The 55204-nt window shown below is 59.1% G+C and carries 57 protein-coding genes and 4 pseudogenes (1 of these 61 cut by a window edge); 36 read left to right on the forward strand and 25 right to left on the reverse strand.

The genetic code is table 11. From position 1 onward, the window contains the following. Positions 1-6 precede the first annotated feature (6 nt). From ACP6KB_RS27095 to ACP6KB_RS27105, 3 genes are read left to right on the forward strand one after another with little or no spacing between them, the layout of a single operon-like run. A complete protein-coding gene (locus tag ACP6KB_RS27095; protein ID WP_442110819.1) occupies positions 7-504 on the forward strand; it encodes a MarR family winged helix-turn-helix transcriptional regulator in 498 nt (165 codons plus the stop codon). A 59-nt stretch (positions 505-563) separates the two neighbouring features. After that, positions 564-1079, forward strand: coding sequence for an arsinothricin resistance N-acetyltransferase ArsN1 family A (locus ACP6KB_RS27100; RefSeq protein ID WP_442110821.1), 516 nt, complete (start codon positions 564-566; stop codon positions 1077-1079). Continuing rightward, positions 1076-2374, forward strand: coding sequence for an NAD(P)-binding domain-containing protein (locus ACP6KB_RS27105; RefSeq protein ID WP_442110823.1), 1299 nt, complete (start codon positions 1076-1078; stop codon positions 2372-2374). Before ACP6KB_RS27100 ends, ACP6KB_RS27105 begins: the two co-directional genes overlap by 4 nt. 268 nt (positions 2375-2642) lie before the next feature. Here the strand turns inward: ACP6KB_RS27105 and ACP6KB_RS27110 are convergent, their stop codons facing one another. The 6 genes from ACP6KB_RS27110 to ACP6KB_RS27135 all read right to left on the reverse strand — a co-directional run bounded on the left by ACP6KB_RS27110 (position 2643) and on the right by ACP6KB_RS27135 (position 10535). After that, on the reverse strand, positions 2643-2993 hold the full coding sequence (locus ACP6KB_RS27110) for a copper-binding protein (RefSeq protein ID WP_442110825.1): 351 nt from the start codon (positions 2991-2993) through the stop codon (positions 2643-2645). Continuing rightward, positions 2990-6148: an efflux RND transporter permease subunit gene (locus ACP6KB_RS27115; protein WP_442110826.1), complete on the reverse strand. Its 3159-nt coding sequence runs from the start codon at positions 6146-6148 to the stop codon at positions 2990-2992. Before ACP6KB_RS27115 ends, ACP6KB_RS27110 begins: the two co-directional genes overlap by 4 nt. Continuing rightward, complete coding sequence (locus tag ACP6KB_RS27120) at positions 6145-7623, reverse strand: efflux RND transporter periplasmic adaptor subunit (protein ID WP_442110828.1); 1479 nt, start codon at positions 7621-7623, stop codon at positions 6145-6147. The genes ACP6KB_RS27115 and ACP6KB_RS27120 overlap by 4 nt, the downstream gene beginning before the upstream one ends. After that, entirely contained in the window at positions 7620-8876 is a 1257-nt protein-coding gene (locus ACP6KB_RS27125; protein WP_442110830.1) for a TolC family protein, read from the reverse strand. The genes ACP6KB_RS27120 and ACP6KB_RS27125 overlap by 4 nt, the downstream gene beginning before the upstream one ends. Before the next feature lie 99 nt (positions 8877-8975). Beyond that, complete coding sequence (locus ACP6KB_RS27130; protein ID WP_442110832.1) at positions 8976-9317, reverse strand: hypothetical protein; 342 nt, start codon at positions 9315-9317, stop codon at positions 8976-8978. 324 nt (positions 9318-9641) lie between these two features. Next, positions 9642-10535, reverse strand: a complete 894-nt coding sequence (locus tag ACP6KB_RS27135; protein WP_442110834.1) for a cation transporter — start codon at positions 10533-10535, stop codon at positions 9642-9644. Positions 10536-10635: 100 nt separating this feature from the next. On the opposite strand from ACP6KB_RS27135, the gene cadR reads away from it, so the two are divergent. Further along, positions 10636-11049 (forward strand): Cd(II)/Pb(II)-responsive transcriptional regulator, encoded by a 414-nt coding sequence (gene cadR, locus ACP6KB_RS27140; protein WP_442110837.1) that lies wholly within the window; start codon positions 10636-10638, stop codon positions 11047-11049. Between the two features lie 581 nt (positions 11050-11630). On the opposite strand, the gene ACP6KB_RS27145 is transcribed toward cadR, so the two are convergent. The 3 genes from ACP6KB_RS27145 to ACP6KB_RS27155 all read right to left on the reverse strand — a co-directional run bounded on the left by ACP6KB_RS27145 (position 11631) and on the right by ACP6KB_RS27155 (position 13796). After that, a complete protein-coding gene (locus ACP6KB_RS27145) occupies positions 11631-12428 on the reverse strand; it encodes a sulfite exporter TauE/SafE family protein (RefSeq protein WP_075046334.1) in 798 nt (265 codons plus the stop codon). A gap of 328 nt (positions 12429-12756) precedes the next feature. After that, positions 12757-13278, reverse strand: a complete 522-nt coding sequence (locus ACP6KB_RS27150) for a hypothetical protein (protein ID WP_442110839.1) — start codon at positions 13276-13278, stop codon at positions 12757-12759. A gap of 299 nt (positions 13279-13577) precedes the next feature. Then, on the reverse strand, positions 13578-13796 hold the full coding sequence (locus ACP6KB_RS27155) for a GDCCVxC domain-containing (seleno)protein (protein WP_442110841.1): 219 nt from the start codon (positions 13794-13796) through the stop codon (positions 13578-13580). 124 nt (positions 13797-13920) lie between these two features. Here ACP6KB_RS27155 and ACP6KB_RS27160 point away from each other — a divergent pair. Further along, positions 13921-14403: pseudogene (locus ACP6KB_RS27160) on the forward strand (arsenic resistance protein); the annotation flags it as partial. Between the two features lie 29 nt (positions 14404-14432). On the opposite strand, the gene ACP6KB_RS27165 reads toward ACP6KB_RS27160, so the two are convergent. After that, positions 14433-17462, reverse strand: coding sequence for a Tn3 family transposase (locus ACP6KB_RS27165; protein ID WP_065761565.1), 3030 nt, complete (start codon positions 17460-17462; stop codon positions 14433-14435). Continuing rightward, complete coding sequence (locus ACP6KB_RS27170) at positions 17446-18048, reverse strand: recombinase family protein (protein WP_010465829.1); 603 nt, start codon at positions 18046-18048, stop codon at positions 17446-17448. Before ACP6KB_RS27170 ends, ACP6KB_RS27165 begins: the two co-directional genes overlap by 17 nt. Positions 18049-18239: 191 nt before the next feature. Between ACP6KB_RS27170 and ACP6KB_RS27175 the strand changes: the two genes are divergently transcribed. The 6 genes and pseudogenes from ACP6KB_RS27175 to ACP6KB_RS27200 all read left to right on the forward strand — a co-directional run. Continuing rightward, positions 18240-18617 carry a type II toxin-antitoxin system RelE/ParE family toxin gene (locus tag ACP6KB_RS27175; RefSeq protein ID WP_003151133.1) on the forward strand — a complete coding sequence of 126 codons (378 nt, stop codon included), beginning with the start codon at positions 18240-18242 and terminating at the stop codon, positions 18615-18617. Then, on the forward strand, positions 18598-18933 hold the full coding sequence (locus ACP6KB_RS27180; RefSeq protein WP_001172026.1) for a helix-turn-helix domain-containing protein: 336 nt from the start codon (positions 18598-18600) through the stop codon (positions 18931-18933). Before ACP6KB_RS27175 ends, ACP6KB_RS27180 begins: the two co-directional genes overlap by 20 nt. Before the next feature lie 14 nt (positions 18934-18947). Continuing rightward, entirely contained in the window at positions 18948-19283 is a 336-nt protein-coding gene (locus ACP6KB_RS27185) for a hypothetical protein (RefSeq protein ID WP_000741275.1), read from the forward strand. Between the two features lie 23 nt (positions 19284-19306). Next, positions 19307-19633: a hypothetical protein gene (locus ACP6KB_RS27190; protein ID WP_000091614.1), complete on the forward strand. Its 327-nt coding sequence runs from the start codon at positions 19307-19309 to the stop codon at positions 19631-19633. Further along, positions 19630-20001 carry a hypothetical protein gene (locus tag ACP6KB_RS27195; RefSeq protein WP_023103794.1) on the forward strand — a complete coding sequence of 124 codons (372 nt, stop codon included), beginning with the start codon at positions 19630-19632 and terminating at the stop codon, positions 19999-20001. The genes ACP6KB_RS27190 and ACP6KB_RS27195 overlap by 4 nt, the downstream gene beginning before the upstream one ends. Before the next feature lie 42 nt (positions 20002-20043). Then, positions 20044-20556 (forward strand): annotated as a pseudogene (locus ACP6KB_RS27200) (arsenic resistance protein); the annotation flags it as partial. A 58-nt stretch (positions 20557-20614) separates the two neighbouring features. On the opposite strand, the gene ACP6KB_RS27205 reads toward ACP6KB_RS27200, so the two are convergent. Next, on the reverse strand, positions 20615-21706 hold the full coding sequence (locus tag ACP6KB_RS27205; protein ID WP_442110844.1) for an NAD(P)-binding domain-containing protein: 1092 nt from the start codon (positions 21704-21706) through the stop codon (positions 20615-20617). 41 nt (positions 21707-21747) lie between these two features. Then, entirely contained in the window at positions 21748-22086 is a 339-nt protein-coding gene (locus ACP6KB_RS27210) for an ArsR/SmtB family transcription factor (RefSeq protein WP_084589153.1), read from the reverse strand. A gap of 115 nt (positions 22087-22201) precedes the next feature. On the opposite strand from ACP6KB_RS27210, the gene ACP6KB_RS27215 reads away from it, so the two are divergent. The 8 genes from ACP6KB_RS27215 to arsJ are packed head-to-tail and all read left to right on the forward strand — an operon-like array spanning position 22202 to position 28065. Further along, positions 22202-22615 (forward strand): arsenate reductase ArsC, encoded by a 414-nt coding sequence (locus ACP6KB_RS27215; protein WP_442110847.1) that lies wholly within the window; start codon positions 22202-22204, stop codon positions 22613-22615. 8 nt (positions 22616-22623) lie between these two features. Further along, entirely contained in the window at positions 22624-22980 is a 357-nt protein-coding gene (locus ACP6KB_RS27220; protein WP_028944961.1) for a metalloregulator ArsR/SmtB family transcription factor, read from the forward strand. A 19-nt stretch (positions 22981-22999) separates the two neighbouring features. Then, entirely contained in the window at positions 23000-23470 is a 471-nt protein-coding gene (locus ACP6KB_RS27225) for an arsenate reductase ArsC (RefSeq protein ID WP_442110849.1), read from the forward strand. An 18-nt stretch (positions 23471-23488) separates the two neighbouring features. Then, positions 23489-24550: an ACR3 family arsenite efflux transporter gene (arsB, locus tag ACP6KB_RS27230; RefSeq protein ID WP_442110851.1), complete on the forward strand. Its 1062-nt coding sequence runs from the start codon at positions 23489-23491 to the stop codon at positions 24548-24550. Positions 24551-24554: 4 nt separating this feature from the next. Next, a complete protein-coding gene (gene arsH / locus ACP6KB_RS27235) occupies positions 24555-25271 on the forward strand; it encodes an arsenical resistance protein ArsH (RefSeq protein WP_442110853.1) in 717 nt (238 codons plus the stop codon). Positions 25272-25282: 11 nt separating this feature from the next. Continuing rightward, positions 25283-25786, forward strand: a complete 504-nt coding sequence (locus ACP6KB_RS27240; protein WP_197875463.1) for a cyclin-dependent kinase inhibitor 3 family protein — start codon at positions 25283-25285, stop codon at positions 25784-25786. A 32-nt stretch (positions 25787-25818) separates the two neighbouring features. Further along, positions 25819-26823, forward strand: a complete 1005-nt coding sequence (locus ACP6KB_RS27245; protein ID WP_442110855.1) for an ArsJ-associated glyceraldehyde-3-phosphate dehydrogenase — start codon at positions 25819-25821, stop codon at positions 26821-26823. A gap of 9 nt (positions 26824-26832) precedes the next feature. Then, positions 26833-28065 (forward strand): organoarsenical effux MFS transporter ArsJ, encoded by a 1233-nt coding sequence (arsJ, locus tag ACP6KB_RS27250; protein ID WP_442110857.1) that lies wholly within the window; start codon positions 26833-26835, stop codon positions 28063-28065. A gap of 24 nt (positions 28066-28089) precedes the next feature. Here arsJ and ACP6KB_RS27255 read toward each other — a convergent pair whose 3' ends face one another. Together ACP6KB_RS27255 and radC are read right to left on the reverse strand one after the other, a co-directional pair. Next, positions 28090-29166 (reverse strand): ArsO family NAD(P)H-dependent flavin-containing monooxygenase, encoded by a 1077-nt coding sequence (locus ACP6KB_RS27255; RefSeq protein ID WP_442110859.1) that lies wholly within the window; start codon positions 29164-29166, stop codon positions 28090-28092. A 400-nt stretch (positions 29167-29566) separates the two neighbouring features. Continuing rightward, positions 29567-30079: pseudogene (gene radC / locus ACP6KB_RS27260) on the reverse strand (RadC family protein); the annotation flags it as partial. Between the two features lie 132 nt (positions 30080-30211). Here radC and coaBC point away from each other — a divergent pair. The 4 genes and pseudogenes from coaBC to argB all read left to right on the forward strand — a co-directional run bounded on the left by coaBC (position 30212) and on the right by argB (position 34330). Beyond that, on the forward strand, positions 30212-31420 hold the full coding sequence (gene coaBC / locus ACP6KB_RS27265) for a bifunctional phosphopantothenoylcysteine decarboxylase/phosphopantothenate--cysteine ligase CoaBC (RefSeq protein WP_442110861.1): 1209 nt from the start codon (positions 30212-30214) through the stop codon (positions 31418-31420). 6 nt (positions 31421-31426) lie between these two features. After that, the gene (gene dut / locus ACP6KB_RS27270) at positions 31427-31882 is read left to right on the forward strand and encodes a dUTP diphosphatase (protein ID WP_442110863.1); all 456 of its coding nucleotides are present in this window, start codon (positions 31427-31429) and stop codon (positions 31880-31882) included. A 136-nt stretch (positions 31883-32018) separates the two neighbouring features. Then, a pseudogene (locus ACP6KB_RS27275) lies at positions 32019-33395 on the forward strand (phosphomannomutase/phosphoglucomutase); the annotation flags it as partial. Positions 33396-33424: 29 nt separating this feature from the next. Beyond that, entirely contained in the window at positions 33425-34330 is a 906-nt protein-coding gene (gene argB, locus ACP6KB_RS27280) for an acetylglutamate kinase (RefSeq protein WP_442110865.1), read from the forward strand. Positions 34331-34440: 110 nt separating this feature from the next. On the opposite strand, the gene pyrE is transcribed toward argB, so the two are convergent. Beyond that, complete coding sequence (gene pyrE, locus ACP6KB_RS27285) at positions 34441-35082, reverse strand: orotate phosphoribosyltransferase (RefSeq protein ID WP_442110867.1); 642 nt, start codon at positions 35080-35082, stop codon at positions 34441-34443. Positions 35083-35162: 80 nt separating this feature from the next. Between pyrE and ACP6KB_RS27290 the strand changes: the two genes are divergently transcribed. Further along, positions 35163-35942 (forward strand): exodeoxyribonuclease III, encoded by a 780-nt coding sequence (locus ACP6KB_RS27290; protein WP_028942456.1) that lies wholly within the window; start codon positions 35163-35165, stop codon positions 35940-35942. A 168-nt stretch (positions 35943-36110) separates the two neighbouring features. On the opposite strand, the gene ACP6KB_RS27295 is transcribed toward ACP6KB_RS27290, so the two are convergent. The 4 genes from ACP6KB_RS27295 to rph all read right to left on the reverse strand — a co-directional run bounded on the left by ACP6KB_RS27295 (position 36111) and on the right by rph (position 38505). Next, positions 36111-36947, reverse strand: coding sequence for an IS3 family transposase (locus tag ACP6KB_RS27295; protein ID WP_442107850.1), 837 nt, complete (start codon positions 36945-36947; stop codon positions 36111-36113). Next, entirely contained in the window at positions 36944-37246 is a 303-nt protein-coding gene (locus ACP6KB_RS27300) for a transposase (protein WP_442107852.1), read from the reverse strand. Before ACP6KB_RS27300 ends, ACP6KB_RS27295 begins: the two co-directional genes overlap by 4 nt. Before the next feature lie 143 nt (positions 37247-37389). Continuing rightward, the gene (locus ACP6KB_RS27305; RefSeq protein WP_442110870.1) at positions 37390-37758 is read right to left on the reverse strand and encodes a DUF4870 domain-containing protein; all 369 of its coding nucleotides are present in this window, start codon (positions 37756-37758) and stop codon (positions 37390-37392) included. A 24-nt stretch (positions 37759-37782) separates the two neighbouring features. Beyond that, positions 37783-38505 carry a ribonuclease PH gene (rph, locus tag ACP6KB_RS27310; RefSeq protein ID WP_133213791.1) on the reverse strand — a complete coding sequence of 241 codons (723 nt, stop codon included), beginning with the start codon at positions 38503-38505 and terminating at the stop codon, positions 37783-37785. Positions 38506-38746: 241 nt separating this feature from the next. Here rph and ACP6KB_RS27315 point away from each other — a divergent pair, with 241 nt between their 5' ends. Both ACP6KB_RS27315 and gmk read left to right on the forward strand, forming a co-directional pair. Beyond that, entirely contained in the window at positions 38747-39610 is an 864-nt protein-coding gene (locus ACP6KB_RS27315; protein ID WP_442110872.1) for a YicC/YloC family endoribonuclease, read from the forward strand. A gap of 13 nt (positions 39611-39623) precedes the next feature. After that, on the forward strand, positions 39624-40244 hold the full coding sequence (gmk, locus tag ACP6KB_RS27320; protein ID WP_442110874.1) for a guanylate kinase: 621 nt from the start codon (positions 39624-39626) through the stop codon (positions 40242-40244). A gap of 21 nt (positions 40245-40265) precedes the next feature. Here gmk and ACP6KB_RS27325 read toward each other — a convergent pair whose 3' ends face one another. The 4 genes from ACP6KB_RS27325 to ACP6KB_RS27340 form a co-directional block, all read right to left on the reverse strand. Beyond that, positions 40266-41816 (reverse strand): APC family permease, encoded by a 1551-nt coding sequence (locus ACP6KB_RS27325; protein WP_442110876.1) that lies wholly within the window; start codon positions 41814-41816, stop codon positions 40266-40268. 112 nt (positions 41817-41928) lie between these two features. Next, entirely contained in the window at positions 41929-42708 is a 780-nt protein-coding gene (locus ACP6KB_RS27330) for a gamma-glutamyl-gamma-aminobutyrate hydrolase family protein (RefSeq protein ID WP_442110878.1), read from the reverse strand. 14 nt (positions 42709-42722) lie between these two features. Beyond that, entirely contained in the window at positions 42723-44216 is a 1494-nt protein-coding gene (locus tag ACP6KB_RS27335; RefSeq protein ID WP_442110880.1) for an aldehyde dehydrogenase, read from the reverse strand. 18 nt (positions 44217-44234) lie between these two features. Beyond that, the gene (locus ACP6KB_RS27340; RefSeq protein WP_442110882.1) at positions 44235-45617 is read right to left on the reverse strand and encodes a glutamine synthetase family protein; all 1383 of its coding nucleotides are present in this window, start codon (positions 45615-45617) and stop codon (positions 44235-44237) included. A 243-nt stretch (positions 45618-45860) separates the two neighbouring features. On the opposite strand from ACP6KB_RS27340, the gene ACP6KB_RS27345 reads away from it, so the two are divergent. The 5 genes from ACP6KB_RS27345 to ACP6KB_RS27365 all read left to right on the forward strand — a co-directional run bounded on the left by ACP6KB_RS27345 (position 45861) and on the right by ACP6KB_RS27365 (position 50597). Then, positions 45861-46739, forward strand: coding sequence for a LysR family transcriptional regulator (locus ACP6KB_RS27345; protein WP_442110884.1), 879 nt, complete (start codon positions 45861-45863; stop codon positions 46737-46739). Between the two features lie 225 nt (positions 46740-46964). Then, complete coding sequence (rpoZ, locus tag ACP6KB_RS27350) at positions 46965-47231, forward strand: DNA-directed RNA polymerase subunit omega (protein WP_028942466.1); 267 nt, start codon at positions 46965-46967, stop codon at positions 47229-47231. Positions 47232-47291: 60 nt separating this feature from the next. Further along, on the forward strand, positions 47292-49400 hold the full coding sequence (spoT, locus tag ACP6KB_RS27355) for a bifunctional GTP diphosphokinase/guanosine-3',5'-bis pyrophosphate 3'-pyrophosphohydrolase (protein ID WP_442110887.1): 2109 nt from the start codon (positions 47292-47294) through the stop codon (positions 49398-49400). A 23-nt stretch (positions 49401-49423) separates the two neighbouring features. Next, the gene (locus tag ACP6KB_RS27360) at positions 49424-49804 is read left to right on the forward strand and encodes a RidA family protein (RefSeq protein ID WP_038615925.1); all 381 of its coding nucleotides are present in this window, start codon (positions 49424-49426) and stop codon (positions 49802-49804) included. Positions 49805-49862: 58 nt separating this feature from the next. Further along, entirely contained in the window at positions 49863-50597 is a 735-nt protein-coding gene (locus ACP6KB_RS27365; protein ID WP_442110888.1) for a hypothetical protein, read from the forward strand. Positions 50598-50605: 8 nt separating this feature from the next. On the opposite strand, the gene ACP6KB_RS27370 is transcribed toward ACP6KB_RS27365, so the two are convergent. Next, positions 50606-51466: an SDR family oxidoreductase gene (locus ACP6KB_RS27370; RefSeq protein WP_442110890.1), complete on the reverse strand. Its 861-nt coding sequence runs from the start codon at positions 51464-51466 to the stop codon at positions 50606-50608. A gap of 195 nt (positions 51467-51661) precedes the next feature. Between ACP6KB_RS27370 and exbB the strand changes: the two genes are divergently transcribed. The 5 genes from exbB to recG form a co-directional block, all read left to right on the forward strand. Next, positions 51662-52678 carry a tonB-system energizer ExbB gene (gene exbB / locus ACP6KB_RS27375; RefSeq protein ID WP_442110892.1) on the forward strand — a complete coding sequence of 339 codons (1017 nt, stop codon included), beginning with the start codon at positions 51662-51664 and terminating at the stop codon, positions 52676-52678. Between the two features lie 3 nt (positions 52679-52681). After that, positions 52682-53107 (forward strand): TonB system transport protein ExbD, encoded by a 426-nt coding sequence (gene exbD / locus ACP6KB_RS27380; protein ID WP_133213767.1) that lies wholly within the window; start codon positions 52682-52684, stop codon positions 53105-53107. Beyond that, positions 53104-53841 (forward strand): energy transducer TonB, encoded by a 738-nt coding sequence (locus tag ACP6KB_RS27385; RefSeq protein ID WP_442110894.1) that lies wholly within the window; start codon positions 53104-53106, stop codon positions 53839-53841. Before exbD ends, ACP6KB_RS27385 begins: the two co-directional genes overlap by 4 nt. Before the next feature lie 93 nt (positions 53842-53934). Then, complete coding sequence (locus tag ACP6KB_RS27390; protein WP_442110896.1) at positions 53935-54855, forward strand: LysR substrate-binding domain-containing protein; 921 nt, start codon at positions 53935-53937, stop codon at positions 54853-54855. A gap of 9 nt (positions 54856-54864) precedes the next feature. Beyond that, positions 54865-55204 carry the start of an ATP-dependent DNA helicase RecG gene (gene recG / locus ACP6KB_RS27395; RefSeq protein ID WP_442110897.1) on the forward strand. Its footprint extends 1736 nt past the window's final position, so 340 of the gene's 2076 nt are visible here — the first part of the coding sequence; it begins with the start codon at positions 54865-54867; its stop codon lies off the right edge, out of view.

The following is a 55204-nucleotide window of genomic DNA, read 5'->3' on the forward strand; positions in this document are numbered from 1 at the left end:
AAAGACATGCCCAACAAACTTGACGACGACCTGAGCCAGGATGCGGAAGCCCTTTATGAAGCGGTGAACCAGTTGGTGCGGGTCTACCAATTCAGGGATCGCGACCGCATCTGCTGCTACGACGTTTCCGTCACTCAGTGCTACGCCGTGGAAACGTTGGTGAAGCAGGGACCGCTACGCCTCCAGGCGTTGGCAGAAGAGATGTTCTTGGACAAGAGTACTGCCAGTCGTGTTGTCGATACGCTGGAGCGCAAAGGTTACGTCTCTCGCGTAGAAGATCCGGAAGACCGTCGGGCCGTCCGCGTCCAAGCCACTGACGCCGGCGCCGACTTGTATGAGCGAATTCGCGCTGATCTGATCGCTGAAGAGAAAGCAATGATCAACAGCATGGCACCCGAGGTACGGCAGGGAGCATTGACGCTTCTGCGTCAATTGACCCGCGCCGCTGAGATCCGTTGCGGCTTGGCTAACGACTGTTGCCCGGTCCAACCGAAAGAAAAATGAAGGGGGAAACCCCTTTTTTTACCCATATTGTTGTTACTACCAACCGAAAAGGAAGCCAGATGCATATCCGCCTCGCTCAACTCGGTGATGTTCAGGCCATCGCCGACATTTACAACCAGGGGATCGAAGACCGTAGTTCCACCTTTGAGACCCAACCGCGTACCGCCAAGGATGTGCTGCCCTGGGTTACCGATATGTCTCGCCATCCGGTACTGGTCGCGGAGCTCGACGGTGCTGTGGTGGCCTGGGCAAACCTGAGCAGCTATCGAGCGCGGTCCTGCTATGACGGGATCGCCGACTTCTCGATCTACCTGCGGCGTGATGCCCGGAGGCGCGGCATCGGTAAAGCATTACTAAACGCATTACTGAGCGAGGCAGAGGCACGTGGATTCTGGAAAGTCCTCTCCCGAATTTTCACGTTCAACGAAGCGAGCCTCGCGCTCTGCCAATCCTGCGGTTTCCGAAAGGTCGGCGTCTACGAAAAGCACGCTCGCCTTGAAGGCCGCTGGCTGGATTGCGCCATCGTTGAACGAGTCTTCCCCTCCAACCAACCTGACACAGGAGAACGAGCATGAGCCAATCTAATCTTCCCATCGTAATCATCGGCGCCGGCCCCGTGGGGCTGGCGGCTGCTGCGCACGCACTGGCTCGGGGCATGGACCCAATCATTTTTGAAGCAGGCAGCCAGGCTGGAGAAAGCATCAGCCAATGGAGCCACGTCAGTATGTTCTCACCCTGGGAATACAACGTGGACAAGGAGGCCGCAAAGTTACTGGCGGCAACGGGCTGGCAAGCTCCTAAATCCGACACGTACCCCACAGGACGTGAACTGCTGGATTACTACCTACTTCCGCTAGCTGCGCTGCCGGCTATCAAGGAACGACTTCATTTGAACACCCGCGTCACTGCTGTCACAAAAGTCGGCGCCGACGTACAGAAAACCAAAGGCCGCGCAGTTGCCCCGTTCCTAGTGCGCGTTCAGGGGCCGAAGGGCGAGCAAGACATCCAGGCTCGCGCAGTCATAGATGCCTCGGGCACGTACGAGACCCCCAACTGGATGGGCGCCTCTGGCATTCCGGCATTGGGAGAGCTGAGCGCTAAAGCGCGCATTGCCTATGGCCTTCCAGATGTGAGTGGCAAGGCACACAATCGTTACCTCGGGCGCCGAGTACTGGTTGTCGGCGGCGGACACTCGGCATTCAACGCTCTTCAGGATCTGGCCCAACTGCCCGGTACTCAGGTTTCGTGGGCGATCCGCGGACACTCACTAGACAAAATTCTAGGGGGTGGTGCCAATGACAAATTGGCCGAACGTGGCAGCCTGGGTCTGCGAATTCGTGCACTGCTCGAACAAGGAAAGATCTCGCTGTACCAGGATATTTCCATCAGCCGGGTCGACACCACCGAACAGGGTCTCGTCGTGCACAGCAATGGCCAACCTCTGCCAGAGGTGGATGAAATCATCGTGGCCACTGGCTTCCGCCCAAATCTGCAGCTCCTGGGCGAGCTACGACTGGCAATTGACCCCGCCACTCAAAGCCCTGTCCAGTTGGCTCCGCTAATCGATCCGAACGAGCACAGTTGCGGTACCGTTCGCCCCCATGGCATCGATGAGCTATCCCATCCTGACGAAGGCATCTTTATCGTGGGCATGAAGAGCTACGGTCGTGCACCGACTTTCTTGATGATTACAGGGTATGAGCAGGTCCGCTCAATCGTGGCTGGACTTGCGGGCGACTGGGATGCTGCTCGGCGTGTTGAGCTCGAACTGCCTGAAACCGGTGTCTGCAGCCTTCAGTTCGAGGAGCAGGAAGAAACTTCTAGCTGTTGCGCACCTGCGACGCCTGCCCAAGCTAGCTGCTGTAAATAGCAGGAGCCACTGCCAGCGTATTCAGCACAGAAAGCAAGCTGCTGCACGCCAACGGCCTGCGAATAAAGACGCAATCCTTTGGCTCCGTCGCCCTGCCAGAGGTCAAATCTGGCGGGGCGAAGCTGGCAGCTGGAAAACTCACGTCAATTGATCAGCAGAGAACGACCAGAAGCAGCTATTCACGCTTCGTTTCCGAAATGCTGATTATTTTGAAAAGTAGTTAAAACCGCCACGACGATGCGTGCCGGTTACAAACAACATCAATAACTCATTTTTTGATGGAAACAATCGTTGCTTTTCCACCCTCCAACCGGAAGGAGAACGATACATGGTCTCCCACATTCAACCCTGTCAACTGCTCTTCTGCGACGGAAAAGGCCATGGTCATCGGCGGCCATTGCACAGCAGGAACAGCCCCGTGAGCGAGGGTCACCGTGTGCTTCGCAGGATCGATAGCCTTGATCGTACCCTCGGCACTGGCAACAGGAGCCTGCTTCGATTCCTGCTTCATTTCCATGCCCTCCATTCCGTCCATTTTCATTCCTTGCATGTCTTCTGCACGCGTAGCGAAGGAGAACATAATGGCGGTGCTGGCTACTGTAATAAGAGTCAGTTTCATACGAATTTTCCTTCCAGGACGGCGGGTTTGATCGGGATATTTCGGCGGCGCATCAAGCGATAGGCGGCCGGGATGACAAACAGGGAAAGCAAGGGCGCCGAGACCATGCCGCCGACCATAGGCGCGGCGATGCGGCTCATCACTTCGCTACCCGTGCCGCTGCCCAACAGGATGGGTAGCAGGCCGGCAATGATGACGGCCACAGTCATGGCCTTCGGGCGAACTCGCTGCACAGCGCCTTCTCGAATCGCTGCCAGAAGCCCCTGGTCAGAGTGATCGCCAAGGTCTTCACGTTCGGCCCAAGCATTCTTCAGGTAGAGCAGCATGATCACTCCAAACTCCGCAGATACGCCGGCCAATGCGATAAAGCCTACCCCGGTGGCAACCGACAGGTTGTACCCCAGGAGATAGAGGAACCATGCTCCGCCAGTCAGTGCAAAAGGTAACGTGGCCATGATCAGCAAGGCCTCATCAAAGCGAGCGAACGTCAGGTAGAGCAGCACAAAAATGATTAATAGCGTGGCCGGCACCACCAGCTTGAGGCGTGCGTTGGCCCTTTCGAGAAACTCGAACTGCCCCGAGTAGCTCAGGCTCGTGCCGGGTTGCAACTTGACCTGCTCATTGACGGCCCGGCGGAGATCGGCGACCACCGAGGCAATGTCCCTACCTCGCACATCGATGTATACCCAGCCTGAAGGTCGTGCGTTTTCGCTCTTGAGCATCGGCGGACCGTCGGTGATCCTGATCTTCGCCACCGTGCCAAGCGTGATCTGGCCGCCTGACGAGGTGTAAACGGGCAATTGCTCCAGGGCAACCGGCGAGTCGCGCCACTCACGTGGATAGCGAACATTGATCGGGAAGCGCGCCAGCCCTTCAATTGTCTCCCCGACATTTTCTCCCCCTATGGCACCGGCCACGATGGACTGGACATCGGCGATATTCATTCCATAGCGGGCCGCCGCCTTACGGTCGATGTCCACGTCGATGTATCGGCCACCGGTCAGGCGTTCAGCCAGGGCCGAACTCACGCCTGGCACGCCTTTGGCCACTCGCTCAACCGCCTGGGTGACCGCGTCAATTTCCGTCAGGTTAGTGCCGGCCACTTTCACGCCGATTGGACTCTTGATACCCGTCGCCAGCATATCGATGCGGTTACGAATGGGTGGTATCCAGATATTGGTCAAGCCGGGCACACGCACCACGCGATCCAGTTCCTCCACCAGCTTTTCCTGGGTCATCCCCGGCCGCCATTGCTCATGGGGTTTGAACTGAATCGTGGTTTCAAACATTTCCAAAGGTGCCGGGTCGGTCGCGGTCTCAGCACGACCCGCTTTACCAAAGACGTGTTCAACTTCAGGCACGGTCTTGATCAGGCGATCAGTCTGTTGCAGCAGTTGCGCAGCCTTCTGCGCCGACAGCCCCGGCAGGGCCGACGGCATATAGAGCAGATCACCCTCGTCCAGTGGCGGAAGAAACTCGCCACCCAAACGAGACATCGGCCACAACGCACTGACAAACACCATTAATGCCACCAGAAGAGTGACTTTGGGACGACGCAGCACCGCATCCAGAGCAGGTTGGTAGATCCGGATCAACCACCGATTCAACGGGTTCTGTTGTTCACTCGGAATTCGCCCCCGAATCCAGTAACCCATCAGCACCGGCACCAGAGTCACCGACAACCCTGCCGCCGCGGCCATGGCGTAGGTCTTAGTGAACGCCAACGGCCCAAACAGCCTTCCCTCCTGAGCCTCCAGTGTGAACACCGGAATGAACGAAAGCGTAATGATCAACAGGCAAAAGAACAGCGCCGGGCCCACCTCTGCCGCCGCTTCAGTCATTACATGCCAATGTCGCTCGCCCTTTAACTCCTCTCCAGGATTGGCCGCGTACCACGCCTCGATTTTTTTATGTGCGTTCTCGATCATCACCACAGCGGCATCGACCATGGCACCGATGGCGATAGCGATCCCGCCCAAGGACATGATGTTGGCGTTGATGCCCTGGTAACGCATGACAATGAAGGCAATCAACACACCAACCGGCAGTGAAATGATTGCCACCAGGGATGAGCGCAAGTGCCAGAGAAATATCCCGCACACCAACGCCACGACAATGAACTCTTCGAGCAGCTTGTGACTGAGGTTTTCCACTGCACGGTCGATCAGCTTGCTGCGGTCATAGGTGGTGATGATTTCCACGCCCACTGGCAGGCTGCTTTTCAGCTCGTCTAGTTTGATCTTGACTGCCGCAATGGTCTCGCGGGCATTCTTGCCACTACGCAGAATTACCACGCCGCCGACTGTCTCCCCTTCGCCGTCGAGTTCGCTAATGCCACGGCGCATTTCCGGGCCCAACTGGATCGTGGCGACATCACCCAGGGTCACAGGGACCCCACCCGCACCGAGTTTGAGCGGGATCGCCCGAAAGTCATTGAGCGACTTCAGGTAACCAGAAGCGCGCACGATGAACTCTGTCTCAGCCATTTCCAACACTGCGCCACCGGTTTCCTGATTGGCCTTGCCGATCGCCTCGGTTACTTCCGCCTGAGTGACACCGAGACTCGCCAGTTTGAGCGGATCAAGCTGTACCTGATACTGCTTGACCATCCCGCCCACCGTAGCCACTTCCGCAACATTGGGCAGGGTCTTGAGCTCGAACTTGAGGAACCAGTCCTGAAGTGCGCGCAGCTGTGCCAGATCGTGCCCGCCCGTGCGATCCACCAGCGCGTACTGATAGATCCAGCCTACCCCTGTCGCATCCGGCCCCAGTGCCGGTTTGGCACTGGCCGGCAAGCGGCTTTGTACTTGACTCAAGTACTCCAAAACCCGCGAACGAGCCCAGTACAGATCGGTCCCGTCCTCGAACAGCACATACACAAAGCTGTCGCCAAAGAACGAGTAACCACGCACTGTCCTGGCGCCAGGGACTGAGAGCATGGTGGTGGCCAACGGGTAGGTCACCTGGTTCTCGACGATTTGCGGGGCTTGTCCCGGAAATGGAGTACGGATGATAACTTGCACGTCAGACAGATCCGGCAGCGCATCGATGGGCGTACTCTGTACCGACCAGATGCCCCATGCCGTGACGAACAGCGTCGTAAGTAGTACTAGGAACCGGTTGGCCACAGACCAGCGAATAAGGGCAGCGATCATGGCTGACCTCCCGATTTATCCAGGCTTTCGACCTGCAATCCATCGTCGGTCTGGCTCACCGAGACTCTAACCTTATCTCCCGTTTTGAGGCCTTGCTTCAAAGCCGGATTGGCTAATGGAAAAGTCATCGTCATACCAGGCATGCCCAGTGTCTTGAAAGGACCATGAGCGAGCGTGACTTCTTTATCGCTGATCTCGACAATCTGCCCTTCCGCGTCATGCAAACCGGAGCCTGCGCTGGGTGGCGACACCTCTCCTGAACCTGCGACGATGCCCTTGAGACTGGCCTCAGAGTCGAGCAGAAACTGACCCGACGTGACCACTTTCTGGCCCTCATCCAGTCCATTCACGATGGCTATCCTGTCATCGCTTTCCTGGCCGATCTGTACTTCCACGGGACGATAGCGGCCAGCGTCTTCAGCAACCATCACCAAGGCACGTCGGCCCGTACGGATGACAGCCTCACTCGGCACCCACAACACACTCTGTCCGGTTGAACGGTTCAAGCGTACTTGCGCGGTCAAACCGGGCCTGAGGAGTCCGTCTGGATTGGCGAGTTCCACCCGTACCCGCAAGGTGCGGCTGTCCGGGTTGGTTTCCGGCAGAATTGCGCTGACTTTGCCGTTGACCTTTATCCCTGGAAAGGCTGGCAATTGAGCGTCAACCGTTTGCCCCACGGTTATTGATCCTGCCTCAGACTCTGGGACGGCCACTGCCAGCCAGACACTGCTCAAGCCATTGACGCGCGCCAGTGTCTGGCCTGCGGACACGGTCATTCCCGTGCGGATATTCAACTCTTGTAACACCCCGGCAATGGGGCTGGTTAGCGCCAGGTAAGGTTGAACCTTACCGCTACGCTCTACCTGAGTAATCAGTGCTTCGGGCATTCCCGTGAGCCGTAATCGCTGGCGAGCTGCAGCTAACAAATCGGTATCACCGTTGCGTTTGAGGGCAAGGAATTCGGTCTGAGCTGCCGCCCACTCTGGCACCAGGATTTCCGCCAACGCTGCGTTGGCTTTGAGCACATCCCCGGGGGCATGGGCATAGACTCGCTCCACAAAGCCGGGGGTGCGAGCCTGTATCACCGCGACATCCCGTTCGTTGAATGCCAGGACACCAGTCACGTCGAGAGTCGAATCAAAGACGCCACGGGTGACCGTGGCAAAACGTAGACCGAAATTCTGAGTCAGGCCTGGATCGATGCTGACCGTCGCATGATCGCTGCTTCCACTGGCATATTGAGGGACCAGTTGCATGTCCATGAAGGGCGACTTGCCTGGCTTGTCGAACTTTTGCTGCGGGTACATCGGGTCATACCAATACAATGCCTTGCGTTCGTCCGGCGAATTGACGCTCTGCTCTGGGGCAGTACCAGGCATGCCGCTTAGGCGTTGATGAGCAAACCAATAACCTCCGGCAACACCCAATACCATTGATACGCCCGCCAGCAATGCCCCGCTCCATTTAAGATTCATTGGCTGTACTCCCCGTACGCAAAATAGAGCTTCGCACTGGTCAGCGCCCGTTGTTCCTCCACGTCGACTTGTTTGAGGCGAGCCTCGATGAGCTCACGCCGGGCTGCGACAACAGTATTCAAATCGCCTTTACCAGCACGGTAGCTGGCCATGCTGAGCTCGACCTTTTCCCTGGCCAGCGGCAACAGGCTTTGCGTACTCCGCTGTACCGCACGATTCAGGAGCTCAAGGTCAGCAAGGTCCGCCTCCAGTTGCTGGGTGTGCTCACGTGATAGGGCTTCGCGCTCCGCCTCAAGCTGACTGAGTTCAGCCTGCTTGGCAGCGATTTTCGGATTTTGGCGGGTGTCAGGAAACAGCGGCAGATCCCATGAAAACTGCACGCTGACCATGTCGCCGAACTGACGGTCACGGTGCTGATAATCAAGCTCCCAACTCCAGTCGGACTTTTTCTCTGCCTCTGCCTCCCGGACTTTCGCTTGTGCTTCCCGGCTCATCGGCTCATACGCTGCCAACTCGGGGTGGTGTTTTAGCTTATGGGGCAAGCCTGAAGCATCGATTGACCATTGCGGCAAACTCCCCACTGGCCTCTCGTTAGCAGCGGAACCGATCCAGCGTTTCAGCGCCGCACGCGCTTGAGCGCGCTGGCGAACCAAATCATCCTGCTGCTCTGCCAGTTGAGCCGCCTCCTGGCGGGGAGTTACTGCATCGGCAGGTTGAGCCCGACCGCCTGCAATCTGCGCCCGGACGATATCGGTCAGCAGTCGGTTCTCCTTGTAGAAGTCCTGGAAAAGCGCATCTTTGCGTTCAACCGAATAGCTGCTGATCCAGGCCAATGCAGTGGAACGGCGCACGTTCAGGCGTTCAACTCGACGCTCTGCGGCTGCACGATCAACGGCGGCGTTGGCGACCTCGATACGGGCCTTACGCTTGTCACCGTTGGGCATTTCCTGCCTGACTCCAATCATTTGCATGGTCATGAAGTCGTCGTTAACGCTCCAGCGATCCGGGCCGCCAATGGGATAGTTCTGCACGCCTGCCAGCAACTTGGGGTCAGGTAATTCACCGGCTGGAATAGCCGCGCTGCTGGCGGCCTGAATCTTTGCATCTTGTGCTGCCAGCGACGGCGCGTTGTTTTCGGCCAGCCGCAATGCTTCGTCGAGTGTCAAAGCAGCAGCGAAGCTCGGCAATGCCAGTACGCTTGCCGCCAAGCCGACCGCAAGCGACCAACCTGTGCAAAAGCACTTGGAGTTCATGTTTACGATTCCTGTGATGATCCACTGCTCGCGTCAAAAGATCTGCGCACAGCGATGCCATCTCGCTAAAGCGGGATGAGGTTCAAAGGGGGACAGGAATCAAGCGCGAGGGGGTCGCCATACCCCCGACGGGGTGGGCAAAGGTACGGAATCGCTGGAAAAGTAAAGTACTACGGGACTGAACAAGGTAACGGGAGGCTTGAGGATCGAGACTTGCAGCATACCGCCAGTCTTGCATTCCTGGCCCGGCTTGCAGGGTTTGCCATGTTCGCTCGGGCTTTTCATATCGTTGCAGCAGTCCATCCCCATGTCGTCCATCATCGCCATGCCCATCGCCTTCATCGGGCAAGGTTCTGTCGGCGCCTGAACGCCCGCCATCCCGCTGAGGGGAAGCGACAGGCTAATCAAGAAAATAAGGCAAAACCGCAGATAGCGTTTCATGGGATGGAGTGTAGTCGCCGAAAATTGCTCTTACAATTGGGTGCATGGCATAAACGGCTTGTCGTGAGGCACCGCTTGGACGATACCACCCCACTTGAATTAAACCAGCATTACGGACATTCAACCGAAGCTAGAGGTAGGCTTTTTCAAGTTCCGGTTCAACCGGACCAGTCCACCTTGGTTGACGATTCATGTCTGCTGTAGATGGTGAGTCTCCCGCTGCAGCCCCTACGCCTTGTGCCTGCGCTGCTCTTGCTCACGCTGATCCTTGCTTGTGCATCGGTCGTGCTGAAGTGAATCACGGACCCGCCGGTGCCCGATTGGTCAGGCTTTCAATGCCAGTATTCGGCGTGCACCGTTCAGTACTATGAGGCCCACGACAGTTCCAATTACCAAATCTGGGTAGGAAGAACCTGTCCAGGCAACCAATGCCCCTGCTGCAATCACACCAATGTTTGCGATGACATCATTGGCTGAAAAAATCCAACTCGCCTTCATGTGTGCTCCACCTTCGCGGTGACCATAGATCATCAAGAGACAGCTCACATTTGCGACCAGTGCAACTATGCCAACTCCCATCATCAGCATCGACTCAGGTTCGCTGCCGTAGACGAAGCGTCTAGCCACCTCCACAAGCACGCTCAGAGCCAACACGATCTGAAGGACCCCCGCCAGGTGGGCCGCCCGAACTTGAAGCCGTGCACTCCGGCCGACCGCATACAGAGCAAGCCCGTAGACGGCAGCATCAGCAAACATGTCCAACGAGTCAGCAACCAGGCCAGTCGACTGGGCGATCAAACCTGCCCCCATCTCGATGACAAACATTGCGGCATTGATACCGAGCAGGATCTTCAGCGTGCTTGCCTGTTTCGAAGCAGTCAGCTTTTCATTGGCACGATTTGCTGAGGCGGCTTCCTGACTGGCCGGCTCAGTACCCAACAACGCCGCACCTAGGCCAAGTGACTCCAGCTTGGTAGCGATCTGGTCAACCGCCCCCTCATGGAAAGCGCGTACTTGTCTGCTGGTCAAATCAAAGGACAACGAATTGAGCTCAGGCAAACCATTCAGCGCGAGCCGAATCATTCGTTCTTCTGAAGGGCAATCCATCTTAGGCACAGAAAAACTGCTGACCCATGTGCCTTCATTCAAAGGCGTGGTTGCCGCTCCTGTCGTTGCAGATTTAGGGCCGCAGCCACAGGACTTCTCACAAGAAGTCATGATTCGCTTCTCCTATCAGACGCAATTTTTTCGATTAAAAACCATATAGCAGGTATAGGGTCAAGCATAGGTATACTGGGTGCTCACTCAGGAGAAGGCCATGCGCATCGGCCAACTTGCAAAGCTGACAGGGGTGGAAATTCAGACGATTCGTTTTTATGAACGTCAGGGACTGCTCCCACCTCCTAGCCGTCAGGACAACAGCTACCGAATCTACAAAACAGATCATGTGGAGAAACTGCTGTTCATTCGCCGCTGCCGATCTTTTGGAATGTCACTGGAAGAGATTGGTGTTTTACAGGGTTTCCAAGAGCAACCGCATCAACCATGCACAGCGATCAACACGCTCCTTGATACACATATCGCCCAGGTAAGGGCTCAGATCGCATCCCTACTTGTCCTCGAAAACCAGTTGGTGACGTTGCGGGGCTGCTGCGATAACGAACGACAAAGTCAGGACTGCGGAATACTTTCGGGTCTGCTGGACGGCGGCACTCCACGTCTACAACCCTGAGGTCAATGACCCTGTTTTTGATCGAGGGTCAAGCGCTAGACCTCAGAGGCGTCGGTGATCATCGACCTACCGTACGGGCAAGAAACGCTGACCGTGAAATAACCAGCCTCCGATCCAATGATCTCTACCTCAAGTATGTGGTTACGCGACTACCGACACAGAGGACGCGTGAGATCGGACAATTTCTGCCGCATAAATAAATAGGTTCCAATCGGAACCCACACGAAGAGCTAGAAAATCTCTGCCGATATCGCGCAGCAGGCCTCGATCTTGCAAAAGCGGTATTGGTAAAGCGGGGACCACCCCTTACAGGTAGCGGTTGTAGAGGGCTAGTTATGATCCGAGAAGCATACTACTTCACGATTGCGATGATCACGATAGTGGTAGCTGTGGATCTGCTAGCTATCTACATCTACTTCCGTCACAAGCCTTAAAGCTCGGAGCGATCGAAAAAATGACCCATTTTTCCCTAATGTGGGGAAATAGGTTACTCACCGGCTTCATTCCCCGCTGTCGGATTTCCCAAGGGTGCAATCTTGGAATAAACCCTGGTGGCGAGAGCTGTATTTCAGAGCTTTGCATCACGTGTGCCGCCAAACTTTAACTGATGAGATCAGCAAAATTGCTGCCAACAGGGGAAGAAGGTAGGCCGTTGGAATGAGCCCCAATAGCTGCCCGCCAATAAACGTCCCAGCAATTGATCCCAACGCCATTATCAGAATGAATGGCAGTTGTGCTCGTATTACGGAAAAACTCTTATCTCGACTGTACCGCGTAAAGCCAACAATCATAGTGGGCAGACTCACAGCAAGTGACAGGCTGCCGGCGAGCTTGATATCCGCACCAAAGAGTAGAACGATGGTGGGAATAAGTAGCTCCCCACCGGCGACGCCCATCAGCGCTGCAACTACGCCAATGCCGAAGCCCACGATAATTCCTACCACTGCCAACGTCACCCCCTGAAACAGAGGTGAGCCCGTGCTGCTGGTCTCATGGCCCAACAACAGAGCAAACGCGATTCCTACCAGCATTACCGCTAAAACTCGGTAGAGCGTTTGGCTTTTCAGCTTCGTGGCCCATCCAGCGCCGTACCAAGCACCTGCCAGGCTTCCCGCAAGCAATGTGACAATGATATCCCAACGCTCGAAAACGGCCGTGTAAGGAACACTAACGGCGCGAAAAGGCAGCGCGGTCGCTACCACAACCAGACTCATCGCCTTGTTGAGAATGACAGCTTCCAAGGCACCAAAGCCAAAAATCCCAATCAGGAGTGGCAGCCTGAACTCTGCTCCGCCAAGCCCTATCAATCCTCCCAGCGCTCCAATCAAGGTGCCACTACTAAATACCGTCAGCTTGTTTTCTGTTTTATTAGTGGTCATAGGTCGTCTATCACGCGTGTGAACGCTAGCGCGGCAGTTCCCTTACGCCAGCTGGAGATCATCTGCATCTGGGTGTCAATGGATCTTGGCCGGATTTTCGGCGAGCCAACGTTATATGGCAGGACTGACGATGTCCACGCGCGGGCTTTGCTGAAATGAGACTCGTATTCCTATTTGAGGATGTGCTGACGCGATTGCCGACGCAACGGAGGTATGAGATCGACCAGGTACTGCCACATCGGAGGGGCCTTTCCAACTTACGCCAGGTGAGTTGGAAAGGCGATTAAAATTGAGAATCAGGCGCTTGCCGTGGAATAACCGTGAGGACTTAGTGAATCGGCGTGCCCATGTGTTGCTGATGCTGCATCATCTGATCCATCATCATCTGTTGCATGCCCATGTACCTGTCCATCATGTATTGATGTTGTTTCATCTGTTCAGGTGTCATCTGGGAGTAGTGGCTTCCCATTTGGCCCCAGCCCATCATATGGCCGTTTCCTATCATATGGTCGCCCCCCATCATATGCCGGCCCATCTTACCGCCTCCACAGCAACCCATCATTCCGTCGCCCCACATCCCACTCATCATTTGCATTCCATGCTGCATCATAGCTTCGTGCTGTTGCATCAACTTCTGGCGCTGCGCAGGATCGGTTGTCTTCTGGATTAGGCTCATTTGCTCCTGCATGTTCTTCAGGTTTTCCTGCGCCTTCGCCATCTCTTGGTCAAATTGCTCGATGTTGATCGACTGCTGCGTCGGCTTGGTGGCACTAGCGTCCTGCTGCGCAAAAGCTAGGGCAGGGAAAAGCATGGCCGCTAAAGCGAGGGCGGCGAGTTTGGATGCTTTCATAATTCAGATCCTCGCAGACGATGGGAGTCAGAGAATGGTTTGCCACTAGTTAATATAGGCCTCGGTCATGAGCGTAAATTGATGTAAATCAAAGGCTGTCACTGACACCTCGATACACGTAATGAAGTAGACAGCGCATGCCTGCATTTGGCCAGGTTCTGCCGACAGCGCCGGCGTTTGGGGCTGAAGTCGCCTGGCTGTAGTAAGGATAGAAAGATTCGCCTCGGGAGGATGACGCTAATTCAGAGCATCAGTTTTGAGACAATTCAGGAGCGTCTAATAAAACGAGTAATCATAGGTCAAGTCGCTCCACAGCAACCGCGCTGCTCCTGGATCGGCGGGCACTTCACCGAACCAAACGAACAGAACACACAGCAGTCACCAGGATTCGGGCGTAGCAGAGCCTTGCAGCGGTCACACTCGTAGAAGAACTGGCAGGCGTCCGTGGGCATGACTTCCTGCTTGGCGAAGCCACAATGCGGGCAGGTCAACACAGATTCGAGGATGATGGCGCTCATGGCTGCCCCACTTATGTACGGTGCCTACCTGTAAAATACTGGAGCAGGAGCGATGGCGCGAGCAGAGGATGCTCTAAGTGCCACTATGTGGATCAGTATGCGACGTCTTCAACTTGAGAGCCCCATGAACAGAGATACCCTTGAGCAAAACCAGATACCCATCTACTTCGTCGCGGTGATAGTCGCCGCACTCGGTGGACTTCTGGCTCCATCCTCTGCTCAGGGGTTGTCGACCCTGGTTACCCCTAGCATCGCCATACTGATGTACGCGATGTTCTTGCAGATTCCCTTTCTGAATCTGCGAGAAGGGCTGCGCAACAAACCCTTCATGGCAGCGCTCCTGGTCACCAATTTCATCCTGATCCCACTGCTGGTCTGGGGGCTGACCCGTTTTCTGGAAGGCCAGCCGGCCATTCTGATTGGTGTGCTGCTTGTCCTGCTGACGCCCTGCATCGACTATGTGGTGGTGTTCACCCACATTGGCCGAGGCGACTCACGCTTGATTCTTTCAGCCACCCCCATCCTGCTGTTGCTCCAGCTCGCGTTGTTGCCGCTCTACCTCAGTCTTATGCTCAGTAGTAACTCCGGGGTTGAGATGCAGGTCGGGGTTGTACGCCGGAATCCCAGAAATTTCCGTCAGCCCAGCTCCAGTCCCGCCACGAGCGCATCCAGGTCGATGAACTTGCCGTCAGTCTGGAAGGTGTAATGCCCGTTCAGCAGGATGTGCCGCCAGGCCGCTGGCGACATCTGCGTGATCAACGCCAGCGCCTTGGCATTGCCAGCTGCCTCGTACTTCGTCAGCAGCAGGGACAGGATCGCCGAGTTGTAGAAGATGATCGCGTTGCCGATCAGCCTGGCGCACTGGTTGCTGATCTCGATTTCGATGTCGGTGCGGCCGGTCAATTCCTTCTTCCCACCGACTTGGGCGATGGTCGAGCGTAGCTGGTGATAGGACTCAATGCGGTTCTGCGAGCGGTGAACATTACGCTCCAGTTGCGGGTCGCGCAGGTAGCGCAGTGTGTAGATACTGCGGATGAGCTTGTCGAACTCGAAGATTGCGCGCCGCGTCGGGTTCGGCGCCGTATAGGTGCACAGCTTGCGGATCAGCGTGCCCTGCGTCATTTCCTTCAGGCCCAGTGTGGCGACGATTCGGTCGATGTTCGCCTTCTCACCGACGATGAGTTGCCGGTCGATCTGGCCAGCCGGCCGGATCAGGCATTTCTCGTACAATGCCAGATCATCGGCGCAATACAGCTCCTGCAACTGGTCGTCGAGGTCGGTGAAGCGCGGCTCGAAACGAAGTCCGAACCAGTGCAGGATGGCGAAGTTGGCCTTGTTGATGCTGTGCATGTCGCCGGTGATCGCGCTCGGCACGATGTCCGACGTGTTGCGGTACCAGATGTCGAACACGTGGTGAGCCTCGTACTCGTGTGCGCCTATCAGGTAGCCGTTCAACGGCACGTGATTGCACAGCAGCGTGTAGGCGACGACGCCCTTGCCGCGGCCGAAATATTTGCGCGAGTAGCGCGCCTTCACAGTTGGTCGCTCGACGCCGAATTTCTGCCCATCAACGGCACCGTACAACGAATCGAGGTCGAACGAGTAATGCGGGAAGATCGGCAGTGCGGCGATGGCGTTGCTGATGCAATCGTTGGCCACATGTAGCGTCGCCTGGCGCAGGTACTGCTGGTAGGTACTCTCCAGGACGTGGTACGGGATGTCGCTGGTACGTGCCATAACCTGGTTGCCGTGGTTCATGGCTTGGGCAATGATCACCGCCATCAGACTGTCGGCGTCGGCTACCTTCTTCGCATAGCGTGGCTGCAATGGTGTCAGCGCCGACAGGAACTGGCACTGACCGTTGACGAAGCGAAACACGTCGGCGACATCGCAGTATGGCAGTTGCTCGTAGAGAGCTTGCTCGCGCGCCTTCTGGTTCTCCCCCTTGGGCTTGCGCCAGGTCAGTCTCTGCGTGTCCTTGTCGTATTCCAGGTGCGTCAGCTTGCCCTGTTTCAGCTCGCGATTGAACGCCACCCATTGCGCACGCAACTCGGCCGCCAGTGCATCGAGCTGGGCACTGACCGGCTGCCGCAGGAAGGGGATGTCCATCTGCGCGAGCACGGCGGCTTTCTCGTCCATCGAAACCAACTCGTCGGACAAATGCCGGTGCTGCAAGCTGTCGTCAATGTAGAGCTCGCCCGCCTGGAAGCGTTTCCTGACCTGACGGTAAAGCCAGAATTCGTAACGATCGGCATGCAGGCCTGTCGGCGTGCCTTCGGCATCGAACATCAGCAGGTACGGACGCAAGCGTTTCGGCAGCGTTGCCGCCGGACATTCGTCGAGTGGCCGTTGTGATAGGCGCTGCTGCTTGGCGAACACGCTCTTGGCCCAAGTCAGCGCCGCGAGCCATGGGTTATCGGGGGCCGTGCCGGCGAAGTCGAGCGCGACGTACAGCGGCCGTAGATGGCGTCGAATGCGTTCGGCCAGGCCGTCCACCGCCTGCCAGTGCAGCGCCAGTTTGTTCAGTGGCTTGACGCTCATGCGCTGCGCCGTGTTTTGCAGCAATTCCCTGGACATGATTTTGTAGGCGCGTTGGCGCACCTCGCCGAACGGCGTCGGATCGGCCACGCTGTCGTCCACGTACAGCGACAGCAGGCGGCCAACCTGCGGCGTTTCCTGATGGCGTCGCAGCTGTTCGGCGACAAAGGACTGTTTCGCACCCGTGCGGCTCTCGTCCTCAAGTTTTTTCATGTGGAAGGCCATCGCGTCGACCAGGTTGTCGGTGAGCTGCCGGTAACGTACCCAGGCATAGCACAGCAGGTAGAGCCGGGTCTGCTCCGCCTTCAGGTGGCGCAGGTCATGGACGGTATAGAAGTTCGCCAGGCTCGCGTAGTACAGCAGGTTCTGCTGCGAGATGCCGAGCTTGGGCAGCAGCGCCTTGGCGATCCCGTGCAAGGACTTCAGCGTGGCGCGCTTCTCGCGCTCCCCTGCCATCTGACGCCAGCCGAAATCTTTAGCGTCCTGCTTGAGCGCTGCCAGTTGAGACAGGGTGTCGTCACGCACCAGGAGCTGGCCCAGCGCAGCTTTGGCCGATTCGTCCAACACTTCTGCCAGCAAGCCGCCCAAGCGCCTGCGTTCGGTGGACAGGGCTTCACTGACCAGCTCTTGTAAGGTGGTGTGGCCGGGCCGGATGATTTTGTGCTCGCTGAGCCAAACGATCAGTTCGGCGGCCACGAATCCTGGCATTACGTCGCGCCGCACGATCTGTTCAGCCTGCTGTGCCAGTTGCGGCAGGAAGCTAGCCGCCCACGACCGGTAGCCGAACAGTTCGGCGATCTGACCCCTCTGGCTGTAGTGCTCATGCTTGGTGATCGCCTTGCGTTCGAACGCTTCGCCGTGGAAATAGCGACTCAGCACGAAGGCGCAATCGTCCTCGACCTCATGCCAATCGAAGCGGAAGAAAGCATGCTTGGCCTTGAAGTAGCCGATCTGCAAGACGCAATAGACTTGGGCCTGCAGGCTAGGCCGGCTGCTGGCGAACGCCAGTTCAGATTCGGCCAACGCCAGGTATTCCAGCCGCTGAGCATCGTCGAAGTCCGGTAGGCCGTACAAGGCTTCCTGCTCTGCGTCAGAAAAGACGGTGAGTAGCTTATTCTTGTTGCTCATCGACCGTCCTTCCCGCACCACGCCAACCTGCTCGCGTCAATGTTTCGATCAACGTAGTGCGCTTGACATTGAAGTTGCGGCACACCGCCGCCTTAGACATGCCGCCATCGAGCGCGGCGACGATGGCGTCCAGCTTCTCACCAGTGATCGCCTGCGGCCGGCCGCCGATCCGGCCGCGTTTGCGTGCGGCGGCCAAGCCCGCGACGACGCGCTCCTGAATCAAGGCGCGCTCGTACTGCGCGAGCGCACCGAACACCTGGAACAGGAATTCGCCCGAGGGCGTCGTAGTGTCCAGGTTCTCTGTCAGCGAGCGGAACGCCACCCGCTTGTCCTTGAGCGAAGTCACAATGGCGAGCAGGTGCGACAGCGAGCGACCGAGCCGGTCGAGTTTCCACACCACCAGCACATCGCCGGCTCGAACGAACTCAAGCGCCCGCGCCAAGCCGGCACGGTCATCCTTCGCGCCAGAGGCACGATCCTCAAACAGGTGACGCGGATCGACGCCGGCGGCGAGCAGCGCGTCGCGCTGCAAGTCCGTGCTCTGGCGGTCGGAGTCCGACGACACGCGCATGTAGCCAACCAACATAGGCGGATAACCATCAAAAACAGGTTTCCGCATAATAGTGAATAGCGATAGAGTTTTCCGTACATTTTTGAGGGGGTGTTGCACAGGTAGCACAGCGGCGGCTGACAGCCTGTCGCAAAACAAATGTTTTACGACACCTCCTTGAGGTTGCCGCGTTTACATCATTACCTGAACAGGTATAAAATTCCGTCATGACAAACAAAGAAAAACCGCTCGAATGGATCGCGAGCAGCCACAAGGATTTGATGGCGTTGCCGTCCGACGTGCGTCGCCGTTTCGGTTACGCGCTCTCGTTGGCGCAGATAGGCGATCAGGATGACGCAGCAAAGGTGCTCAAGGGGTTCGGTGGTGCCGGCGTGCTGGAGGTCGTCGAAGACGATGCCGGCGGCACCTATCGAGCGGTATACACGGTCAAGTTTGCGGAAGCGGTGTTCGTCCTGCACTGCTTCCAGAAGAAGAGCAAGAGCGGAATCGCCACGCCAAAGGCCGACATGGACATCATCCGCGCTCGGCTGAAGGTGGCCGAGGTATTGGCACAGGAGCTACGAAATGCAAAAACGAATCATTGAAGGCGTCGAGGTTCAGCGCAGCTCGGGCAACGTCTTTGCCGACCTTGGACTGCCTGACGCTGAAAAGCTCAAGATCAAGACCGGCCTGGTGGTCGAGATCAGGAGGGCCATGCGCGCCCTTGGGCTGACTCAACAAGCGGCGGCCAAACGCATGGGCATCCCGCAACCGAAGGTGTCGGGCATGATGCGCGGCGACTTCACCAATCTATCCGAACGCAAGCTGATGGATTGTCTGAATCGCCTCGGCTACGACATCGAAATCAAGGTACGGCCAGCAGCCGAGCCGATCGGGCATCTAACGCTCGCAACCGCTTAATCGGAGCTCTCCTGATGGCAGCCCGCATCACCGACGACGAATGGGACGAACTGACTCCCGAGAATTTCGATACCACGGCACTGCTGCGTGCAGTCGATGCCGTGGACGTGCTGCGCGGCGATTTGAATGACAGCGCAGACGGCGCACCTCCGCAACTGCGCACCGACCTGTTGAAGCTGCATCAACTGGCAATGGCCGCGTTCAACGAGGGATCACGCAGCCGAGTGGCTGAGCTATTTGATCTCGCCGTGGATCTTCAGGATCAGGTTGATCATCTGATGACCTCGCTGGAACAAGTGCAAGAAACCCTGTCCCGGTTGACGGCGCTCTACCCAGAAAGCCTGTCCTGAATGTTCTTGGAGACAACCACATCATGAGCCGCAGCCGCCGCAAAACGCCCATCGTTGGGCACACGACCTGCCGTAGCGAGCGCGAGGACAAGAAACTCTGGCATCAGCGCTGGCGAACCCACGAGCGCACCGCGCTGGCCAGCGCGTCGCCGGAAGCTCTATGCGCCCATCTGCCTCTACTGGAAAACCAGGTCAGCAACGTCTGGTCGATGGGTAAGGATGGCCGCTCCTACTGGCCCATCAAGCGCCAGGCCGCCACGGCGGATCGCATTGCCAACCACAAGGGACGCAATCCGCAAGAGCGCGCCTCCCTGAAAAAGCGTCTGCTGCGCAAGTGGATGAGCAAATGAACCTGTCCACCATCGAGGCGCTGGCTATCGCTTGGGCGCGAATCGCTGAAGAAGCAGAACTCCCAGCCGGCTACGAGGGCACGGCGACGCCAGAGGCGCATCGGGCCTGCGAGGTGATCCAGGAGCGGATTCGAGAGCACGTCGTCGCCACCAATGACATGCGGCTGTTCGGCCTGCTGCACCTGCTTGGGCAGGCGTCGCTGCGCATGGAGCAAGCGCTGTGGCCGGAAGAATATGTGCGGATGACCCGCGAGGTCGAGGAAGCTCTCCGAGAGGCCGACGACCCCAACGCCAAGTCGTACACCCACGAAGAAGTCATGCGGGCGATGCAGGAACTCATCGACCAAGCGCGAGACAAGCCATGTTGATCGGCTGACGGAAATTTCTGGGTTTCCGGCTTACAACCCCAGGTCGGCCCGTTTCTCGAAGCCTTCCTTGTGCTGATCGTGGCCCCCCTGATTCTGGCCCTGCTGACCGAAACCCTGCTCAAACGCTCCACAGTAGTAAAAGTCTGGGCCGATGCCTGGGCCTGGTTGCCGGTACCGGCAATGGCTGCAGTACTGATCGCAGTGGTCGGCTCCCAGATCGCCCCTGTGGTGAACCAGATCGAACTGCTCGCCCCGGTGCTACCTGTCTATATCGCCTTCGCTTTCCTGGCCCCAATGATCGGCGCCTTGGTCGCGAAGATGTTCAAACTGCCCGTCGGAGCGGCCAGGGCGGTGACATTCAGTACCTCGACGCGCAATTCGCTAGTGGTCCTGCCGCTCGCCTTGGCCTTGCCCGAAGAACTACGCGGACTCGCTGCCGCCGCAGTCATCACCCAGACCCTCGTTGAGTTAGTCTTCGAGCTGATCTATGTTCGAGCGATTCCATCGCTCCTTTGCCGGAATCGATCGGCGACCACAGCGTCTCTCAGTCGCTGACTGCATCACGAAACCGGCGCCTGCAACCTCCACTTTCGCTCTGCTGTCCAGCCAAAGATCAGACCCGGCGGGGTGAAGCTGACAGCTGCGGCGGGCGACTCTTGCCCAGATGATGATGCAGTCGTGGCATCAGGTAACCGGCGTCAATACCCACGCCCCTGAGTGTTGCCGAGGCGAAGTTTCTTTGTTTAGGCAAGCCCACGAAGTACAAACCGGGCACCTGGCTGGCCACACCGTGGTGCTGCAGCACACGCCCACTCCGGTCTGCGACCGGGAGGCCTGTCAGGAAATCAAGGTTTGGCTGGAAGCCCGTCGCAAAGATCAGCGCATCGACCTGGGTCGTGCTTCTGTCCGGCCAGACAACAGAATCGGCTAGCACTTGCTGGAACATGGCCCTGCGCCGGAATCGACCGGAGTTGAGAGCTTTCCGGTACTTACCGGTATCGAGCACGGGCGTACTCTGGTCACTCAACCATCGTGTTTGCTCCAGCTTGGTGAATTTCAGCCAGGTATGAAAATCGAGTCCGAGGATTCGCTGCGGGAAGAAACGGATTTTCTCGCGGGTAGCCAGCACTACCTCCGCGACGCCTGCAAGCTCATAGGCGATCTGGACAGCTGAGTTCGCAGCTCCAACCACTACAACACGCTGGCCAACAAAGGGCTTTGGCGTTCGATAAGCCGAGCTGTGCAAACAAGTCCCTGAAAAGCCCTCCAGCCCAGGAACACTGGGTGTAAACGGACGGCTAAACCCTCCCGATGCTACGACCACAGAACGCGCGGTGAAGATTGCTCCGGTGTCGCAGTGGACCTCAAACATCTTTCCCTTCTGCGCTACGCCCATCACTCGAGTACTTCCCTGAAAAGGAAGTCGAAACTCGACAGCGTAGGCTTCCAGGTACTGCACCACCTCGTCTCGTAGTGGATAGCTCTTGGGGTCACCAGGAAACGGCAGCCCTGGCAACGCCGAGTATTCCGCCGGCGAGAACAACTGCAGGCTGTCGTAGTAGTTACGCCAGTTTCCGCCTGGGCGTGTCTGCTCATCGATGATGAGAAAATCCAAGCCGTGTTGCTGCAAGTGCCAACCAAGCGCCAAACCTGCTTGGCCTCCCCCAACGACAATTACATCCAAAGTACGACTCGATTCATTCATATGTGCACACTCATGCATATATCAAGAGAAAAAAAGCCAAACTACGGGCAGCACAGCGAAACAAGACCCTTGGTTCGCTGGAGGAGTATCTCCAAACGTTCAACGATCGCCCCGCCATTCACTTCATAGAAAACCTGTCTGCCCACTTTGGTGGCTTTCACGATGTGAGCGTCGTGCAGCACCTGTAAGTGCCTTGAGATCACGGAGCGCTCCTGCGGCAAGGCTTTTGCGATTTCGCCGACATCCGCCCTCCCTAGCTGAAGCACGCGCTTGAACACCGCGACCCTAGAGGGTTCGCAGAGAGCTTTGAAGAAGGCTTCATCCAGCGACTCGATGGCAGCATCGATAGCTTGGGCGCGGAGATTATCGGTAGTCATCATGAGCACAATATATGTGCATGAAGACGCACATGTAAAGCCACCCATCATCACAAGCTTGCGATACATTCGGAAAAGCGTATATTCGGAAAACCATATGCACGGAGAGTATCTAGTGATGACTGGCAAGATTCGCGTCCTGTTTGTTTGCACCGCCAACGCTGCTCGCCCCCAGCTCGCCGAAGCATTGCTCCGACACACAGACCCCGTGCGCTTCGAGGCTTTCAGTGCAGGTACTCAGCCTGGCGAAGTCGACCCGCGAACCTATGCCGCCCTTGAGCACCTCGCCATCGACTCCAGCGCCCTGCGTAGCAAGTCCATCGACGAGTTTGCCGGTGAACACTTCGACTACGTCATTACCCTCTGTGACAAGGCCGCCCAGGAATGCCAAGCGCTTCCGGCTTATGGCGAGCAGCTGGTATGGAGCTTCGAAGACCCTGTCACCAGCGACAAACACGACGCCTTTCGCCACACGCTCCACGAGATTCATGAGCGCATCAAGATGTTCGTCCTCGTGAAAACCAAACACTGAGAACCGCAATGACTGACTCGCTGACCCCCACCAAGGTTTTCAAATGTCTCGCCGACGAGACCCGCATTCGGATGATGTTGCTGATCGCTCGCGAGGAAGAGCTCTGCGTCTGTGAACTGACCTGTGCGCTGGAAGAAAGCCAGCCCAAGGTTTCCCGCCACCTGGCGCAATTGCGCACGTGTGACCTGCTGGAAGACCGCCGCCAGGGTCAATGGGTTTACTACCGGCTACATCCCGAGCTGCCCGCTTGGGTACGCGAGGTCCTGGCAACGACGCTGGAGGCCAATCGCGAATGGCTGAGCACCAGCTCCAAACGACTGGACACCATGGGTGACCGCCCACAGCGCGTGGCCTCCTGCTGCTGATCACTGCCGAGAAAAGCCGATGAAAGTTCTGTTCCTCTGCACCGCCAATAGCTGCCGTAGCATCCTGTCCGAAGCCGTTTTCAACCACCTGGCCCCGGCCGGTATGAACGCCTTCAGCGCCGGCAGCCAGCCCAAGGGCGAGGTGCATCCGTTGTCCATCGCCACGCTGCAGCGCGCCGGTATTTCCACCGATGGTCTCAACAGCAAGTCCAGTGATGCACACGCCGAGCTCGCCCCGGACTTTGTCATCACCGTCTGCGACAAAGCCGCTGGCGAAGCATGCCCCGTGTTCTTCGGGCCGGCAGTGAAGGCCCACTGGGGGCTTTCTGATCCGTCCGACTTGCAAGGTAGTGCCGCCGAACTGGATGAGGCTTTCGACGCCACGCTTGAACACATCAAGCGCCGCATTACGGCATTCCTCGCATTGCCTTTTGAACAACTGGATGCCGCCCAGCTCAAGGCCGAGCTGGCACGCATCGGAACGCTCTGACGTTAAGGGAGATTCACCATGAGCAAGAGCCGCCTTTCATTCCTCGATCGCTACCTAACGGTCTGGATCTTTTTGGCCATGGGCCTTGGCATTGGCCTCGGCAGTCTCTTCCAGGGACTGCCTGCATGGCTGAACAGCCTGTCGGTTGGCTCGACAAACATCCCCATTGCCATTGGCCTGATCGTCATGATGTACCCGCCATTGGCGAAGGTGAAATACGAGGAGCTGCCACAGGTCTTCAAAGACAAGCGCATCCTCGCCTTGTCGCTGATTCAGAATTGGGTGATTGGCCCGGTGCTGATGTTCGGGCTGGCTGTCGTTTTCCTCTCCGACAAGCCCGAGTACATGACCGGCCTGATCCTCATCGGCTTGGCACGCTGCATCGCCATGGTGCTGGTGTGGAACCAGATCGCGGGCGGCAACAACCAGTACGTTGCGGGCTTGGTCGCCTTCAACAGCATCTTCCAAATTCTGTTCTTCAGCGTGTATGCCTGGATCTTCTTGGACCTTCTGCCGCCGCTGTTCGGCCTGGAAGGTAGCATCATCGAAACCAGCTTCATCGAAATTGCCCAATCGGTACTGATCTATCTGGGTATCCCATTCCTGGCTGGCTTCCTGACCCGCAAGATCCTGATCAGCCGTAAGGGCTCCGCATGGTACGAGGAGCGCTTCATTCCGAAGATCAGCCCGCTGACGCTCGTAGCGTTGCTGCTGACCATCGTCGCTATGTTCAGCCTGAAAGGCGACATGGTGCTGCAACTGCCTCTGGATGTGCTGCGCATCGCCATCCCACTGACCATCTACTTCGTGGTGATGTTCTTCATCAGCTTCTGGATGGGCAAGCTGCTGGAGGCCGACTACCCACGCACCACCGCGCTGGCATTTACCGCTGCCAGTAACAACTTCGAACTGGCCATTGCCGTGGCCATTGCCACTTTCGGCCTTGCCTCGCCGGTAGCGTTTGCCACCGTCATAGGGCCTTTGGTGGAAGTACCGGTACTGATCTCCCTGGTCGGCGTTGCCTTGTGGCTCAAGCGTCGCTGGTTCGATCAGCCATCTGGTGCCTTGTCCCAGGAGTGAAATCATGACCGAACACCATATCCCCAACATCGACAGTGATCTGATCGATCTGCCTTCTTCCGAAAAGCTGGCTATCGAGCAGCAGTCCACTCACAAACCGCGCATCCTGCTGCTGTATGGATCAACCCGAGAACGCTCTTTCAGCCGCCTTCTGACCGAGGAAGCAGCCCGCCTGCTGGAGCACTTCGGTGCCGAGACGCGGATTTTCAATCCGTCCGGCCTGCCGCTGCCGGATGACGTACCCGACGACCATCCCATGGTCAAAGAGCTGCGCGACCTGGTGCTCTGGTCGGAAGGCATGGTCTGGTGTTCGCCAGAACGCCACGGTGCGATGACCGGCGTGTTCAAGTCGCAGATAGACTGGATTCCGCTGAGCATGGGGGCTGTGCGCCCGACGCAGGGCAAGACCCTCGCGGTGATGCAGGTCTGCGGTGGCTCGCAGTCGTTCAACGTGGTCAACCAACTGCGCGTGCTCGGCCGCTGGATGCGCATGTTCACCATCCCTAACCAGTCGTCAGTGCCGAAGGCCTATCTGGAGTTCGACGAGAAGGGCCGCATGAAGCCTTCTGCGTACTACGACCGTGTCGTCGACGTGATGGAGGAGCTGGTGAAGTTCACCCTGCTTCTACGTGATCGCGCCGACTATATGGTCGATCGATACTCCGAACGCAAAGAGTCGGCTGAAGAACTATCGAAGCGCGTCAATCAACGCTCCATCTGAGGCTTTTGAGCATGCAACTGCACCCGTATTCCGTGCTGACTACTCCACAGTTGATCGGCCAACTGATCTTCACCCCGTGCCCTGGTACCAAGGACACGTCGGTCTCCCAGGCTCTAGCGACACTGCGCGATGCCGGTGCGAGCGCACTGGTAACCCTGATGCCGGATGAAGAGCTGCTGCAGAACGAGGTTGATCTACTGCCTGAGGAATGCCAGCTGTTGGGCCTCGAGTGGTTCCACCTGCCGGTGGAGGATGATCAGGCTCCCGGCGAGCCCTTTGCTGCCGCCTGGGAAACCCATCGGGAGCGCCTAAAAGAGCTGGTGATGGCTGGCAAATCGATCGCTATTCACTGCAAGGGTGGCTCGGGCCGTACCGGCTTGTTCGCAGCCCGCCTGATGATCGAGTGCGGCATCCCTGTGCACGAGGCCATCGCTCAGGTTCAGGCCCTGCGCCCGCGAGCGATTCAAAACCCTGCACACGTCAGCTACATCAATCAGTTCACCAATACCCTCTGACCGCTCGCGAACCGCGACTCGAGAACAAGAACATGGCAATCAAAGTAGGCATCAATGGGTTTGGACGTATCGGTCGCTTGGCGATGCGCGCGTCCTGGGACTGGCCGGAATTCGAATTCGTACAGATCAATGACCCGGCCGGGGACGCTGAGACCCACGCCCACCTGATCAACTTCGACTCGATCCACGGACGCTGGCACCGCGAAGCAGGTGCAGAAGGCGACTCGGTGGTGATCGATGGCAAACGCATCAAGGTCACAGCGAACAAGACCATCGCCGACACCGACTGGTCGGGCTGCGACCTAGTCATCGAGGCCAGCGGCAAGATGAAGTCGGTAGCCGTGCTCCAGGCCTACCTGGATCAGGGCGTCAAACGCGTGGTGGTCTGTGCCCCGGTGAAGGAAAAAGGCGCGCTGAACGTGGTGATGGGCGTAAACCAGCACCTGTTCGACCCGGCTCAGCACCGCATTGTCACCGCCGCTTCGTGCACCACCAACTGCCTGGCTCCTGTAGTCAAAGTGATACACGAGAACCTGGGCATCCGCCACGGCTCGATCACCACCATCCACGACCTGACCAACACCCAGAGCATCCTCGATACACCGCATAAGGACCTGCGCCGCGCCCGTGCCTCAGGCATGAGCCTGATCCCGACCACCACCGGTTCGGCTACAGCGATCGCCGAGATCTTCCCCGAACTGCGCGGCAAGCTGAATGGTCACGCCGTGCGTGTACCGCTGGCCAACGCCTCGCTGACTGATTGCGTGTTCGAAGTGGAACGTGAGACGACGGCTGAAGAGGTCAACGCGCTGCTGAACGCGGCTGCCGAAGGGCCGCTGAAAGACATCCTGGGCTACGAAGAACGCCCTCTGGTGTCCATCGACTACCGCACCGATCCGCGGTCCTCGATCATCGATGCACTGTCGACTCTGGTGGTCAACGGCACCCAGGTGAAGATCTACGCCTGGTACGACAACGAGTGGGGCTACGCCAACCGTGCGGTTGAACTGGCACGCCTGGTCGGCGCAGCGGAGTAAACGGCGATCATGAAGGCGTTGTCAGCCCTGTCTGCGGAAGTGCGTCAGTACCTGCTAGTTACCGGCAACTACTGGGCCTTCACCCTAACCGACGGCGCATTGCGCATGTTGGTGGTACTGCACTTCCATTCGCTGGGCTACACGCCGCTGCAGATCGCGGCGCTGTTCCTGTTCTACGAAGTGTTCGGAGTGATAACCAACCTCGTGGGCGGCTACCTCGGCGCCCGCCTGGGGCTCAACCGCACCATGAACATCGGCCTTGGCATGCAAGTCATCGCGCTGCTGATGCTCACGGTACCAGCAGCCTCGCTGACAGTGCCGTGGGTGATGGCCGCCCAAGCGATGTCCGGTATCGCCAAGGACTTGAACAAGATGAGCGCCAAGAGCTCCATCAAGCTCCTGGTACCGGACAGCCAGCAAGGCACCCTCTACAAGTGGGTGGCCATACTGACGGGCTCGAAAAACGCGCTTAAAGGCGTGGGCTTCTTCCTCGGGGGAGCACTGCTTGCGCTGCTCGGTTTCACCCTGGCGGTGCTGGCCATGGCAACAGTACTGGCTCTGATCTGGATCGGCAGTTTGATCCTGCTGAAAAAGGACTTGGGAAAAGCCAAGGCCAAACCGAAGTTTCGCGACATGCTGTCCAAGAGCCGGGCGATCAACATCCTCTCGGCCGCACGACTGTTTCTCTTTGGCGCTCGCGACGTCTGGTTTGTCGTCGCGCTGCCGGTCTACCTGAGCACCGCATTCGGCTGGGACTTCTGGCTGGTCGGTGGCTTTCTTGCTACCTGGATCATCGGCTACGGCATCGTGCAATCTTTTGCCCCCAGCTTCACTGGCAAGAAGCGTGGCCATGTGCCGGACGGCCGGGCAGCCTTTACCTGGGCCATCGCGCTGGCAGGACTGCCCGCACTCATTGCTCTGGGGTTGACTGCAGACTGGTCGGCTCAGGTGGTATTGCTTGGTGGGCTGATGCTGTTCGGCGTGCTGTTCGCCGTGAATTCATCGCTGCATAGCTACCTGATCGTCAGCTATGCCAAGGAAGACGGGGTCTCACTAGACGTGGGCTTCTACTACATGTCCAACGCTCTGGGACGACTGCTCGGCACCCTGCTTTCCGGCTGGGTGTTCCAAGCTTATGGCCTGGAAGCCTGCTTGTGGGTATCGAGCGCTTTTGTACTGGCTGCCGCCCTCATCTCAATCGCCTTGCCCAGGCACGGCGACACTACACAGCAGCCAAGCTGACCAGCGACCATCAGGCGGGGGCTCTCATGCCTCCGCCTTTACCAGTAATTGTTCGATTTCAGCGATAGTGCTGCGGGCTGTACGGGTAACCCCGATCAAAGTCGCTGACGCCGATCCCGTCCATTCCCCATAGCCCACCAGCCATAGCCTCGGTTCGTTCACAGCGCGAGTCCCCTCGACCGCCACTCGCCCGTCCTCGGTAACCACCCCAAGGCTGGCCAGGTGCCCTAAAGCCGGTTTGAATCCGGTGCACCAGATCACCGAATCGACTGCTGACTCCGAACCATCGGTCCAGACCACACCATCAGGTGTGAAGCGCACGAAAGGGCGCACAGCGTGGAGTACGTCCCGTTCACGTGCTTCGACCACAGGCGGCACCATCACGACATCACCCAACCCACCTACAGGTTGATCAATAACACGCCCCTCCATCTGGGCTTTCCAGCGCTCCGTGGCCCTCTCGAACAGCACACGACCATCCACATCGTCAGGCAGGAAAAGCGGATCGGTTGGTGTTACCCAGGTCGCGTCTGCCACTTTGGAAACTTCCGCTAGAATCTGTGCCCCAGAGTTTCCGCCACCGACAACCAGCACACGCTTTCCCGAGAAGGCCTGTGGTTCAACATAGTGGGCGGAATGCAGCTGTTGGCCAAGGAATAACTCGGCACCAGGGTATGCGGGAATATTGGGATTGCTCCAGGTTCCCGTGGCACTGACAACGGCTTTGGCATCCCAATGCCCCTGCTCCGAGCGCACACGTAACGCGCCGGCGACGCGTTCGACGGAGGTGACTTGCACCGGCCGCTCGATGGGGAACTGATAGCGCGCTTCATACTGCGTCAGGTAATCAATGACATGCGCGCGAGTGGGATAGCCATCCTGCACCGGTGGCATCATCCAGCCGGGAATGGAGCTCCAGGTAGCCGGGGAGAACAATCGCAAGGAGTTCCAGCCGTGACGCCAAGCCCCACCGGGGCCCTTCTCGGCGTCGAGAATAATGAACGAGAGCCGAGTGCGGCGTAAGAAATACGCCGTAGCCAGGGCAGCTTGACCACCGCCGATAATGACCACATCCCACAAGTGCTCTTCATGAGCTTTCATCCGGACGCTCCTACGAACCAGTGATGGAGGTATCTTTTCAGATAGGGAGCTTTACTTCTAACACCCTTAACGCTTCAAGTTGGATGGTGGGTTTTACCCCGATCAGCCAGACGCTGATAAAAATCGTACTTCCCACAAAGGCGAGCACAATGAAGAAATCGAAGAGAGCCCTCTTTGCCCCTTGTTAGCCTATTTTTTCATAAACCACTGCGATTTATAGTGAGAAAATAGGTTAGCACGGCGGCGCGCTGGAGGATTTTTAGTGACCCACGATGATTCCTGTACCGCGACAGATGCAACATCTCTGGATGAAACACCTAGTCAAAGATAATGCTTACAAAATAGCTCTAACTCAGTACCTAGAAGCTCACGCAACATTTTGTTTGACACCATAACCGCGGAGGATCAGCGCTGCTGCATTGTGTGCCAGCGCTCGCTTTATCACTTGTCGTGGGTAAACACTGGCACCATCGATGGTGCCGCGAAACAGCGCCTCGAAACCGAGCAGTCGGTGCTTGGTATCGAGAAACATGCACGCGAACACTTCGTGAGGCTCATGGCGCAACTGGGCCTTGAGAAAGTCTCTGACTGCCTGCGGACTCTGCAGCGCGGAGTCGCGACGCAGCCGGCCCGCCAAATGGCGACGGGACATTTCCATCACGGCCTGTAACTGGGCGAATTTGGCAGGCCCCAGGCCAAACTCCTGATTGAAGCGCTTGGCATCAGCCTGCAACAATCCCCGTAAACCTCCGAATTGCCCAAGTAGATGCCGAGCCAGATCAACAGCGCTGTAACCCCGCACGCCGGTGCGTAGAAATATGGCCAGCAGCTCAGCATCCGAGAGACTGGCTACCCCTTGCTCCAACAACTTTTCCCTTGGCCGCTCCGCCGAAGGCCAATCCCTGATACTCATCCGCACCTCCCTGTCTATCGGTACTGCTCCTGTGTTTCAGCCCTGTGCTACATTACCCGCTCATTTTTACGCGACGATTCGGCCTGGGGAGGCGTCGTCGCCGCGTGCAATCACTGAGCAAAAGGCAAGCCTATGCAGCGGCTGTATCGTAAGCGCATCGTTCTCGGCGTCGGCGGCGGCATCGCCGCCTACAAGAGTGCCGAACTGGTTCGCCGACTCCTGGAACACGGTGCGCAGGTGCGTGTCGTCATGACCCGCGGCGGCGCGGAATTCATCACTCCGCTCACCCTGCAAGCACTGTCCGGTCACCCGGTGCACATGGACCTATTGGACCCTGCTGCCGAAGCGGCGATGGGCCATATCGAACTGGCCAAATGGGCCGATCTGGTGCTGATTGCGCCAGCCACCGCCGATTTGCTGGCGCGCATGGCGCAAGGCGTGGCTGATGATCTGCTGACCACGCTGGTGCTCGCTACCGACGCCACCGTAGCCGTCGCGCCAGCGATGAACCAGGCCATGTGGCGCGATCCGGCCACCCAGGCCAACCTTGAATTGCTGCAAAGCCGTGGCATTCAGGTGTTCGGCCCGGCCTCCGGCAGCCAGGCCTGTGGCGATGTCGGCCTGGGCCGCATGCTCGAAGCCACTGACCTGGCCTGGTGCGCGGCAGAAACCTTCAAGCGCGAGTCGCTGACCGGTAAACACATTGTCATCACTGCCGGCCCGACCCAGGAAAACATCGACCCGGTGCGCTACATCACCAACCACAGCTCCGGGAAAATGGGCTTTGCCCTGGCCGAAGCGGCGGTAGAAGCCGGTGCCAAAGTGACCCTGATCAGTGGCCCGGTGCACCTGCCAACGCCTGACCGGGTTACCCGTATCGACGTGGTCAGCGCCCGCGACATGCTGGCAGCCTGCGAAGCGGCAATGCCTTGTGATGTGTTCATCGCCTCGGCGGCAGTCGCAGACTACCGCCCAGAAGTGGTTGCACCACAAAAACTCAAGAAAGACCCTACGACAGGTGACGGCCTGCTGCTGCAGATGGTCCGCAACCCGGACATTCTCGCCAGTATCTCCACCCGTCCCGACCGCCCGTTCAGCGTCGGCTTCGCCGCCGAGACCGAACACCTGCTCGACTACGCTGCGCGCAAGCTCAAGGACAAAAACCTCGACCTGATCGTCGCCAATGATGTGGCCAACCCCAGCATCGGCTTCAACAGCGAGGAAAACGCCTGCAGCGTCATCGATCGCGAGCTACACGCAACACTCTTCGCACAGACCAGCAAGGGCAAGATCGCCCGTCAGCTGGTTGCTTTTATCGCCGAACGTCTCAACCAGGTTTAACTCTGCATGCACGCTCTACAAGCCAAGATTCTTGATCCACGCATCGGCAACGAATTCCCGCTGCCTCAGTACGCTACCCCGGGCTCGGCCGGTCTCGACCTGCGCGCCATGCTCAAAGAAGACACCGTTCTGGAACCTGGCCAGACCCTGCTGATCCCTACCGGCCTGTCCGTCTACATCGGCGACCCTGGCCTGGCCGCGCTGATCCTGCCGCGCTCGGGCCTGGGCCACAAGCACGGCATCGTGCTGGGCAACCTGGTCGGCCTGATCGATTCCGACTACCAGGGCGAGCTGATGGTTTCCTGCTGGAACCGTGGCCAGACCCCTTTCACCATCGCCATTGGCGAACGCATTGCACAGCTGGTTCTGGTACCTGTGGTGCAGGCGCATTTCGACATCGTCGAAGCATTCGATGAGAGCCAGCGTGGCGCTGGTGGCTTTGGACATTCCGGCAGCAAGTGATCCACCCGCTGCCCACTGTGCGCCAAGGATGGCGAACTCTCTGGCGAAATGACCGTCAAAGCGTTCAGTTCAAGCCTGCCCTGCACGCCCTCGATAATGGAGCCCCCCAGAGATGAACGACATGGCACACCTGGTACCTGCACTCCCAGCAAGCATTTTCCGTGCTTACGACATCCGTGGCGTTGTCGGTGACACCCTGACTGCCGAAACCGCCTACTGGATCGGCCGCGCCATTGGTGCGCAAACCCTGGCCCAGGGCGAACCGAACATTTCCGTCGGCCGTGACGGCCGCCTGTCTGGCCCGATGCTGGTTGAGCAATTGATCAAGGGCCTGGCTGAAGCCGGCTGCCAGGTCAGCGATGTCGGCCTGGTGCCGACCCCTGCCCTGTACTACGCCGCCAACGTGCTGGCTGGCAAATCCGGTGTGATGCTCACCGGCAGCCACAACCCGCCGAACTACAACGGTTTCAAAATCGTCATTGCTGGCGACACGCTGGCCAACGAGCAAATCCAGGCCCTGCTGATCCGCCTGCAAACCAACGACTTGAGCCGCGGCGAAGGCAGCGTCGAGAAAGTCGAAATCCTTGATCGCTATTTCCAGCAGATCACCGCTGACATCAAGCTGGCGAAAAAACTCAAGGTCGTCGTTGACTGCGGTAACGGTGCAGCCGGTGTGATCGCACCGCAGCTGATCGAAGCACTTGGCTGCGAAATGATCCCGTTGTTCTGCGATGTTGATGGCAACTTCCCTAATCACCACCCAGATCCGGGCAAGCCCGAGAACCTGGTTGACCTGATTGCCAAGGTCAAGGAAACCGGGGCTGACCTGGGCCTGGCCTTCGATGGCGATGGCGACCGCGTCGGTGTGGTCACCAACACCGGCACCATCGTTTATCCCGATCGCCTGCTGATGCTGTTCGCCAAAGACGTCATCGAGCGCAACCCGGGCGCAGAAATCATCTTCGACGTTAAATGCACACGCCGCCTGACGCCGCTGATCGAGCAGTACGGTGGTCGCGCACTAATGTGGAAGACCGGTCACTCGTTGATCAAAAAGAAGATGAAACAAACCGGCGCGCTGCTGGCCGGTGAGATGAGCGGACACATCTTCATCAAGGAACGTTGGTATGGTTTCGACGACGGCATTTACAGTGCCGCCCGCCTGCTGGAGATCCTCAGCAAGGCCGATACCGATGCCGAACAGCTGTTCGCGGCGTTCCCAAATGATATTTCCACGCCGGAAATCAATATTGATGTGACCGACGACGGTAAATTCAGCATCATTGATGCACTGCAACGCGAAGCCGACTGGGGCCAAGATGCCAACCTGACCACCATTGACGGTGTGCGGGTCGATTATCCCCACGGCTGGGGCCTGGTTCGCGCCTCCAACACCACACCGGTGCTGGTGTTACGCTTCGAGGCCGACAACGACGCCGAACTGCAGCGTATCCAGGAAGTCTTCCGCGCCCAGTTGAAGCGCGTTGCTCCTGATCTGCAACCCAAGTTCTGACTGACTATCTGTTCCAACTGGAGCCCTGCATGACCCTCGATCGCGATGCCGCCACCCATGTCGCCAAGGTTTTGTCCGAAGCGCTGCCTTACATCCGCCGCTTTGTCGGCAAGACCCTGGTGATCAAATACGGCGGCAACGCGATGGAGAGCGAAGAGCTCAAAACCGGCTTTGCCCGCGATGTCGTGCTGATGAAAGCGGTCGGCATCAACCCGGTGGTCGTGCATGGCGGTGGCCCGCAGATCGGTGACCTGCTCAAGCGTCTGTCGATCGAAAGCCACTTCATCGATGGCATGCGCGTCACCGACGCACAGACCATGGACGTGGTCGAGATGGTCCTGGGCGGCCAGGTGAACAAGGACATCGTCAACCTGATCAACAGCCATGGCGGCAGCGCCATCGGCCTGACCGGTAAAGACGCCCAGCTGATCCGTGCGAAAAAGCTCACCGTCACCCGCCAGACCCCAGAGATGACCACCCCGGAAATCATCGATATCGGTCATGTGGGTGAGGTCACCAGCGTGAACACCGACCTGCTCAATATGCTGGTCAAAGGCGACTTCATTCCGGTTATCGCGCCGATCGGCGTGGGTGCCAACGGTGAGTCGTACAACATCAACGCCGACCTGGTGGCTGGCAAGGTGGCCGAAGCGCTGAAAGCTGAGAAGCTGATGCTGTTGACCAACATCGCTGGCCTGATGGACAAGCAAGGCACCGTGCTGACCGGCCTGACCACCGAGCAGGTCAACGAGCTGATCGCTGACGGCACCATCTACGGCGGCATGCTGCCGAAGATCCGCTGCGCACTGGAAGCAGTGCAAGGCGGCGTCAACAGTTCGCACATCATCGACGGCCGTGTTCCGAATGCGGTGCTGCTGGAAATCTTCACCGACAGTGGTGTGGGTACCCTGATTACCAACAGCAAGCCGCGTTAAGGCGTCATTCATCGCGGGGCAAGCCCGCTCCCACAGTCCAGGTGGGAGCGGGCTTGCCCCGCGATCAACAAATAAAAAGGCGACCTATTAGGGTCGCCTTTTTATTTGCCTCAGACCCCGTACTGGGCCCGATACGCCTCGACGGCCGGCAAGTGCTGCTTGAGCGCCGGATCATCCGCGAGGAATTCCAGCACCTGCGTCAACGAAACGATGCTGACCACCGGAATACCGAAGTCGCGCTCCACTTCCTGGATCGCCGACAGCTCGCCGTTACCGCGCTCCTGGCGGTTCAGCGCGATCAGAACGCCTGCAGCCTTGGCCTGCTGACCCTGGATAATCTGCATGACTTCACGAATCGCGGTGCCGGCAGTGATCACGTCGTCGATGATCAGCACGTCGCCGACCAATGGCGCGCCAACCAGGCTGCCACCTTCGCCGTGCGCTTTGGCTTCTTTACGGTTGAAGCACCATGGCAAATCAAGGTTATGCTGTTCCGCCAGCGCCACAGCCGTGGCTGCTGCCAGGGGAATACCCTTGTAGGCTGGGCCGAACAGCACATCGAACGAAATCTTGCTGTCGACGATCGCCGCCGCATAGAAACGCCCGAGCTGAGCCAGGGCCGAGCCACTGTTGAACAGGCCGGCATTGAAGAAATACGGGCTGGTGCGCCCGGATTTGAGAGTGAATTCACCGAAGCGCAGAACCCCGCGGTCGATGGCAAAACGAATGAAGTCGCGCTGATACGGCTGCATGAAGAGTCCCGGATACCACGGATTTAGCTAAATGAGTACAGCTCGGGTATCATACACGCACGAGATTTTTGGGGCCATTTATGCGGATCATCAGTGTGAACGTTAATGGCATTCAGGCTGCCGTTGAGCGTGGTTTGCTCAGCTGGCTACAAGCCCAGAATGCTGACGTCATCTGCCTTCAGGATACCCGCGCCTCGGCCTTTGAACTCGACGACCCAGCTTTCCAGCTTGATGGCTACTTCCTTTATGCCTGCGACGCAGAAGTTCCCGCCCAAGGCGGCGTGGCGCTTTATTCGCGGTTGCAGCCCAAGGCAGTCATCAGCGGCCTGGGCTTCGAGACAGCCGACCGCTACGGACGTTACCTGCAGGCCGATTTCGACAAGGTAAGCATCGCAACGCTGCTGCTGCCTTCGGGAATGAACGGCGATGAAGACTTGAACCAGAAGTTCAAGTTGATGGACGACTTCGCCAAGTACCTGGACAAACAGCGGCGCAAGCGTCGTGAATACATCTATTGCGGCTCGTTGTACGTGGCGCAGCAGAAGCTCGACGTCAAAAACTGGCGCGACGGCCAGCAGTCGCCGGGCTTCCTGGCGCCTGAACGGGCCTGGATGGACACCGTTGTCGGTGACATGGGCTATGTCGACGCCCTGCGTGAAGTCAGCCGTGAAGGCGACCAGTACAGCTGGTGGCCAGACAACGAGCAGGCCGAGATGCTCAACCTGGGCTGGCGTTTCGACTACCAGCTGCTGACCCCTGGCTTGCGCCGCTTCGTGCGTAGCGCTCGCCTGCCGCGTCAGCCACGCTTCTCCCAGCACGCGCCACTGATCGTGGACTACGACTGGACGCTGACGATCTGATTCGTTCAGGCACAAAAAAACCGACATCACGTCGGTTTTTTTGTGCCTGAAACTTCTGTGGGAGCGGGCTTGCCCCGCGAAGCAGGCACTGCGGTGAATGGCACCGGCTTCGCCCGTGTTCGCGGGGCAAGCTGAACTGGTCAAGTAATCCTGGACACCCGTTAAGGTTTACGCCGCCAGCTTCTCTGCCTCGACCGGCGACCGGTATCCGTTGTAGCTGTGAGGCCTAGTGGTGTTGTAGCGGGTGATAAAGCGCTGCACATCCATTCGGGCCTCATGCTCCGAGTCGTAGCCATCTTCGGGTACCCACTCAGATTTCAGGCTTCCAAAAAACCGCTCCATCGGGGCGTTGTCCCAGCACTCGCCTTTACGGCTCATGCTCTGCCGGTGCCCATGCTCGCGCAGCTCATTTCTGAACTTGTGGCTGGTGTACTGACAGCCTTGGTCAGAGTGAAATAGCACACCCTTGGGGCGTCCGCGCAGCTCGGTTGCCATGCGTAAGGCCGCGCAGGTCAGTTCAGCATCCGAGATCATCGAGAACGACCAGCCGACAATCCGCCGTGCAAACAAGTCCAAGACAGCCGCGAAGTACAGCCAGCGCTTACCAGCCTTGATGTACGTTACATCTCCGCACCAGACCTCATTTGTCGCCCGCACATCGAATTGCCGTTTGAGCTCGTGCGGTGCGGTCAGGGCTTCAACGCCTGAAGATTTGTATTTGTGGCGTCTGCGTTGACGGCTGCTGATCCCAGCTTCTTGCATCAGGCGGCGCGCCTTGAAGCGGCCGACTGGGTGTCCACTGGCTTGCAGCATCTTGGCCAAGGTGCGCGAACCTGCCGCCCCTCTCGACTCACGATGATGTCTGATCAACTGGGCCTTGAGTTTTTCCCGTCCGGGGTAACGCCGGTCCTTACGCTGGCGCCAGCAGTAGAAACTGCTGCGGCTGACCCCAAGCACCCGACAACACTCATTAACGCCGTATTGCTCACCCAGCTCATCGATCAACGCGAGTGATCTTTGGCGTCCAAAAGCAGGAGAGCGCTGGCCTTTTTTAGGATTTCGATATCCCGGTCTTTCTGCTTGAGCAGGGCTTTGAGCCGTTGGATTTCCTGCTGGTCTGCCGTTATTGCCTTGGCACCCACAGGGGTTAAGCCTTGACGCTCCTGGCGCAGTTGATCGACCCAACGACGCAACGCTGTAGGGCCAATGCCTAAACTGGCACAGACCTGTGGAACTGATTGGCCTTCGTCCAGCACCATGCTGGCCGCCTGTAGCTTGAAGTCACTCGAGTAAGAATTACGCATATCCAAACACCTCAGGTTTGGGCGCCATCATAGCGCCCGATTGAGGTGTCCAGGATCATTAGGCCAGTTCAAGCCCGCTCCCACAGGTGGTGCAAGACAGTTGCTCCCACACCGTTGCCCCCACAATTGCATTCAGCGGATCATTATCTGATCAGTCGCAAGGTCAGCGGGTAGCGATAGGCCTGACCATTGTTGGCCTTGACCCCAGCGATGATGGTGAACACCAGCGCGTAGACTACAAGGATGCCGTACAGTACGAAGCCCACCAGCACGTACAACAGTGCATAACAGGCCAGCGAGGCCAGGAACACGGTGAGCTGGAAGTTCAACGCTTCCTTGCCCTGGTCGTCGATGAACGGGTCCAGGTTTTTCTTCCACAGCCACATCACCAACGGCCCCAGCACATGGCCAAACGGCATCAGCAGCCCGGCCAGAGCCGCCAAGTGGCAGAACATCGCCCACTGACGAATCTCGGCATTGGGGGTCGGCAACTGTAACGGCTGCTCGTTCATGTTCCGCTCCTTGCGTTGTCGAGATCAGTCAGCCAGCGATGCCTGCTGCAGCTCGAACAGATCGACCATGCCTTTTTGCGCCAGCGCCAGCATGGCGTTGAGCTCTTCAGGCTGGAACGGCGCGCCTTCGGCAGTACCCTGAACTTCAATGAAGCCGCCTTTGCTGGTCATGACCACATTGAGGTCAGTCTCGGCAGCCGAGTCTTCCAGGTAGTCGAGGTCGAGTACCGCTTCGCCCTGATACATGCCGACCGAAACGGCAGCGATCATGTGCTTGAGCGGGTCACCGCCCTTCAGGCCGCCACGCTTCTTGACCACGCGCAGGGCATCAACCAGGGCCACCATGGCGCCGGTGATCGACGCGGTGCGGGTGCCGCCGTCAGCCTGGATCACGTCGCAGTCGACGTACAGGGTGATGTCGCCAAGTTTGCTCATGTCCAGCGCAGCGCGCAGCGAACGGCCAATCAGGCGCTGGATTTCCAGGGTGCGGCCACCCTGCTTGCCACGCGCTGCTTCACGCTGGTTACGCTCACCGGTGGAGCGCGGCAGCATGCCGTATTCGGCGGTCAGCCAGCCTTGGCCCTGGCCTTTGAGGAAGCGCGGCACGCCGTTCTCGACGCTGACAGTGCAGACGACTTTAGTGTCACCGAACTCGACCAGTACTGATCCCTCGGCGTGTTTGGTGTAGTTGCGGGTGATGCGGATCGAGCGAAGCTGATCGGCAGCGCGACCACTTGGACGTTTCATTTGGGATACCTGTACTGGGTTTGAATCTGCCCAGCATTATAGAGCGCAGCGGGCGTTGAGGACATGCCTATTGTCGCAGCCTCTAGAATGGAGATCCCAGCGGCATCGGTCGGTTTTTTCCGGAAGTTGCCTGAGTGTTTGTAACATCAGTGGATTGGGAGCCAGCGCCGCACTGCGCTACAATCTTGCGCCTTTGCAGCCGGTTGGCTTTTTCTTGACCCTTTTTTGCGAGGTACTCCCCATGGTGCACAGCATGACCGCTTTTGCTCGTGTCGAGCGCGCCGGTAGCCAGGGCACCCTGATCTGGGAACTACGCTCGGTCAACCACCGCTACCTGGAACCGCACCTGCGTTTGCCCGAAGCCCTGCGCGATCTCGAAGGCGCGGTGCGTGAAGCCCTGCGCCAGGGCCTGTCGCGCGGCAAGGTCGAATGCACCCTGCGCTTCAATGAAGAAAGCACCGGCAAGCCACTGCAGGTTGACCGTGAACGCGCCGCCCAACTGGTGGCTGCCGCCGAGACCGTCGCCAGCCTGATCAAGCAGCCGGCACCGCTGAACCCGCTGGAAGTGCTGGCCTGGCCGGGTGTGCTGGTCGCCGACGCCAATGACCCGCAAACCCTCAACAACGAAGCCATGGAATTGTTCGTTGAGGCGCTGAATGAACTGAAGAACGGCCGCAACCGTGAAGGCACCGAACTGGCCCGCCTGATCAATGAGCGCCTGGACGGCATGGCCAGTGAAGTCACCACCCTGCGCGCCCTGGTGCCGCAGATGCTGGCCGCCCAGCGCCAGAAGGTCCTCGACCGCTTTGCCGACATGCAAGCCGAGCTCGACCCGCAGCGCCTGGAGCAGGAAATGGTCCTGCTGGCGCAAAAAAGCGACGTTGCCGAAGAACTCGACCGTTTGAACACCCACATCACCGAAGTACGCCGGGTGCTTAAATCCGGTGGCGCCGCTGGCCGACGCCTGGACTTCCTGATGCAGGAGCTCAATCGCGAAGCCAACACCCTGGGCTCCAAAGCCTTCGACCCACGCAGCACCCAGTCCGCGGTCAACCTCAAGGTACTGATCGAGCAGATGCGTGAACAAGTACAGAACATTGAGTAAGGCCACACCCACCATGAATCACAGCAGCGGCACCCTTTATATCGTTTCGGCCCCGTCCGGCGCTGGTAAAACCAGCCTGGTCAAAGCCCTGATCGACGCAGACAACAGCATCCAGGTTTCGGTCTCGCACACCACCCGCGCCATGCGCCCGGGCGAAGTGCACGGCGTGAACTACCACTTTGTCGAGCACACCGAATTCAAGCTGATGATCGAGCAAGGCGACTTCCTCGAGCAGGCTGAAGTGTTCGGCAATTTCTACGGCACGTCGCGCAGCGCGCTGCAGCAAACCCTCGACCAGGGTCACGACCTGATTCTGGAAATCGACTGGCAAGGTGCTCAGCAGGTGCGCAAGTTGATGCCTGAGGCGCGCTCGATCTTCATCCTGCCGCCGACCCAGGAAGCCCTGCGTCAGCGCCTGACCAACCGTGGCCAGGACAGCGATGAGATCATCGAGGGACGGATGCGTGAAGCCGTGAGCGAGATGAGTCATTACGACGAATATGACTTCGTCATCATCAACGATGACTTCGCCACTGCGCTGGAAGACCTCAAAGCGGTATTCCGCGCCAACCGCTTGCTGCAGGCGCACCAGCAGCAGCGTCATGGCCAGCTGCTCAAGCAATTGCTTGCCTGAGCAACCAGCTACTCCAGCCGCTTAGCGGCGGCTGGAGACCATGGCGTGACGTTGCAGGGTCATGCCCAGGAAGAACGCCGGCGCCCGCAGGCGTGACAGCATCATCAGGCCCAGCCCCAGCAGGGTGATGATCACTGCGATCACGAACACCAACCCCAAACCACCCACGTGCGAACCGCTGCCGAACGACGGCGAAGCACTGTCGTAGGCGGTCTGCAGGAAGATCACCGAGAGAATGCCACCGCCCAGCAGCGGGCACAGGCCACGCATCAGGAAGTGACGCACGCTGTCGAACAGGCTGCGGCGGAAGTACCAGACACAGGCATACGCCGTCAGCGAGTAGTAGAAGCAGATCATCATGCCCAGGGCAGTGATGGTGTCGGCCAGTACGTTTTCACTCAGGGTACGCATGGTCACGTAGAACACGCCCGCCGCCACACCGGCGCAGATCGTCGCGTAACGCGGGGTTTTCGAACGTGGGCAAATGTTGGCGAAGCGCTCCGGTACCGCACCGTAGTAACCCATGGCCAGCAAAGTGCGCGCGGGCGCCACGAAGGTCGACTGCAGCGAGGCTGCGGTGCTGGCCAATACCGCGATCGACATCAGAATAGCCAGCGGGCCCATGACCGGACCTGCCAGGTGAGCAAAGACGTTTTCCTGGATACGCGGGTTGTTCAGGCCCAGGCCATCTTCGCCAATACCGGCAAACTGCAGCGTGGCAATCGCCGTTACCAGGTACAAACCGAGAATCAGCAGTACGGTCAGGGTCGCCGCACGGCCGGGGGTGTCACCGCTGCCCACGGACTCTTCACTGATGCTCAGGCACACGTCCCAGCCCCAGAAGATGAAAATCGACAACGACAGACCAGCAGCAAATGCCGAGAAAGATTCGACGCCGAATGGATTGAACCAGGCAAAATCGAATTCCAGCGGTGGCATCGGCGCCGACTCGCCAAACGCGGCCATGGCAAAGCCCACTAGCACCACCAACTGCAGCGCCACCAGGCTGTACTGCACCGTCATGGTGGTGGTGATCCCGCGGCAGCAAATCCACACCGCCATGGCAATGAACACGCAACAGGTGACGATGTTGATCAATAAGTTATCCGCCAGCGCCGCCACCTCGTGGCTGCCGGTGATCTGCCCAAGGAACAGATAAAAGAAGTCGACGGCCACCCCCGCAAGGTTGGACAGCACAATGGTGGTGGCTGTGACCAACCCCCAGCCGCCGATCCAGCCGATCATCGGGCCAAACGCCCGCGCCGACCAGGTAAAGGACGTACCGCTGTCCGGCTCTGCCGAGTTCAGTTCGCGGTAGCCCAGCGCTACCAGCAGCATCGGCAGGAAGCCGACGATGAACACCGCCGGCAGGTGCGCGCCGACTTCACGTACGGTTGGGCCGAGGGCGCCTGTGAGGGTGTAGACCGGTGCAATGGTGGAGATACCCAGGACAATGCTCGCCAGCAGCCCCAGCCGACCTGCGTCGAGCCCTTTGGTTGCTTTCGATGCACCGCTTTCCTGGGTGCGAGCCTGTCCCATACCTGGGGACAGGCCTGCTTCGTATTCGCTCATGAGTAGTTGCCGCCGCTTTTACTATTGTTTTTCAGGGCGCCCCGCAGCGCGCCCACTTGCACTCAATGAAACTTGTTGCCTGGTAATGCAGCTCCGGATCAACCGGATACCCTCATAGGGTCTTCTCCCGGTGACGCTCACCCCTTGCACGGGCCAGACATGCCTGACGAAACGCCTCGAACAGACGCAACGAAACCGGGTTGTCGGCCAAGCGGTATTCGGGGTGCCATTGCACGCCGACCACAAAGCCTGGGGCATCCTCCATGGATACCGCTTCGATCAATCCGTCCGGCGCCAGGGCCTCGGCCCGCAGGCCGTCAGCCAGGCGATTGATGCCCTGGCTGTGAAGCGAATTGACCATGAAGTGCTGCTCCAGCCCCAGTCGTTCGAACAGCCCGCCGGGCTGCACGGTAACGCTATGGCGTGGGCTGTATTGCTCTTCCAGTGGCGCGTCCTGCGGCTCGCGGTGGTCGAGGAAACCTGGCAGCTCCTGCACCCGCTGGTGCAGCGTGCCGCCCAAGGCAACGTTCAATTCCTGGAATCCACGGCAGATGCAGAACACCGGCACACCGGTGGCAATGGCGGCCTGCAACAACGGCAGGGTCAGCCGGTCGCGAAACACATCGTGCTTCGTACCTTCCACGCTGGGGGCGCCATTGTAATGATGCGGCTCAACATTAGAAGGCGAACCGGTAAAAAGAATGCCATCGAGGCGTTCCAGCACGCGCTGCGGGTCACCCGGCTCGGCACGTGCGGGAAGGATCAAAGGGATGCCGGCAAAGCCTGCCGCTTCGACATACTTGTCGCCGACGGTATGCGACGAGTTATTGCCCAACTGCTGACGACAGGCAGAAATGCCAATCAAAGGCGGCAGGTCATTGGTAGTTTGCATGGGTTCACCCTCCCTTACAGCTTGATCCAGGTCGCCTTGAGTTCAGTGTATTTGTCAAAAGCGTGCAGCGATTTGTCCCGACCATTACCCGACTGCTTGAAGCCGCCGAACGGTGCAGTCATGTCGCCGCCGTCGTATTGGTTGACCCACACGCTGCCTGCGCGCAAGGCGCGAGCGGTGTTATGGGCACGGGAGATATCGCTGGTCCAGACTGCCGCTGCCAGGCCGAACGGTGAGTCGTTGGCAATGGCCACGGCCTCTTCGGCACTGTCAAAGGTGATTACCGACAGCACCGGCCCGAAAATTTCCTCGCGGGCGATGCGCATGGCATTGGTGACGCCATCGAAGATGGCCGGCTGCAGGTAAACACCACAGGTGTCTTCCAGGACCCGTTCGCCACCGGTGAGCAGGGTGGCGCCATCGGCCTTGCCCGCTTCGATGTAGCCCAGCACGGTGTCGAGCTGGGTACCGTCCACCAGGGCCCCGACGCGGGTTTCTGGGTCCAGTGCATGGCCTGGTTTCCAGGCCTTGAGGGCTTCGACCACCATCGGCAGGAAGCGCTCCTTGATGCTGCGCTCGACCAACAGGCGCGAACCGGCAATGCACACTTCGCCCTGGTTGAAGGCGATGGCCGCAGCGGCGGCATCGGCAGCTGCTTGCAGGTCTGGGGCGTCGGCGAAGACGATGTTCGGGCTCTTGCCGCCCGCTTCCAGCCAGACCCGCTTCATGTTCGATTCACCGGCGTACACCATCAATTGCTTGGCAATACGCGTGGAACCTGTGAACACCAGGGTATCGACGTCCATGTGCAGGGCCAGGGCCTTGCCCACGGTGTGGCCATAGCCGGGCAGAACGTTGAGCACGCCCGCCGGCAAACCAGCATCGAGCGCCAGCTGCGCGATACGGATCGCGGTCAGCGGTGATTTTTCGGACGGCTTGAGGATCACCGAGTTACCGGTGGCCAGGGCCGGGCCGAGTTTCCAACAGGCCATCATCAGTGGGAAGTTCCACGGAACAATGGCCGCAACCACGCCGACCGGCTCGCGGGTGACCAGACCCAGCTGGTCGGACGCGGTTGCAGCAACTTCGTCATAAATCTTATCGATCGCTTCGGCGTGCCAGCGAATGGCGTTGGCCGCAGCGGGGATATCAATGCTCAGGGCATCGGCAATCGGCTTGCCCATGTCCAGGGTTTCCAGCAGCGCCAGCTCTTCGGCATTGGCCAGCAGCAAGTCGGCGAAGGCAATCAGCACGCGCTTACGCTGGGCCGGGGCCTGCTTGGCCCACACACCACTGTCAAAGCTGCGCCGCGCTGCAGCCACGGCACGCTCGGCGTCGGCGCTGTCGCAACTGGCGATCGTTGCCAGCAAGCGGCCATCGACCGGGCTTGAACAATCGAAACTGTCACCAGCAACACTGGCGCAATACTGCCCGTCGACAAAGGCGCGGCCTTCGATCTTCAGGGTCTGGAACAGCTGTTCCCAGTGTTCACGTGGTGCAATTGTCATTGTTGTTATCTCCGGGCATCACACGGTATGCAGGTACCAGTTGTATTCGAGGTCGGAAATCGACACCTCGAATTCGGCCATCTCGCTTTCCTTGCAGGCGACAAAAATGTCGATGTAGTCGGGGCTGATGTATTTGTTCAGCACTTCGCTGTCATCGAGTTCACGCAGCGCATCGCGCAGGTTGTTCGGCAGGCTCTGCTCCAACTGCTCGTAGGAGTTGCCTTCAATCGGCGCGCCCGGCTCGATCTGGTTAGTCAGACCGTGGTGGATGCCCGCCAGAATCGCCGCCATCATCAAGTAAGGGTTGGCATCGGCGCCGGCCACACGGTGCTCGATACGCACTGCATCGCTGCTGCCGGTCGGTACGCGAACCGCCACGGTACGGTTGTCCAGGCCCCAGCTTGGCGCATTGGGCACGTAGAACTGAGCACCGAAACGACGGTAGGAGTTGATGTTCGGGCACAGGAATGCCATCGACGCCGGCATGGTTTCCAGCACACCGCCAATGGCGTGGCGCAGGGTTTCGCTCTGCTCGGGGTCATCGCTGGCGAAGATGTTCTTGCCGGTTTTCTTGTCCAGCAACGAAATATGCACATGCAGACCGTTGCCCGCCTGGCCCGGGTAAGGCTTGGCCATGAAAGTGGAGTCCATTTCATGGTCGTAGGCGATGTTCTTGATCAGGCGCTTGAGCAACACCGCGTAGTCGCACGCTTTGATCGCGTCGGCAACGTGGTGCATGTTGACTTCAAACTGCGCCGGGGCGCTTTCCTTGACGATGGCATCGGCAGGAATGCCTTGCTCTTTCGCCGCTTCCAGCATGTCTTGCAGGCAGTCGACGTACTCGTCCAGGTCGTCGATCAGGTACACCTGGGTCGACTGCGGACGCTTGCCGGAAATGGGCGAGCGCGGCGGCTGTGGACGGCCGTTGAGGTTGTCCTGGTCGATCAGGTAGAACTCAAGCTCGAACGCTGCGCAGATATCCAGGCCCAGGGCGTCGAACTTCTCCACCACACCGCGCAGGACTTCCCGCGGGTCGGCGAAGAACGGCGCACCGTCCAGCTCATGCATGGTCATCAGCAACTGAGCGGTAGGACGCTTCTGCCAGGGTTCGTAGCTGAGCGTGCCGGGAATCGGGAAACAGATGCGGTCGGCGTCGCCGATGTCCAGGCCAAGGCCGGTGCTTTCGACGGTCGAACCGTTGATATCCAGTGCGAACAGAGAAGCCGGCAGGTTGATGCCCTTCTCGTAGACTTTGACCAGGCTCGCACGCTCGATGCGCTTGCCGCGTACCACGCCGTTCATGTCTGCAATCAGCAGATCGACAAATTGCACCTCAGGGTGGGCCTGGAGAAATTCACCCATCTCGTCGAGAGGGATGGCGCGCGGGGAGACCGACGTCATGGCTAGGCATCCTTTGATTTTTATCGAACGATTGTGGAGGAGGTACTGCGGCGCTAACGGGAGCGGCGATGGTTCAGTTTGTTCTTTTTAAAAGTGTCCATCGTGGGGACTGCAGAACGCTGTCAAATAGGACTCACGTTCCACATTCTGACAATGTTACGAGTTGATTCACGACTGCTGCCTCACTATAGAATGGCCCCAGCGCAACAGACATTGGCATTTAGGCAAGCAAAGAGTGCACCCATGCAATATCAGATCAGTCACGCCGACCTCTCGCTGGTACTCGCCCTGGTACGCGGCCGCTCACTGGCAAAAGCCGCAGAGCTGCTGCGGGTGGATGTTTCGACGGTGTTCCGCTCGATCCGGCGCATGGAAGCTGCCCTTGGTACCGCGTTATTCGTAAAGAGCCGTAAAGGCTACATTCCCACCGGCACCGCCCAGGCCCTGGCAGAGCAGGCAGAGCGCGCCGAACAGGCACTGGATGCCGCGCGGGTGGCGCTGGAGCACGGTGAACAGGTGGTCAGCGGTACCGTTCGTCTGACATGTACCGATGCGGTGCTGCACAGCCTGTTGCTTCCGGCACTGGCTGAGTTCATGCCCACCTACCCTGCTTTGTCACTTGAACTGGCAACCTCCAATACGTTCGCCAACCTGAGCCGCCGCGATGCCGACCTGGCCTTGCGCCTGACCAACTCGCCACCCGAACATTTGGTCGGCCGATGCCTGGGTTCGGCCTCCTACGTTGTGTCTGGCCTGGAGCACTACCGCGAAAAGCTCAAGCAAGCGCCAACCAGCCTGCCGTGGATCGCCCCGGATGACACCATGCAGGATCACGCCACCGAGGTGTGGCGCCGTGAGCACCTGCCGGGCGTTACGCCGCGCTATCGCTGCAGCAGCATTTCTGCAATTGCCCAACTGGTGACCGCTGGCCTGGGCGTGGCTGCGCTGCCCGACTACATGGCCCATACCCTGCCGGGCGTCGAGCCGCTGAGCGATGCCCTGCCGGGGTGTGACACCGAAGTGTGGCTGCTGACCCGTCCGGATTGCCGCGCGTTGCGTTCGGTGCAAACCCTGTTTGATGAGCTGACACCGCGTTTGCGCGATGCGTTGGCGCGCCAGTAGCCGCTATCGCGGGGCAAGCCCGCTCCTACAGGCTCCGGTGGGAGCGGGCTTGCCCCGCGATGCTTTCAATCAAACAGTTGTGCCAGAGCCCCGGAACTGGTTATCGTCAAGGCATTCAGGGCTCGAAGTGAAATCAGCGCTTCCCTAATGGCTGGTGATTTTTTAAACTATCGAGTCCGCTCGCCCATTCGGGCTGAACACCGCATTTGCTACTTGAGGAAGACCATGGCCCGCGTAACCGTTGAAGACTGCCTAGAACACGTGGATAACCGTTTTGAGCTGGTCATGCTCTCTACCAAGCGTGCCCGTCAGCTGGCCACCGGCGGCAAAGAGCCGAAAGTGGCATGGGAAAACGACAAACCTACCGTCGTTGCCCTGCGTGAAATCGCTGAAGGCATCTGCACCCCTGAATTCATCGCTGCCGAATCCATTGTCGAAGTCGAACCTGCCTTTGCTTTCGGTAGCGAGGAAGAGGCGAACGAGGCCGTTTAAGCCTATGCCTGGTCGACGTGGTGCGGCGCAGGTCCTTTTTCCTCGGCAGGAGGTAATCCTGTGCCGAGCATAGACGCCCTCGCCGATCGCCTGTCGACCTACCTCGGCGCCGACCAGGTCAACCTGGTGCGCCGGGCGTACTTCTACGCCGAACAAGCCCACGACGGCCAACGCCGTCGTAGCGGCGAGCCTTACGTCACGCATCCGCTGGCGGTGGCAAGCATCCTCGCCGACATGCACATGGACCATCAGAGCCTGATGGCGGCCATGCTCCATGACGTGATCGAAGACACCGGCATCGCCAAAGAAGCCCTCAACTCGCAATTTGGCGAGACGGTGGCCGAACTGGTGGATGGGGTCAGCAAACTGACCCAGATGAACTTCGAGACCAAGGCCGAAGCACAAGCGGAAAACTTCCAGAAAATGGCCATGGCCATGGCCCGGGACATCCGCGTCATCCTGGTCAAACTGGCCGACCGCCTGCACAACATGCGCACGCTTGAGGTGCTGTCAGGCGAAAAACGCCGACGCATCGCCAAGGAAACCCTGGAAATCTACGCCCCCATCGCCAACCGCCTGGGGATGCACAGTGTGCGCGTCGAGTTCGAAGACCTGGGGTTCAAAGCCATGCACCCGATGCGCTCGGCGCGCATCTACCAGGCAGTCAAACGTGCCCGTGGCAACCGCAAGGAAATCGTCAACAAGATCGAAGAGTCGCTGGCCCACTGCCTGGCGGTCGACGGTATTGAAGGCGAAGTCAGCGGCCGCCAGAAACACCTGTATGGCATCTACAAGAAGATGCGCGGCAAACGCCGGGCCTTCAACGAGATCATGGATGTCTACGCATTCCGCATCATCGTCGACAAGGTAGACACCTGCTACCGCGTGCTCGGCGCTGTACACAACCTGTACAAACCGCTGCCTGGCCGCTTCAAAGACTACATCGCGATTCCCAAGGCCAACGGCTACCAGTCGCTGCACACCACGCTGTTCGGCATGCACGGTGTACCGATCGAAATCCAGATCCGCACCCGCGAAATGGAAGAGATGGCCAACAATGGCATTGCCGCGCACTGGCTGTACAAATCCAGCGACGACGAACAGCCCAAAGGCACCCATGCCCGCGCCCGTCAGTGGGTCAAAGGCGTGCTGGAAATGCAGCAACGTGCAGGCAACTCGCTGGAATTCATCGAAAGCGTGAAGATCGACCTGTTCCCGGACGAGGTCTACGTGTTCACGCCCAAAGGCCGCATCATGGAGCTGCCTAAAGGCTCCACGGCGGTCGACTTCGCTTACGCGGTGCACACCGACGTCGGCAACAGCTGTATCGCCTGCCGGATCAACCGCCGCCTGGCGCCGCTGTCCGAGCCCCTGCAAAGCGGTTCGACCGTCGAGATCGTCAGCGCCCCGGGCGCCCGGCCGAATCCTGCCTGGCTCAATTTCGTCGTCACCGGCAAAGCCCGTACCCACATTCGCCATGCGCTCAAACTGCAGCGCCGCTCCGAGTCGATCAGCCTGGGCGAACGCCTGCTGAACAAGGTCCTCAACGGTTTCGACAGCGCCCTGGACAAAATCCCCCAGGAACGCGTTCAAGCCATGCTCAGCGAGTACCGCCTGGAGCAGATCGAGGACATGCTCGAAGACATCGGCCTGGGCAACCGCATGGCCTATGTCGTGGCCCGGCGCCTGCTGTCTACCGAGGGTGAGCAGCTGCCAGCACCTGAAGGCCCGCTGGCGATTCGCGGCACCGAAGGCCTGGTACTCAGCTACGCCAAGTGCTGTACGCCGATTCCGGGCGACCCGATTGTCGGCCACCTGTCGGCTGGCAAGGGCATGGTCGTCCACTTGGAGAACTGCCGGAACATCAGCGAAATCCGCCACAACCCGGAGAAATGCGTACAGCTTTCCTGGGCCAAGGACGTTACCGGCGAATTCAATGTCGAGCTGCGCGTCGAACTGGAGCACCAACGCGGCCTGATCGCGCTGCTGGCCAGCAGCGTGAACGCCGCCGACGGCAACATCGAGAAAATCAGCATGGACGAACGCGATGGTCGCATCAGCGTGGTCCAACTGGTGGTCAGCGTGCACGACCGCGTGCACCTGGCCCGCGTGATCAAGAAACTACGCGCCCTGACCGGTGTGATTCGCATCACCCGCATGCGCACGTAGCCTAATAACAGCAAGGAGTCATCATGACCAAGACCGTCATCACCAGTGACAAGGCCCCAGCCGCCATCGGCACCTACTCCCAGGCGATCAAGGCCGGTAACACGGTGTACATGTCCGGCCAGATCCCACTGGACCCAAAAACCATGGAACTGGTTGAAGGTTTCGAAGCCCAGACCGTTCAGGTCTTCGAAAACCTCAAGGCGGTTGCTGAAGCTGCAGGTGGTTCGTTCAAAGACATCGTCAAACTGAACATCTTCCTGACCGACCTGAGCCACTTCGCCAAGGTCAACGAGATCATGGGCAAGTACTTCGAACAGCCGTACCCAGCACGCGCCGCCATCGGTGTTGCCGCGCTGCCACGCGGTTCGCAAGTTGAAATGGACGCGATCCTGGTCCTCGAGTAATACCCCGCGCGGCGAGCCGCCCGGCTCGCCCTCGCTTTGCCCCGGAAAGGACCCCGCCATGCGCCATGCGCTCGCCCTGACCCTGGCTGCCGCACTGCTGAGCGGATGCGCTAGCCACAAACCCGAAGATTACAACGGCATCTGGATCAACCAGAAAGCCATCGATACCGCCGCCAAAGGCGTCAGCCTGCGCCAGGCCCTGCAAGACAACGGCCCGAATTTCGAATGGAAGGTCAATGTCGCCGCCGGCCAAGCCAGCTTCGACAACGGTTTTGAAATTGCTGAAGGCCAGCTGAACGCTGGCGAGAAGCAGTACCAGGTAACATTCCCCGGCAATCTGGTTCAGACCCTGGTGCTCGAAGGTGACGAACTGGTGCAGCAAACCAGTGATGCCATGCCGCAACAAACCTTCGAAAAAGCCGAAACCCCCGCTCCGATGGGCGCGCGCACCGGCACCACCTTCGAACAGGCGCTGTACAACGCCTACCTGGGCGGTGAGTGGAAGGTCATCGAAGGCCCAGGCCAAGGTGGCACGGTGCACTTTCGCGACAACGGCAGCGTCGAAGGCCTGCCCAACCTGGACCGCTACGCCCTGTGCCTGGCCGGCGACTGTGCCGACATGAGCGGTGCCAACGACAGCCTGTGGCTGGAGCGCAACCAGAAAGGCGCGCCGTGGATCTTCAAGCGTGACGGCGATCAGCTGGAAATCCTGCGCGCCGTCAACGGCGCCCAGCCTGACGAGAAACCAATGCTGCAACCTGGTGCTCGTCAGTGGCTGCTTGAACGCGACTGAGCTGACGCTTAGTCGTTGCGCCCTTCAAGGATTGCCGCATAGCCTTCCTTGAAGCTCGGGTACTGAGGCACCCAGCCCAGTGCCCGGGCGCGAGCGTTGCTGCAACGCTTGCTACCGGTGCGACGCACCCGCTCCGATTCCGACCACTGCGTGACGCCCATGTACTGGCGCAGCCAGGCCACCACTTCGGCCAACGGTGCCGGCGCATCATCGACGCCGATGTAGCAATCTTCCAGCGTTTGCCCCTGGGCATCAGCTGTGATCAGGAAGGCCAGCAAGCCCGCGGCGTCTTCGGCATGAATTCGATTGGCGTACAGCGGCGGCTCTTCGGTGACCCGATAACCCTGACGCACCTGACTGAGCAACCATTCACGCCCCGGCCCGTAGATGCCGGTCAGACGCACAATGGAAGTCGGTATGCCGCTGGCCAGCGCCAACTGTTCGGCCTCAAGCATCACCGTGCCGCTGTAGTTTTGCGGCTCGGTCACCGATGTTTCGTCAATCCATTCGCCTTGCTGCTGGGCATACACCCCACTGCTGGACACGAACAGCAAACGCCGTGGCGCCTGTCCGCGCTCGGCCAACCAGCTCAGGACGTGCTTGAGGCCATCAACATAGGCGGCTCGATAACCGGCCTCGTCATGCTGGCTCGCTGCCGCACAGTAGACCAGGTAGTCCGGCGCCTGTGTCGGCCAGGTGGCAGGGCACTGCGGGTCGAACAGGTCGGCAGCGACCGCCGTCACCCCAGCGGGCAGCTCGCCCACACTGCGGCGCAGGCCACTTACTTGCCAGCCGCCAGCCAGCATTTGCTTGGCCAGGCGACTACCGACATCACCACACCCGACGATCAAAACAGACGACGCAGACATTGCCGAACTCCGTAAATCAAAGGCCAAGCCTATCCAAATAAATCGATAGGCGGCTAGCGATGATGGAAAAAAAGTAACTTTATTACTTCTGCTAACAAGAATTACTTGCAATAATGGCCGCCCAATTTTGTTCTCGGCCTGTATCGAGGCCTGGAAGGACAACCACCTCTTTCTTCTTCATCAGGTCCGGCCAGCATGACACGTATCCAACCTTCCGCTTCGCCAACCACGCCGCGCGTATGGCGCGCCATTGCAGCGCTGATGTTCAGCCTGGCAGTGGCCCCGGCTGCATTGGCCGATGAGCCGACCACGCCTGCTGCGACCCCTGCCGCTGCCGTAGCACCTGCTGCTGCCCCTGCAGCACCGGGCACCGAGCCTGCTGCCACGCCAGCTGATCCAGCTGCTGCCGCCGCTGCTCCTGCCGCCGCGGGTCAAGCGCCGATCGAAGGCCAGGTCGCCAGCGAAGCCGCTGAAGTTGAAGCACTGGTTGAAGACACCAGCCTGGGCATGGCCCACGACCTGTCGCCATGGGGCATGTACAAAAACGCCGACATCGTGGTCAAGATCGTCATGATCGGCCTGGTCATTGCCTCGATCATCACCTGGACCATCTGGATCGCCAAAGGCTTCGAGCTGATGGGCGCCAAGCGCCGTCTGCGTGGCGATATTGCCCTGCTGAAAAAATCCACCACCCTCAAGGAAGCCAGCGATGGCGCCAACAAGGAAGGCACCCTGGGCCATTTGCTGGTCCACGATGCCCTGGATGAAATGCGCCTGTCGGCCAACACCCGCGAGAAAGAAGGCATCAAAGAGCGCGTCAGCTTCCGCCTTGAGCGCCTGGTAGCCGCCAGCGGCCGTAACATGAGCAGCGGCACCGGCGTCCTGGCAACCATCGGTTCCACCGCACCGTTCGTCGGCCTGTTCGGTACCGTGTGGGGCATCATGAACAGCTTCATCGGCATCGCCAAAACCCAAACCACCAACCTCGCCGTGGTTGCCCCGGGTATCGCCGAAGCCCTGCTGGCTACTGCACTGGGTCTGGTTGCAGCGATCCCGGCGGTGGTCATCTACAACGTCTTCGCCCGCTCGATCGCTGGCTACAAAGCCCAGGTATCGGACGCTTCGGCAGAAGTCCTGCTGCTGGTCAGCCGCGACCTGGACCACCAGCCAGCCGATCGCGCCACTGCACCTCACATGGTGAAAGTGGGGTAATCCATGGGCCTGCATCTTAACGAAGGTGGCGACGACCTCGCCGAGAACCACGAAATCAACGTCACGCCGTTTATCGACGTGATGTTGGTCCTGCTGATCATCTTCATGGTGGCAGCGCCTCTGGCAACCGTCGACATCAAGGTCGACCTGCCCGCCTCGACCGCCAAACCGGCGCCGAGGCCGGAGAAGCCGGTGTTCCTCAGCGTCAAGGCCGACCAGAACGTTTACGTCGGTGACGAGCAGGTCCAGCGCGATCAGCTCGGCGCCGTGCTCGACGCCAAGACCAAGGGCGACAAGGACACCACGATCTTCTTCCAGGCTGACAAAGGCGTGGATTACGGTGATCTGATGGAAGTCATGAATTCGCTGCGCGCGGCCGGTTACCTGAAAGTCGGTCTGGTCGGCCTTGAGACGGCAGCCAAGAAATGATCAAGACGCGGCATAAGCTGGCGCGTTACAGCAGTAGTCTGGCGATTGTGCTGGGTATCCATGCCGTCGCCGTGCTGCTGACGCTCAATTGGTCAGTGCCCCAAGCGATCGAACTGCCGCCAGCGGCGATGATGATCGAAATGGCGCCGATGCCTGAACCGGCACCTCCACCACCGCCTAAGGTGGTGACCCCGCCACAGCCGCCAGCGCCGGTTGAAGAACCGCCGTTGCCGAAACTGGCCGAGGCGCCAAAACCGAAAATCGCCATTGCCAAGCCGGTCAAGCCGAAGGCCAAACCGCAGCCGCCCAAGCCAGAGAAAAAGCCTGAGCCGCCGCAGGAAAAGCCTGCTGACGAAGAAGTGGTCGACACGCCGCCAAGCAACGCGCCGACGCAAAAATCCGCAGCGCCTGCGCCAAGCATCGCGACCAACAGCAATGCCCTGCCCACCTGGCAGAGCGATCTGTTGCGCCACCTGGCCAAGTACAAGCGCTACCCGGAAAACGCCCGTCGTATGCGTATGGAAGGCATCAACCGCTTGCGCTTTGTCGTCGATGGCGAGGGCAAGATCCTGTCTTACACCCTGGCCGGCGGCTCGGGCAGTGCGGCACTGGATCGGGCAACGCTGGAGATGATCCGTCGCGCCCAGCCGGTTCCACCTCCACCGAAGGAATTGCTTAACAACGGCAGCATCGAGGTGATCGCGCCTTTCGTCTACTCGCTGGACAAGCGCTAACACATTGTTTCTGTCACAACCAAGCAACTCTGATAACGTGCGTCTATCGATTGCAGCCGCTATGCTGGGGCCGCAACTTCATGGACGCACGTTATGACCCTCACAGAATTACGCTACATCGTCACCCTCGCTCAAGAACAGCACTTCGGCCATGCCGCCGAGCGCTGCCATGTCAGCCAGCCGACCCTGTCGGTGGGCGTGAAAAAGCTCGAGGACGAGCTGGGTGTACTGATCTTCGAGCGTAGCAAAAGCGCGGTACGCCTGACCCCGGTTGGCGAAGGTATCGTCGCCCAGGCCCAGAAGGTGCTTGAGCAGGCCCAGGGCATTCGCGAACTGGCCCAGGCCGGCAAGAACCAACTGACCGCGCCGCTGAAAGTCGGGGCGATCTACACGGTCGGTCCGTACTTGTTCCCGCACCTGATCCCGCAACTGCATCGGGTTGCCCCGCAGATGCCGCTGTACATCGAAGAAAACTTCACCCACATCCTGCGCGACAAGCTGCGCAATGGTGAGTTGGACGCGGTGATCATCGCGCTGCCGTTCAATGAAGCCGATGTCCTGACCCTGCCGCTGTACGATGAGCCCTTCTATGTGCTGATGCCCAGCGAGCACCCATGGACCAAGAAGCAAACCATCGACGCCAGCCTGCTGAACGACAAGAGCCTGCTGCTGCTCGGTGAAGGCCATTGCTTCCGTGATCAGGTACTCGAAGCCTGCCCGACCCTGACCAAGGGTAGCGACGGCGCCAAGCACACCACGGTTGAATCCAGCTCGCTGGAAACCATCCGTCACATGGTTGCCTCGGGCCTTGGCGTGTCGATCCTGCCGCTGTCGGCAGTGCACAGCCACCACTATGCCCCTGGGGTCATCGAAGTGCGTCCGTTGAGCCCACCGGCGCCGTTTCGCACCGTGGCGATTGCCTGGCGCGCAAGCTTCCCGCGGCCGAAAGCGATCGAGATCCTCGCCGACTCCATCCGCCTGTGCTCGGTGGCCAAACCACCAGTGAGCGCGTAGGACGTCAACATGCCGGAGTTGTCGCAGGTCTCGGTAACTGCACTGAAGGGCGTTGGCGAGGCCATGGCCGAGAAGCTGGCCAAGGTCGGCCTGGAGAACCTTCAGGACGTACTTTTCCACCTGCCCCTGCGCTATCAGGACCGCACCCGTGTGGTCCCGATCGGCGCTTTGCGCCCTGGCCAGGATGCGGTGATCGAAGGCGTTGTCAGCGGCGCCGATGTGGTCATGGGCAAGCGCCGCAGTTTGGTCGTGCGCCTGGGTGACGGCACTGGCGTACTGAGCCTGCGTTTCTACCACTTCAGCAATGCGCAAAAAGAAGGCCTGAAACGAGGCACGCACCTGCGCTGCT

Origin of the sequence: Pseudomonas sp. NUPR-001 (assembly GCF_052147955.1) — a bacterium.
In the GTDB taxonomy this organism is placed as follows: domain Bacteria; phylum Pseudomonadota; class Gammaproteobacteria; order Pseudomonadales; family Pseudomonadaceae; genus Aquipseudomonas.

Coding starts and splice junctions, on each gene's coding strand:
- ACP6KB_RS27325 (WP_442110876.1), bottom strand. CDS start 41,816: ATGAGCGAATACGAAGCAGGCCTGTCCCCAGGTATGGGACAGGCTCGC.
- ACP6KB_RS27185 (WP_000741275.1), top strand. CDS start 18,948: ATGGCAGCCCGCATCACCGACGACGAATGGGACGAACTGACTCCCGAG.
- ACP6KB_RS27330 (WP_442110878.1), bottom strand. CDS start 42,708: ATGCAAACTACCAATGACCTGCCGCCTTTGATTGGCATTTCTGCCTGT.
- arsB (WP_442110851.1), top strand. CDS start 23,489: ATGAGCAAGAGCCGCCTTTCATTCCTCGATCGCTACCTAACGGTCTGG.
- rph (WP_133213791.1), bottom strand. CDS start 38,505: ATGAAACGTCCAAGTGGTCGCGCTGCCGATCAGCTTCGCTCGATCCGC.
- ACP6KB_RS27390 (WP_442110896.1), top strand. CDS start 53,935: ATGACCCTCACAGAATTACGCTACATCGTCACCCTCGCTCAAGAACAG.
- ACP6KB_RS27315 (WP_442110872.1), top strand. CDS start 38,747: ATGGTGCACAGCATGACCGCTTTTGCTCGTGTCGAGCGCGCCGGTAGC.
- arsJ (WP_442110857.1), top strand. CDS start 26,833: ATGAAGGCGTTGTCAGCCCTGTCTGCGGAAGTGCGTCAGTACCTGCTA.
- ACP6KB_RS27095 (WP_442110819.1), top strand. CDS start 7: ATGCCCAACAAACTTGACGACGACCTGAGCCAGGATGCGGAAGCCCTT.
- rpoZ (WP_028942466.1), top strand. CDS start 46,965: ATGGCCCGCGTAACCGTTGAAGACTGCCTAGAACACGTGGATAACCGT.
- ACP6KB_RS27170 (WP_010465829.1), bottom strand. CDS start 18,048: ATGTTGGTTGGCTACATGCGCGTGTCGTCGGACTCCGACCGCCAGAGC.
- pyrE (WP_442110867.1), bottom strand. CDS start 35,082: ATGCAGCCGTATCAGCGCGACTTCATTCGTTTTGCCATCGACCGCGGG.
- ACP6KB_RS27175 (WP_003151133.1), top strand. CDS start 18,240: ATGACAAACAAAGAAAAACCGCTCGAATGGATCGCGAGCAGCCACAAG.
- ACP6KB_RS27190 (WP_000091614.1), top strand. CDS start 19,307: ATGAGCCGCAGCCGCCGCAAAACGCCCATCGTTGGGCACACGACCTGC.
- argB (WP_442110865.1), top strand. CDS start 33,425: ATGACCCTCGATCGCGATGCCGCCACCCATGTCGCCAAGGTTTTGTCC.
- ACP6KB_RS27150 (WP_442110839.1), bottom strand. CDS start 13,278: ATGAAAGCATCCAAACTCGCCGCCCTCGCTTTAGCGGCCATGCTTTTC.
- ACP6KB_RS27225 (WP_442110849.1), top strand. CDS start 23,000: ATGAAAGTTCTGTTCCTCTGCACCGCCAATAGCTGCCGTAGCATCCTG.
- ACP6KB_RS27340 (WP_442110882.1), bottom strand. CDS start 45,617: ATGACGTCGGTCTCCCCGCGCGCCATCCCTCTCGACGAGATGGGTGAA.
- ACP6KB_RS27300 (WP_442107852.1), bottom strand. CDS start 37,246: ATGCGTAATTCTTACTCGAGTGACTTCAAGCTACAGGCGGCCAGCATG.
- exbB (WP_442110892.1), top strand. CDS start 51,662: ATGACACGTATCCAACCTTCCGCTTCGCCAACCACGCCGCGCGTATGG.
- ACP6KB_RS27130 (WP_442110832.1), bottom strand. CDS start 9,317: ATGAAACGCTATCTGCGGTTTTGCCTTATTTTCTTGATTAGCCTGTCG.
- ACP6KB_RS27210 (WP_084589153.1), bottom strand. CDS start 22,086: ATGATGACTACCGATAATCTCCGCGCCCAAGCTATCGATGCTGCCATC.
- ACP6KB_RS27240 (WP_197875463.1), top strand. CDS start 25,283: ATGCAACTGCACCCGTATTCCGTGCTGACTACTCCACAGTTGATCGGC.
- ACP6KB_RS27215 (WP_442110847.1), top strand. CDS start 22,202: ATGACTGGCAAGATTCGCGTCCTGTTTGTTTGCACCGCCAACGCTGCT.
- cadR (WP_442110837.1), top strand. CDS start 10,636: ATGCGCATCGGCCAACTTGCAAAGCTGACAGGGGTGGAAATTCAGACG.
- ACP6KB_RS27100 (WP_442110821.1), top strand. CDS start 564: ATGCATATCCGCCTCGCTCAACTCGGTGATGTTCAGGCCATCGCCGAC.
- ACP6KB_RS27245 (WP_442110855.1), top strand. CDS start 25,819: ATGGCAATCAAAGTAGGCATCAATGGGTTTGGACGTATCGGTCGCTTG.
- ACP6KB_RS27125 (WP_442110830.1), bottom strand. CDS start 8,876: ATGAACTCCAAGTGCTTTTGCACAGGTTGGTCGCTTGCGGTCGGCTTG.
- ACP6KB_RS27135 (WP_442110834.1), bottom strand. CDS start 10,535: ATGACTTCTTGTGAGAAGTCCTGTGGCTGCGGCCCTAAATCTGCAACG.
- ACP6KB_RS27360 (WP_038615925.1), top strand. CDS start 49,424: ATGACCAAGACCGTCATCACCAGTGACAAGGCCCCAGCCGCCATCGGC.
- ACP6KB_RS27105 (WP_442110823.1), top strand. CDS start 1,076: ATGAGCCAATCTAATCTTCCCATCGTAATCATCGGCGCCGGCCCCGTG.
- coaBC (WP_442110861.1), top strand. CDS start 30,212: ATGCAGCGGCTGTATCGTAAGCGCATCGTTCTCGGCGTCGGCGGCGGC.
- exbD (WP_133213767.1), top strand. CDS start 52,682: ATGGGCCTGCATCTTAACGAAGGTGGCGACGACCTCGCCGAGAACCAC.
- ACP6KB_RS27290 (WP_028942456.1), top strand. CDS start 35,163: ATGCGGATCATCAGTGTGAACGTTAATGGCATTCAGGCTGCCGTTGAG.
- arsH (WP_442110853.1), top strand. CDS start 24,555: ATGACCGAACACCATATCCCCAACATCGACAGTGATCTGATCGATCTG.
- ACP6KB_RS27155 (WP_442110841.1), bottom strand. CDS start 13,796: ATGAGCGCCATCATCCTCGAATCTGTGTTGACCTGCCCGCATTGTGGC.
- gmk (WP_442110874.1), top strand. CDS start 39,624: ATGAATCACAGCAGCGGCACCCTTTATATCGTTTCGGCCCCGTCCGGC.
- ACP6KB_RS27115 (WP_442110826.1), bottom strand. CDS start 6,148: ATGATCGCTGCCCTTATTCGCTGGTCTGTGGCCAACCGGTTCCTAGTA.
- ACP6KB_RS27110 (WP_442110825.1), bottom strand. CDS start 2,993: ATGAAACTGACTCTTATTACAGTAGCCAGCACCGCCATTATGTTCTCC.
- dut (WP_442110863.1), top strand. CDS start 31,427: ATGCACGCTCTACAAGCCAAGATTCTTGATCCACGCATCGGCAACGAA.
- ACP6KB_RS27335 (WP_442110880.1), bottom strand. CDS start 44,216: ATGACAATTGCACCACGTGAACACTGGGAACAGCTGTTCCAGACCCTG.
- ACP6KB_RS27205 (WP_442110844.1), bottom strand. CDS start 21,706: ATGAATGAATCGAGTCGTACTTTGGATGTAATTGTCGTTGGGGGAGGC.
- ACP6KB_RS27365 (WP_442110888.1), top strand. CDS start 49,863: ATGCGCCATGCGCTCGCCCTGACCCTGGCTGCCGCACTGCTGAGCGGA.
- ACP6KB_RS27120 (WP_442110828.1), bottom strand. CDS start 7,623: ATGAATCTTAAATGGAGCGGGGCATTGCTGGCGGGCGTATCAATGGTA.
- ACP6KB_RS27370 (WP_442110890.1), bottom strand. CDS start 51,466: ATGTCTGCGTCGTCTGTTTTGATCGTCGGGTGTGGTGATGTCGGTAGT.
- ACP6KB_RS27385 (WP_442110894.1), top strand. CDS start 53,104: ATGATCAAGACGCGGCATAAGCTGGCGCGTTACAGCAGTAGTCTGGCG.
- ACP6KB_RS27145 (WP_075046334.1), bottom strand. CDS start 12,428: ATGACCACTAATAAAACAGAAAACAAGCTGACGGTATTTAGTAGTGGC.
- ACP6KB_RS27180 (WP_001172026.1), top strand. CDS start 18,598: ATGCAAAAACGAATCATTGAAGGCGTCGAGGTTCAGCGCAGCTCGGGC.
- ACP6KB_RS27165 (WP_065761565.1), bottom strand. CDS start 17,462: ATGAGCAACAAGAATAAGCTACTCACCGTCTTTTCTGACGCAGAGCAG.
- ACP6KB_RS27345 (WP_442110884.1), top strand. CDS start 45,861: ATGCAATATCAGATCAGTCACGCCGACCTCTCGCTGGTACTCGCCCTG.
- ACP6KB_RS27195 (WP_023103794.1), top strand. CDS start 19,630: ATGAACCTGTCCACCATCGAGGCGCTGGCTATCGCTTGGGCGCGAATC.
- ACP6KB_RS27305 (WP_442110870.1), bottom strand. CDS start 37,758: ATGAACGAGCAGCCGTTACAGTTGCCGACCCCCAATGCCGAGATTCGT.
- ACP6KB_RS27255 (WP_442110859.1), bottom strand. CDS start 29,166: ATGAAAGCTCATGAAGAGCACTTGTGGGATGTGGTCATTATCGGCGGT.
- ACP6KB_RS27220 (WP_028944961.1), top strand. CDS start 22,624: ATGACTGACTCGCTGACCCCCACCAAGGTTTTCAAATGTCTCGCCGAC.